The organism is Desulfovibrio sp., from assembly GCF_041907885.1.
Lineage (GTDB): Bacteria > Desulfobacterota > Desulfovibrionia > Desulfovibrionales > Desulfovibrionaceae > Desulfovibrio.
In genome coordinates this window covers 1-49,853 of the sequence record NZ_JAYRGM010000020.1, presented here as the reverse complement: position 1 = coordinate 49,853, position 49,853 = coordinate 1, and the positions used below count along the sequence as shown (strand labels likewise).

The following is a 49,853-nucleotide window of genomic DNA, read 5'->3' as shown; positions in this document are numbered from 1 at the left end:
GTAGCTTCTGTGGCAAACCGTTTGGGATGTATGTGGAAAGAAAAATTGCATTTACGTGATTATTGCGGATAACGTCGTGCGGTGTGGAGAACACGAAGGATCTGTACTTCAGATTTAACAACGCGGTATGCAATAAAATAAGGAAAATCTGCCAGAACAAGTTCACGAGTCCCTGCGACCCTGCCAGCCCTTCCCCTTGAAGAAAGAGAAGCAAGGCTTTGCCCAGCATTCCATACGCATTGGGCTACTTGTTGCCCTGCATCTGAGTCCTTTTCGGTTAGATACGCCGCGATGCCTTGCAAATCCTCAAGGGCTAGAGCGAGCCACCGCACAGGCCTATTTTGCATGGACGCCCCAACGAGTAAATGCTTCCGTTACCTCTTGGTCAGAAGCAAACTTCCCCTCATCTGCCTGACGAACACCTTCCTGAATGGCTTCGACCTGCCAGGACTGTTCTGCCACATATTGCCTTACCGCCTCTGCCACCAGCCAGGAACGAGACCGTGAGGTAGCAGCGGCAAGCTTTTCAAGCTGTGCCTGTGTGTCCGTATCCAATCGTGCCGTTACTGTAGACATAGGAACCTCCTTTGTCTTCATTGTGTACATTCAAGTTAAACGTGTCAATGGGACACATTGGAGAAAAAAATGCAAACTCGCCTTACTGACGAACTTGATTCTCTTCAGCCCGCCGATCTCGATGCCGGGCAGGTTTTCAGCGGCAAGCGCTCCGGCACCACGGTCAGGGGCTACGCCGTTCCTTCTGCCTACACCCCGGCCATTGACCCTGACTATATCTTCCATGAGTCCAGCCGCGATGTTGTGGTCTGGTTTCTCAACCCACAGGAACCGTTGTACGTATTCGGCCCTACTGGCTGCGGTAAAACAACATGCATCAAGCAGCTGGCAGCCAGACTCAACTATCCCGTCTTTGAGGTCACCGGACATGGGCGGCTGGAGTTTGCCGACCTGGTTGGTCACTTGACAGTAAAAAATGGCAGCATGACCTTTGAATACGGCCCGCTTGCGCTTGCCATGCGCTACGGGGCGATAATCTTGCTGAACGAAATCGATCTGACCTCGCCAGAAATTGCAGCAGGCCTGAACAGCGTGCTGGACGGCTCCCCCCTATGCATAGCAGAAAACGGCGGTGAACTGATTGCGCCGCACCCCATGTTCCGCCTGGTTGCCACGGCCAATACCAATGGCGGTGGCGATGACACTGGCCTCTACCAAGGAACCCAGCGGCAGAACCTTGCATGGCTGGACCGTTTCACAATTTGTGAAGTTGGCTACCCATCTGCCGAGGTGGAAAAACGCCTGCTCGCAAGGCGCTTCCCTTCGCTCCCCGAATCGCTGTGCGCCACCATGGTGGACTACTCCAATGAGGTTCGCAAGTTGTTCATGGGCGAAGCATCCACCAGCAATCTGACCAACGCCATTGAAGTCACCTTCTCCACGCGCAGCCTGCTGCGCTGGGGGGATCTGACCGTTCGCTTTCAGCCACTGGCCCATCAGGGCGTACAGCCTGTCACCTACGCCCTCGACCGGGCGCTGGCCTACCGTGCAAGCCGTGAAACCCGCGCCATGTTGCACGAGCTGGCTCAACGCATGTTCCCGCAGCAGGTGGAAGTTGAATCCCCCCAAACCGCAACGGCAGAAGCAGAAACCCTGCAAGGCGAGCAAGCCCTACGCTTCATGCGTGGGCATCTGCACCACACACCTACGGTGGCCAAACCCCTCGTTCATCTTCAGGTAATTCACAACGTTTCCGGCAAAAAACAAGACGGCAAATTCTGGATCGGCGAGGCCAGCCCTGTGGGGCTCACGCTGAAGTGGGGCAAACCGGACACCGGTGGCCAGCAGCACTTTATTCCCGCCGAAAACTGTGAGGGCAACAGTTCCGTGATGGAGCTTGAAGCCCGTGCAGCAAAGAAGCTCAACGAAGGCTACTCACTTAATACTACAAAAAGTTCGTTCTAGGAGGCTATAATGACACAACTTATTTCTGACATCCGCATTTTGGACAACTTGTTGGCCCTTAATCTCAACGTCAGCTTATGGTCGGCCCGTCGTAAAATGAGCCAAGAAGACCTAGGCGGCGCAGAACTGCCCCCTGAAGATCTGGCTTCTCTGGGCTCAAAGCGCATTGCCGACCCGGAAAACCTCAAAGTGTTCAGCACGCTCAAGGCCCGCGCATTCAACTACCTTGACCGACATGGTGTACGGTTCATGTCTGGCTGGGCTATACCTGAAGAAAAGGCCGGCGAGATCGTGCAGGAGCTGCTCAACATCCGTGCCGAATTCCAGAAAGAAAAGGAAGCGTTTCTGGCTGGCTACGACCAAAATGTGCAGGCATGGATTAAGAAGCACCATCAGTGGGGCGAAATTATTCGTAATTCCCTTGTGGGGCCTGACTATGTACGAGCCCGCATGGATTTCCGCTGGCAGTTGTACAAAGTGGCCCCGCTTGAGCAGCACGCAGACAACACCGCTGTGCTGGAAGCCGGTCTGGCGGAAGAGGTGCAGGGCCTCGGCGGCACCCTGTTTGATGAGGTGGCCAAGTCGGCTGACGATATATGGCGCAGGGTTTATCATGGCAAAACGGAGGTAACCCACAAGGCGCTCTCGCCGTTGCGCACCCTGCATGCCAAGCTCACGGGTTTGTCATTTGTAGAGCCACATGTGGCCCCGGTAGCTGACATCGTGCAGGCTGCACTGTTGCGCATGCCCAAGAAGGGCAACATCACAGGCACAGATCTGCTGCTGTTGCAAGGGCTGGTCTGCCTGCTCAAGGACAGTGCGGCCCTTGTGGGCCACGCCCAAAAAGTTGTTGAGGGCTACGGCCCGGCGTTTGTGCTTGATGCCCTGTTGGCTGGTCCGGACGTTATCCACGAGCCGGACGGCCTTGCTGGACAGATGGATGGCACCATGGATGGGAATATGGACGATGAACCCATCCTGCCTGAGATTCCCGTGGCTGACAGCGCTTTGCCGCATCCTGCCATCCCCAGCCTGGGTCTGTGGTGACGCCATGGTACGCACAAAAGACGTTCTCAACTGTCTGCCCTTGCTGGCGTCCATCCTTGGCGACCGCTATGGTGTGCAGGTATGTATTGGCGGCAAGGAAGCCTGCACCAACGGTAAAGTTATCCATCTGCCATCGTTGTCCATTGATTGTGAGCCGGAATTATTGGCATTGGCGAGGTCGTTTATTGACCATGAATCCGGCCATATCCGGCATACGGATTTTAGCGTGCTGCAAGCCGCCAACCTTGATCCTGTGACCTTCAACCTGTTCAATTGCCTTGAGGACTGGCGTGTTGAAAAGAAGCTGTCGGGCATTTTCCCCGGCTGCCGGAAAAACCTGAACTGGTTGATACGACGATTCTTTGTAGAGCAAGCACAGCCAAGGGCCGGGGATGATTCCCCGGCCCTTGCTGTTTTGGACTATGTGCTGTTGACGGTACGGGCCTGGGATGTGGACGAGGTGACCCCGGCACGCCAACACGCTGCGAGCATTATTGAGCAGCACTTCCCCGGATTGAAAGAGGCCCTGGATGCCATCATGGTCAAGGCCTACATCCATTGCCCTGATACAAAGGCAGCAGTCGAATATGCTCGGCAAATCGCCCAGTGCATCCGACAGTGGGAACCGCCTCAGCCAATGGCAACCAACAAGTATACGGACAAAAACGATCAAGGCGACATGCCACAGCCAACAAGGGAGACCAATGATTCTACTTCACAAATAGACCAACAATTTTGGCCTGTTCAACCGTCGAGTGCTTTGAGTGATTTACCGCTCAAAGCTCTTTTTCATGCGGAGGCGCAGGATCTACCTCAGCAATTCGGCGAAATCTTGGCGATTGAACTTACCAATAATAGTATCGAAGCTGCCGGTGACGCTCTTAACGTCGCGGTAGAAGGCACACGACCAGCAACACCCTTGCCAGCTAATCAGAAGCTGCAAGCGTTACAGGCCAGCATTGCGCTGCGTATACGCCTCCAGGGCTTTCTGCAGGCGCAAACGCAAAGGCTTTGCAGCATCGGGCGCAGAGGGACTCTGCACGCCAATTCGCTGCACCGTCTGCAGGTTGGCAATGCTCGTGTTTTCCAAAAAGAATCTGAGCAGCAAGGGCTAAACACTGCTGTCCATATCCTGCTGGACGTAAGCGGAAGTATGGCTGGCGCACCGATTAACCTTGCCAATCGAGCCTGCTTTGCCGTGGCAACGGCGCTGAGTCGTATCCGTGGCGTGAACCCGGCAGTAACGGCCTTTCCTGCTGCTACGGTCACGAGCTCTGTATTTCCCATCATGCGGCATGGGCAATCGGTGCCATATATGCTCGATATCCGAGCTTCTGGCGGGACACCCTTGGCTGGGGCTTTGTGGTGGGTGCTGCAAACCATGCTGCCTCTCAAAGAACAACGCAAGATGATCCTGATTATCACTGACGGCATGCCGGACAACCAACTGGCTGCAAACAATGCCATGGGGGTGGCCCAAAAACTCGGCTTTGAAATTTATGGCCTTGGCATACGGGATGAACACATCACGCACCTGCTGCCACACACAAGCCGGGTGGTCAACGATCTGCCAGATATAGTGCCTGCCATGTTTGCCCTGCTGCAGGTAGCCTTGCTTAAAGGTGGTGCAGTATGATGGTTCCCCTTGATTTCAGCCCTTGGTACCGAACGGGAATATTTCGGTTCTTCTTACTTAACAAAAAGCGGCGCATCCAGCGCTGCTAAATGAAGGGAGGGTAAATGAATTACCTGAACTGGATACCTGTTGTTATAGCTGTGCTTCAAGCAATTAAAGACAATTGGGATGACTAGCCTGTACTCGGGTAGCAAATAGGAGCAAGAAAATGAGCAGCAAATGGGCATTTATAGGCGGCATACTGACAGGGATCGCAGGAGTATTCACAGCGGCTGCGGTTTCGGTGGAATTGGAAAATCAAAAAGACGGCAGATGCAATGCCGAGGAAGAACCGGAGAAGCTGGCCTTGCCTGAAAGCGAAGGCAGGTAAAAATCACAGTTGATTCTTGGGCAGGGAAACGGGGGCTTCCCGCTTCCTTGCCCTTGCTCTACTTTCATTTTTCATTTTTCGACTGAAGTATAGGTCAAGTCGCAACATATGTGTTCCACAAACGAATTGCAGCAGACTCGCTGACAGACCATTGAAGTGGGCAGTTGCCACATTCACAGGAATATCGGTAAATATCGCGGGTTCTTCCATCCGGTCTTGATGTTTCAGGTTGAGGCATTTTGCCGCATTTGATACAGGGCCGGAGTGGAGGAAGGTATTCCTTGTTTGTACTCATAATTGGAAGATAGCCATCGTTTGTCGTGAACGCAAACCTTGGGGTACTGGTGAAATTTAATAAGAATTCTGTAGGCTCTAGTTTTTAGATTTTTACCAAGCATTACCACAAAAAACCGTCCCATACTTGACCATAGCGGGATAGGAGCGGGATAAAACGTATATATACAGAAAAAGCCCTCACAGTGACTAACTGTAAGGGCTTGATTTCTTTGGCTCCCCGAGACGGACTTGAACCGCCAACCTAGTGATTAACAGTCACCCGCTCTGCCAATTGAGCTATCGGGGATCGTTCAGGCAAGGAAGTGTTTACGGAAAATAAGGGGCAACGTCAAGCGAAAATTGCAAAAAATTTTTTATTGGCCCTTAATATGGCGTAAAAGCTGTTTTTGATAGCGGTCCGACTCGCTGTACACGCAACCACAATAGGGCTGGCGGTAGAGTTCCATGCTCTTGGAGCGGTCGATGCCCTCCTGCCAGTCGCTGCGAAAATCGCGGTAGGCAAAGCCCGGTGCATCTTTTTGCGCAGCCTGCGCCTCGCCAGCGCTTTTGATAACCTCGTGCGGCTGGTAGCGCGAATAGAGCAGGCTGCTGCTCACCCAGGCAAAGCCCTGCTGGCGTGCAAAGGCAAAGGCGGCCTCCATGCGGCTTTCGCAGCAGTAGGCGCAACGGGCAGGCGCGGTGTCGCGTCCGGCCACGGCGCGCAGCCAGTTTGTTATGTTCCATGTTTCGTCGGCAAAGATGATGGGCACGCCCAGGCGGTCGGCGCACTGGGCAGCGGCCTCGCGGCGGCGCAGGTATTCTGCCAGCGGTTGGATATTGGGGTTCATGAACCAGGCGGTAACGGCAAAACCCTCATCCTGCAGCCGCGTGATGGGCATAACAGCGCACGGCCCGCAGCAAACGTGCAGTAACAGGCTGTTGCCAGCCAGAGAAGCACAGGGTGAGGTATCAGGGCCAGCGAGGGGCTTTGATGGAGTGCCGGAAACCGCGCCCGACGCTGTGTCTGAAACTGCGCCAGAGACTACGCCGGAGGCTGTGCCAGAAATTGCACCCGACGCCGAGCCGGAGCCACTCTCTGCGGCAGCAGAAAAAACAGCCGGGGCTTTCACCCCGGCTGCCTGCATGCCATCAATTAAGGACGAACCATTATTTCCAGACATTTACCGTAATCCTGCTCAATTTCGCGCAGTGTATCACGCTTGTGGTTCAGCAAATACAGGGCCAGTTCTGGGCTGGCAGAGTAGACGCATTTTTCCTTGGGCTCGGTGCTCATCATGCGGCGCAATTCGCGCAGGGCCTGCAAGGCCTGCCACTCGATATTGCGCCGCATACCCGTGCCGCCGCAGGCGGGGCAGGGCTCAAGCGAAATGGCCAGCGCCGATGAACCGGTGCGCTGGCGCACCAGTTCCAGCAGGCCAAACGAGCTCATGCGCGAAACATCGTGGCGCGCGCGGTCGTTTTTCATGGCTGTGCGCAGGGTCTTTTCCACTTCGAGCACGTGCTTTTTGTCGCGCATTTCAATAAAGTCGATCACCACCTGGCCGCCTATGTCGCGCAGCTTGAGGTGACGGGCAATGGCATCGGCGGCTTCCATGTTGGTTTTATGCGCCATGGCCTCAAAGTTGCCCTTGCCGGAAATTTTACCAGAGTTGATATCAATGGCCATGAGAGCTTCGGTCTGGTCAAACACCAGGCGTCCGCCAGAGGGCAGCAGCACCTCGCGGGAATATATCTGTTCCAGCTGGCGGCGCAGATTGAAGCGCTCCCACATGGGCGTGCGCATGTCGGTATGCATGCGTACCAGATCCCTGCGGCGGGGGAACAGCAGATTTACGGTTTCGCGCACGCTCTGGGCCACGCTATCGTTATCCACCCATATTTCGCAAACATCTTCGGTCAGGTAGTCGCGCACTGCGCGTTCTGAAAGCCCCGGTTCCTGATAGATAAGCGAAGGCGCGGATACCTCGGTGGCCTTTTTGCGAATATCACGCCAGACGCGCTTGAGGTACTGCAAATCGTTTTTGAGCGTGGTTTTGGTAGTACCGGCACTCACCGTGCGCACGATCACGCCAAGGCCCTGACCGGGGTCGATGCCGTTCATCATTTCACGCAGGCGCGCACGTTCTTCATCGTCGTCCACCTTGCGCGAAACGCCGATCTGGTCCTGCCCCGGCGTAAGCACGAGAAAACGGCCAGCCAACGACAGCCACGTGGTCAAAAAAGCGCCCTTGCTGCCGGTGGGTTCCTTCACCACCTGCACCAGCACTTCCTGACCCGCCTTGAGCACCTTTTGGATGGGCGGAAATTTCTTGCCCTTGGAGGGCTCGTGGTGGGCCAGCCAGTATTCGGGGTGAACCTCGTCAATCTGCAAGAAGCCGTTTTTGCCAGCGCCATAGCTCACAAAGGCAGCCTGAAGATTGGTGTCGATATTGTGGATGACACCCTTGTAGATATTGCCCTTGATCTTGCGCTGGTGCAGCATGTCCAGATAATATTCGAGCAGCTGGCCGTCTTCTGCCAGCGCCACTTCCACCTGTTCGCCGGGCAGCACGCTGATAAACATGCGGCGCTTGCCCTTGGGAGCCTCGGCGGCAGTTTTTTCGCCCTTGGCAGAGGTTTTGGCAGAGTCTGAAGTCTTGTTGTCCTGGCCTCGGCCCGAATCTGCCTGCCGGCTGGCCTGCTTGCCCTGTTGGGCCTTGCCCTGGCGGTGAGCCTGCCTGGGGCGCGATTCCTGTGCAGATTCAGACAGCTCGTCGTCCAGATCAAGATTGTCGGCATCGTCATCAAGATCATCGGCCAGCGTATCGGCCTGGGCATCGGCCAGCCCATCAACCTGGGCCACGGCCCGCTTGCCAGCCATGTTATTGGGCAAGTCGGCCGAAAAATCGTTGGGTACACCGTTAGCCAGTTCGTCGGCAAGGTCGTCAGTCAGTTCGTCAGCAAGGTCGGTGGAGCTGGCCTGATTGTCAGCCTCCAGAGCCGCCTGCGCGCCCTGTTCTTTTTTGCGGTTGCGCCCGCGTCCGCCACGGCGGCCACGGCGGTTTTTACGGCGGGGCGAATCCCCGGCAGAGGCATCACCCGCAGCGGATGACTCAGAGCTCTCGGCAGACGGGGCGGATTCCTGCGCTTCGGCCACACGGTCTTGCTGCGTCTCGGCATGGCTTGCCGCAGGGGCCGCATTGTGCCGGGGGGCGCGTTCTGCCGCAGTGTCAGAAACTTCTACAGGGGCTGCCGGGGTGACCGCCGCCGGAGCTGCCACGGAAGGATCTGCCACAGAAGCGGCTGCCACAGAAGGGGCGTCCTCGGCCAGCACTGCCGGCTTGGGCGTGGGCTGGGAAAAATCCTGACCCGCAGTGGGGGCCACATTTCGGGCCGCGCCAGAAACCGTTGCTGCCGCAGATTCGACCGTAGATGCGGCAGTGGCAGATGCAGCCTTGCTTGCAGTCTCGCCTGCGGTGCTGCTTTTGGCAGCCGCAGCGCGGCCCCTGGCTGCGCCAGAACGTCCCCTGGGGGCCCTTGGTGTTTTGGGGGCAGAGGTTTGTTGCGTGGCTTCGGCTGTTGCGGGGCTGTCAGCACTGGCAGTCTGCGCCGTGCTGTCCTTGGGTGCTTCTGCAGTTTTGGGCTTGCGTGCGGCAGTGCCACGCGAAGTGGAACGGCTGGAAGCTGTTTTTGCGGTACTTTTGGCAGTGGCAGATGCCGAGGGGGCAGATGCTGCCGTATCAGCTGCGTTAGGTGTCGCAACAGCTTCGGGCGCGCTTGCGGAAATTTCTTTGGAGGCGGCTGCCGTTTTTTTGCTTTTGGCGGTGGCAGGCTTGGTGGTCTTGCCTGCGCTACGGCTGGATGCCTTGGCGGCGGTGGTTTTTGAAGCGGAAGCCTTGGGCGTAGAGGCGGGGGCCTTTGTGGCCGTGGTGTCCGATGTTTCTTGTCCCGGCGCAGCATCCGCTGCATTTGCGGCTTTTTTGCCCTCAGCCGTCTTGGTGGCTGTTTTGGCTTTGCGTGCTGTGGGGGTGCGCTTGGGTTTGGAAACTTCCTGTGACGATGTGTCCGTGGCTGGCTGTGAAGCGGCCACGGGAGTATCTTGATCTATGGTCATGAAAATCCTTTTGCTGCGGGGCGTAAACGCCTCCGCGAAAATTTCAGCCAGCATGCCATGTACTTACGGGAATGTTCCGTAGTTACTCCGCCGCAGCGCCAACAAGGCGCGCAAAGGCGTCAGCATACTAATCCGCTTTTTGGAGAGTACGTTTTTTTTGAAAATATGCAAGCAGGCAAGGGGTACAGGGCAACACCGTAAAAAAACTGGGAAGGATGCTGGCAGGATAGACGTAAACGAGAGGGGGTAAACGGCCCGAAAAAGCGGGGCGGGGGCAGGGCTTCCGCCAGAATATTCTGTAAGAAATTCCGGCGGAAGCTCTCGCAAAAATCAGTCTTCGAGCATTTTCAGTTCGGCAGAAAGCTGGCCCGAATTGGAACGCAGCAACACGTAGCCGCCCTGGGCAAGCATGCCCGCATTGACCACAAGGGTACGGCCCACGCGGTCCATGGCCCGCGCCTCGTGGATATGCCCGCACAGGCAGATGTCGGGCTGGGCTTCCTCCAGAAATTCGCGCACGGCTGTAGAGCCTACGTGTATGCCGCCGGGAATGACATCGCAGGCGGTGTCCTTGGGCGGATTGTGCGACACAAGCACGCTGTGCCGATAGTTGCGGGCCTTCTGCCAGCAGGCTTCAAGCCAGGCCGCAAAGGCGGATTCGGGAAATTCGCTGGGCGTGCCAAAGGGGGTAAATGTGGATGCGCCCACACCAAAGATGGCGATCTCAGGCGTCAGTTCACGGCACTGCGCGTGCAGATTCCAGCCCTTTTCGCTCAGCCACTGGTCAACTTCAGGCCTGTCCATGTTGCCGATCTGGGCCAGCACCGGCACATCGTGTACGCGCAGGGCGTTCATGACAGCTTCGGCCTGCTTTACGCCGCCGGTAATGGTCAGGTCACCGGTAACGATGATGCCGTCAGCCTGCGACAGTTCGGGTATTTTGGCAAAGCGTTCGGGCTCGTCGTGAATGTCGCCCACGGCGATCCAGAGATAGTCCTGAGAGTCGGCGCTTGGCATGGTGTTGCTTCCTTTGTTACAGTGGCGCAGGGTTTTACAATGCCACACATCGCCTTATAAGGAAAGAGCCGCGTGTCCACACCTCCCCAAGCGCCAAGCGTAACCCTGCCCCAGGCTGAGCTGCCGGAAGAAACCGTCTGCGCCAGAAACGATGTGCGCCGCAGCATGCGCCGCCTGCGTGCGGAGCAACCGCCAGAGCTGGCCCAGAGCCGCAGTGCAGCCGCCCAGCAGCGCCTGCTGGATTGGCCCCTGTGGCAACAGGCGCGCTCTGTGGCCCTGTATGTGGGGGTGCGGGGCGAGCTTGCCACAAGCGGCCTGTTGCAGGCAGCCTGGCAGGATGAAAAGGTTGTGTGGCTGCCGCGCGTGCGGCCAGACGCTCCGGGCCTTATGGAGTTTGTGGCCTGCGGGGGGCCGCAGCAGTTGCGCCCCGGCCCCATGGGCCTGCTCGAACCCGTGGACGCTCTGCCCGGCGTGGGGCCCGAAGGGTTTCTGCGCCATGGTCAGCAACAGATGGCCCCTGCTGCTGACGGGGCCGCGCATTTGGCCTTTGCGCCAGATATCGCCCTGCTGCCGGGGGTTGCCTTTGACCTTGCTGGCGGGCGGCTGGGCTATGGCGGCGGCTACTACGACCGTTTTCTGGAAAAAGCCCTCAACTGCCCCCGCGTGGGGCTGTGTTTCGAGTTTCAGCTGGTGTCCTCCCTGCCCCTGGCCCCCTGGGATCAGCGGGTCAACTACATATGTACTGAAGAGCGTATACTGTGTCTGTAAGTTATATTCCCTTTGAGTTTCCCGGTGTGCCGCAGGTGGGCTGCGCCTTTCAGACCCGTGGCGGCGGCGTGAGCCTTGGCGAGTACGGCGGCGGCAATATTGCCTTTACCGTGCAGGACAAGCCCGAACACGTTGTGGCCAACCGCCGCAGCCTGCTTGAAGCCCTGCAACCCCATGGCATGGCTGCCTGGGCCGAGCTGATGCAGGTTCATGGCGATGTGATGGCCTTTGAACCCGAATCCGTGGCCTGTGAAACGCCCGTTACGGAAGAGGGCGACGGCATGGGCACATCGCGCCCCGGTCTTGCCCTGCTTATCAAGACCGCCGATTGCCAGCCAATCCTCATCGCCCACAAAAGTGGCAAGTACATCGCCGCCATGCACGCGGGCTGGCGCGGCAACCGCTGCGATTTTCCCGTCACCGGGGTGAGCCGGTTCTGCGAACGTTACGGCCTTGAACCCCGTGACCTTCTGGCCGTGCGCGGCCCCAGCCTTGGGCCGGGAAAGGCGGAATTTGTCAACTTTGACAGGGAATGGGGCGATGCCTACCTGCCCTGGTTCGATGCCAGCAGCAAAACCATGGATCTGTGGGGGCTTACGCGCCATCAGCTGGAGCAGGCAGGCCTGCTGCCACGCAACATCTACGGGCTGGATATCTGCACTGCCAGCAACAACGGGCAGTTTTTTTCGTACCGCTGCGCACGGCAGTCGGGCCGTCAGGCCAGCCTGATCTGGATCAAAGCCTGAGCCATTGACAGGCCGCAAGCCCACGCCTAGAGTGTTGGCGGCATTGGTAGCCGGACACCCCGGCTTGAAAAGGGAATCCCGTGCAAAACGGGAGCGGACCCGCCGCCGTAAGGTTCTTAACCTTGCTCCATCTTGCGCCACTGGAAACGGGAAGGCCGGAGCAGGGGAACCAAGCCGGAAGACCTGCCATGCCCCACGGTGCGCAGTCATGGAATGACGGCACCACGGTGCGGCACGCGCCGCCCCACGGCAACGGGTTTTTGCCGGCAGGACAGAGGAAATACGGGCCTCTTCCACCACGAGTGGAAGAGGCTTTTTTTATGCTCGCGCGGCATTGCCGCCGATGGGCACGGTCTGGCCTTCGGGCTGGCCAACGCTTTGGCCCGCGTTTGCCCGCAGGGTAGGGCCAGAGGGCCAGCATGACCATTACCGCATCTTCTCCCTCCTCCTCTCAGCAATCCCGCAGGCTGTGGCCGGTTTTTGCCGGTCTGGTCATCTTGTGGCTCGCCTCGCTGCCGCTGGCCTGTCTGCCGGGGCCCGTGCCCTTGAGCCCGGCCAGTGTGTTCCGTGCGCTTGCGGGCCTAGCGGGTTTTGCGCCAGCTCCCGATGATCCCGCCCTTACCAGCGTGGTTGTGAGCATTCGGCTGGCCCGCGTGTGTCTGGCTGCGCTGTGCGGCGGCGCTCTGGCCATGGCCGGAGCAGCCTTGCAGGGCGTGTTGCGTAATCCGCTGGCCGACCCTTTTACCCTGGGTATCTCTGCCGGCGCCGCCTGCGGGGCCAGCATGGCCATAGCCCTTGGCGGGCCGTTGGTGGCGCTGTTTGGCAGTTTGCCGGGATTGGCCGGGTTCAGCCATGCGGGGCTGGTGGCCCCCGCCGCTCTTGTGGGCGCACTGGCGGCCCTGGGGGGGGCGTTGTGGCTGGGGCGGGGCGACGGCGCCTTCAGCCGCGAAAGCGTCATTCTGGCGGGCATAGCCGTGGCCGCTTTTTTGGGCGCTCTGGTGGCACTGGTAAAGGCGCTCAACGAGGAATCTGTGACCAGCATCGTGTTCTGGATCATGGGATCTTTTCAGGGCCGGGGGTGGAGCAGCATGCCCCTGCTGCTTGCGACAGCCCTGCCGGGCCTGCTGATTACGGCCCTTGGCTGGCGAACCCTGGATGTGCTCTCTCTGGGAGACGAGCAGGCCGCACAGGCTGGCCTTGATGTGGGCCGCGCCCGCCTGTGGCTGCTGGCCGGGGCCAGCTGCATGACGGCGGGCTGCGTGGCTTTGGCCGGGGTTATCGGTTTTGTGGGGCTGGTTGTGCCGCACGTGCTGCGCCTCTTGCTTGGCTGGGGGCACGGGCCTCTGCTGGCAGCGGCGTTTTTTGGCGGCGGTGTGCTGCTTGTGTGGGCCGATGTGCTGGCCCGCTGCGTGCTTTCGGGCGGTCAGGAACTGCCCGTGGGCGTGGTGACAGCCCTGCTTGGCGGGCCGTTTTTTGCCCTGCTGGTGCGGAGGCGCTGATGTCTGCCCAGCATGAACCCCAGCGCGGCGAGTGCGGGCCGCCCGTTGTGCGGGTGGCTGGCCTTAGCGCTGGCTATGGTGAAAAAGCCGTGCTGCGCCGTGTGGATTTTACCCTGCGCGCTGGCGAATGCACGGCCCTGCTCGGCCCCAACGGCAGCGGCAAGACCACCCTGCTGCGCGCAATCTCTGGTGTGCTTGCGCCGCAGGCTGGCGAGATAGAACTTTTGGGCCGCCCCATCCGGGTCTTGAATCCGCGACAGCGCGCCCGCATGGTGGCTGTTGTACCGCAACGGGGGCAGTTGCCCCAGGGGCTCACCGCCCGGCAGATGGTACTGCTTGGGCGCTTTGCCCACCTTGGCTGGATGGGGGCTTACAACCGCAAGGATTATGCGGCGGCAGACAGTGCGCTTGACGAAACCGGCGCAGCCACGCTGGCCCACCGCAGGCTCACGGAACTTTCGGGCGGAGAGCTGCAAAGGGTGCTGCTGGCCCGTGCGCTGGCCCAGCAAAGCCCGCTGTTGCTGTTGGACGAACTGGCTGCTGGCCTCGACTGGGCCCGCATGGTGGAACTGTTTGATCTGCTTGAGCGCCGCCGTGCCGCCGGGGCCTGCGTGCTCATGGCCGTACACGACTGCAATCTGGCTGCGCTGTATGCCACGCGGCTCATGGGCCTCAAGGGCGGTAATCTGGTTTTTGACGGCCCGGTAGCAGAGGTTTTTACAGAGGAGAATCTTGGTGCGCTTTACAATACATCCATCAGCGTGTTGCCCCATCCCCGCTTTGGCCTGCCACAGGCCCTGCTTGCCAGCGCCTGCGGGCCCTGGCGTGCAGAAGATGGGGCTTCCAGCCCGATGGGCTCTACTGGTGCTGGCCCTGTGCCTGCCATTGTTGATGCGGGTTCAGACTGCAAGCGCTGAGGATGTTGCGCGCCCCATTGTCATTACCGACGACACGGGAACCACCCTTACCTTCAGCCAGCCGGTACGGCGCGTCATTGCTCTGTATGGCGCGTTTAATGAAATTTTTCTGGCGCTCGGCGCGGGCGATCTGCTGGTGGCCCGCACGGCGGCGGATGGCAACCTGTCGCAACTTGCCGCACTGCCTGCCATTGGCACGCACATGCGGCCCAATGCGGAACTTGTGCTGGCACAGCGGCCCGACCTTGTGGTGCAGCTTGAAGGCCGTAGCGAAGCCCAGACGCAGACAGAAAATTTGCGTTCTCTCGGCCTTAACGTGCTGACATTTGAGGTTAATTCCTTTGACCGGCTGTTTGAAGTAACGCAAATACTGGGGCGGCTTGCCGGGCGCGAGCAGGAGGCCACGGCCCTTGTAAGCGGCTGGAAAAAGCGTCTGGATGCCCTGCGCAGCCGTACCGCAGGCAAGCCCGCCGCACGTATTTTTTATGAAGTGCGCTACCCCAATCTGCTTGCAGCCGGGCGGGGTGGCATAAGCAGTGAAATACTGTCCCTCGCAGGGGGCGAAAACGTGGTCACCGACAGCAAAAAACTGGTGCGCTTTAGCGAGGAAGCCCTGATTGCGGCAGACCCGGATGTGTACCTTATCCAGAAAGGCCCCATGAATCCCGCCCCCACGCCGCTTGCAGAGCGCGACCACTACAAGGGTCTGCGGGCCGTGCGCGAGGGGCGCGTGCTGGTGGTGGACGAAGAGCGTTTTGCCCGCCCCGGCCCCCGTGCGCTGGATGCGGCGGAAGAGCTGGCAAACTGGCTGCATCCCTGATTGGACATGGAATTTTAAGGACTGTGTTTTTTTGAGTATCTAAAGCGAGTTATCTGATGCATGGAATTTTGTACGGTGTGGGCGTGGGCCCCGGCGCGCCCGACCTTTTGACTCTGCGGGCTGTTCGGGTGCTGGGGCAGGTGGATGTGATTCTTGCGGCCGCTTCGCCCCGCAATGATTTTTCGGCGGCGCTGGATACTGCCCGCCCGCATTTGCGTGCGGATGTGCGCGTGCAGCGGCTGGAGTTTCCCATGACGCGCGACAGGGCCGTGCTGCACGAAGCCTGGCGCGTGGCGGCCCAGATTACAAGGGATGTGCTGGAGAGCGGGCAGAGTGCCGCGTTTCTGACCATTGGTGATCCGCTGGTGTACAGCACCTTTGGCTATCTCATGCGCACGCTTGGCGAATGTGCCCCCCATCTGCCGGTTGAAGTTGTACCCGGCATTACATCCTTTCAGGCGGCAGCCGCCCGCACGCGCACGGTATTGTGCGAAAATGGCGAGACCCTGCGTATTATTCCTGGCATTAACAGCAGGCAAAGTCTGGAAGATTCACTGCATGAAAGTGATACGGCTGTAATTTTAAAGGCTTATAGAAATATTCCCGCCATAGTCGAAGCCCTGGAAGCCACCAACCGGCTGGATTCGTGTTTGCTGGCAAGCCATGTGGAGCAGCCAGCCGAAGATGTGCGGCTGGGGCTTGGCGGGCTTGAGGGGACGCCGCCCTACATGTCGCTGATATTGAGCCGCAAGCCCAAGGGCTAGGAAGGGCAAAAGGCAGGGGAAGCTGGTGGCGCGGGGAAGGCTGGAAAATACAAAGAGAGCTTGTTCGTTGCTCCAGGCAGAGTCTGTCAGCCGCATTTATACAAAAACGATTATTCCGCCCTGAATACGTCAGCGCCGGGATTTTGATGCTCACGTACTTGAGTACACTGCACTCAAAATCCTGGCGCTTCCTTTTCAAGCAGATAATAGTATTTTGCAAATTCACTCAACACCAGCCATCGCCTCCGCTTCGCTGCGGGAGTTTAAGAAGGCGACTTCACGACCCGCTTTTGATCACGAAGGTGCTTTCTTACACAAACCTTGAATGTTCATTTTGATCCTGAGTAATCGTAGTTCCAGTACCGTTGCCACGCTCCGCCATGGGCTACCCCTGCAATAACGACGCAGCTTTGGGGCTGGCCAACAGCCTGGCAGAACCCTGCACTGATTTGGGGCGGCATAACCATATCAGCACGGCTGCATAAATGCCGCTGGGGCAGATGCTTGAGCGTGTGCGCCACGGCCTTGGGGTTCAGCGACTCAGTAAGCAGGCTGACACCCTGGTGGCTTGCCCACGCGTCAGTATCAAGATTGCCCGCAACAGTACCCAGAAATGCCACATCCTGCCTTGTTGCAGCCAAAAGAGCCGCTGCCCCGCCCCCGCCAGAAAATCCCACAAGAACAACCTGTTTCGCTCCGCTAATGGTCTTGGCTTGCGAAATGGCATCATCAAGGCTGTCAATAACCTCTGGTCCAAGCCGTGCCCTGGTCCAGTATCGTTGCGAGCACTGCCTTCTGTCTTCATCGCGAACATACTGGCAGGGGCGCGCCAGATAAAGAACAGTATCCCGCCCAGGATCGGCCATCGCCAGCCGCAGGCCCACAGGATTGCGCGGAGTTGGGTCTGTGGAAGGCCGTGTTAGAGATTCCCAGGCGTGTCCATCACCTTCAATATATACCCTCAGTGTGTTACTGTCAGGTGAAAGAGCAGGGCGCAGCAATGCATACAGCGTAAATATCTGCGTAGAAAGCCGTACCTCATGAAATGAGCCCTCCTCCACTGCCTGCCGAACATCAGTGGAGGAGGGTGCAGCGCACCCCATGAAGAAGCTCATGCATACAAGCAAGATAAAGCAGCGCATAGGTATATCGTGGTTTAGGGGGGCATGTTTAGTCAAGGGAGGCGGGGCAATGATGAACCGGCATGGTGGGACAACTATAGGGGGGCAAACAATAGCGGTTTTTTATCCCGAACTATTCTGCGCAGCTGTGTAAGAAACGTATTGGAAATAAAATTTTCAGCCAAAAGAGTTCAAACTTTCCATATTCTGGAATTTGAATGGAAGAGTGTTGCCTTGCGGAAAAATATCCGCACAAAAACCTGTGGAGGCAACCATGTTAGGAAAAGTATTGTGTGTTCTTGGAGGCGTGGTTTTGGGATACGTAGCCCGCGAAGAAATCAGTGAAGTAGTGGAAAATGTTATGGAAACGTTCAGCGATCAGAGTTCTTCCACTGGTGGAAACGAGGGCTCTGCCGAGAACAGGGCGGCATCTAATGAAGTGCCGGCCAATGCCAAAAACAGTGCTGAAGGCAGCCCTTTTATGGCGTGATTGTTGTGTGTGTTGTTCTTGTGGGCAGCCCTGTTTGCCCGCCAGAACAACAGGTATATCAACCTATGGCTTGAAATTGTTATCTTATCTGGTTATTGATTGAAAAAAGGTAAAGTCAATGCCACCAAAACTGGATCCCGATACAACGCCCGGCGTAAAAACATTGAGGCTGTTCCGAAAGCTTCTTTTGGACCGCCGCCGTCACTACCAAAGCGATTTGGCGGCCGAGCTCCAGTGTTCTCCTCAAACGGTAGGGCGCTTGGCCAACGAGATCGAGACCGTGATTGGTGCTGCTTTTCATTCTGGATTAGAAAATCGCAGGCGTTGGTACCAATACATCGTCAATGATGGGCATGCGTTGGGGCTGGATTTTGAAGAGCTTCGCTTTCTTGCCATTTGCCGTGAGATGGCCTCTGGGATTCTTCCAGACACGGTTTTGAAGCGTGTGGATGATTCGCTACGCCATCTTGCACTGCATATGGCTGATCCCCATAATATTTCTCCACAGAAACATTTTTCATTTAATGCCAAGGGGCGCATAGACTACACGCCGCATGCAGAACATATCGAAAAGTTGGTAACTGCGTCTGCACAAGGGCTGTGCTGCGAGCTGACCTATCGGGCGCCTGGCCGCGAAACGCCCAAAGAGCATCTGTTTGTCCCAGCCCGCATAGTTGCAATGAACAACGCCCTGTATGTTGTTGGCTTTATTGTTGATGCAGACACATGCATGCCAGAAAGGCCATGCAACATGGCTGTACACCGCATACGCAGCCTTGTCACAACTGGCAGACGAGTTCGCCAACCCTTGCCGCAGATTGATGAAGCCGGTTTTGGATTGCCCTGGCATGAGCCTCGCGAATTTTGCATCCGTTTTAGCCCACGGGTTGCAGACTACGTCAGGGAGCGGGAATGGGCAGCGGGCCAGCGTGTAGAAGCCATGGCTGACGGCAGCATTACGCTTGCTCTGACCACTTGCGCAGAGCCAGAGCTTGCTGCCTGGGTGCGAAGTTTTGGAGAGGATGCAGCATTTATATAAATTAGTTGCAGCTGCGCGATTTTTTGTCGAGCATTCTCCCCGCTGTAATATCTGTCTGAAACATTCACAAAGATCATTGCGTACCGGTAACCTTCACTCAGGCAAGGCAAACAGACAATGGCAACAATGTTTCCCCGTGATGTTGAGGCATTTACCACGGTTGGCGAAGGAAAAACCTATCAGTTCTTTCAAAAGGTTGCCCGCCCAGACAGCGCTTTTTTTGCATGGTATTCTCCCGATATTGAAGACAAAGAGCCAGATTTTATTCTGTTTTCTCCAGAATGTGGCCTGATTGTTTTTGAAGTAAAAGATTGGGCACTGGATCAGATTGTTGAGGCTGATCCCAAGGCTGTGACCCTTCAACTTGGCGGGGCGCAAGAGCGGCGAAAAAATCCTTTTGCCCAGGCCAAAGAGTATGTGAACAGCCTGTTGAACCTGCTGGATAGAGGCGCATCGCACACCTCAAGCGGCAAGCTCAACTTGCCTTGCCCTGTCAGTGCGGGGGTGGTTCTGCCACATATTTGCCGCAAGGATTTTTTGAACACGGGGCTGGGAGAGGTCATGGATGCCTCTCGTATTCTGTTTTGGGATGATTTGCAGCCAGATTCGCCCTTTGTGCGCGATGCCTCTGGGCAGTGTTTTCGCCAGTGGCTCATGGAGCATTTTCCCCCGCGATTTCCGTTTGCGCTTTCTCCAGCACAGCTGGATGCCCTGCGGGCGGCCATTTTTCCTGTTGTGCGAATTCAGCTGCCGCAACGTAACGGCACGGCATCCGAGGAGCAGCAGCATATCATCCGCGTGCTCGATGCCGAGCAGGATAATCTGGCCAGAACCTTTAATGCCGACAAACAGCTTGTCACAGGGCCTCCCGGCAGCGGAAAAACCCTTATCCTCGCCCACAGGGCGGGATTTTTACCACGGGTAAACAAGCGCGCACGGCGCATACTGATTGTTTGCTTCAATCTGTCGCTGGTTGGGTATATTCGCCGTTTGCTGGCAATACGTGGGGTTGGCCTGGGCCCGGAAGGCGTGGAAGTGTTGCCGTTTTACACCCTGTGCGAAAAGATTCTGGGTGAACGGCTGGCGCACGCGCAAGAGCAAGGCGATTACTACGAGCTGGTGGTGCATGAAACCCTGGAGCGGCTCAATGGCTCACATCCGTTGCAGGGGCACTGGGATGCCATCATGGTGGACGAAGGGCAGGATTTTTCTTCAGACATGGCGCAGGTTGTTCTGCGGCTTTTGCCACGGTGGGGCAGCCTGCTGGTGACGCAGGACGATAACCAGTGCCTGTACCCGCAAGGCAGGCAAGGATGGGAAAGCCTGGATATTCCCGGCCTGAAAATTCACAGGCTGACGCAACACTACCGCAACACCAGGGCCATTGCGCGGGCCGCAGCGCTGATACTGGACAACACTCCGTTACCAGAGAATTTGGTTGGGGCAGAAGGAACCATGCCGGAACGCCTGGAATGTTCCGATGCGGCATCCATGCCCGCATCTGTTGCTTTGGCTGTTGCCCAGCTGATTCGCAGCGGCGTACCAATGAATGAAATTGCAGTTCTTTATACGCATTCAAAGGCGTATGGCGTGGAAAATCTGCCCGAAGTGCTGGTGCAGGCCATTGAAGCGCAAGGCGCGCTGGCACAATGGACGGCGCGTGATTCCTCAAGCAAGAGAAATTTTGATATCACAACAAATAGTGTCACAGTTTCAACTGTTTATAGCGCAAAAGGCCTGGATTTTGCCCATGTTTTTCTGCTGGGGCTTGAGGGGCTCAATTCTGCTTCGGTACACCACCGGCGGCTTGCCTATGTGGGCATGACGCGTGCAAGGGAAAGGCTGACCATATGCCAGTGTGGAAAATGCGCCCTGACCAGCAGACTGTTTGACTGAATTTGTCTGAATATTATCCCCTTTTTCCCGTGCAATAGCCCTCATGCCCATAGATAGCATGAGGGCTATTTTTTTTTACCCTGTTTGCTTCCGTCTTAACAAAACACCTGTTGCGTATACCGCGCCAACATAGCCAATTATTTGGGGCGATATCTTGAATGGGCAGATTGCCCATGCCGGTATCCCAATATTGCGAACTGTCACAAAAAAACATGCAAGTCTCCAGCTTCTGGAATGCAAGGGAGAGATGTCTACGTAACACATTGCGGGCCTTCGCCAAGATGCTTCTTTGGCAGGAGAAGGGCACTTGCAGTGTGCAAATCTCTTTAAGGAAGGCATGGATGACACGGAACAAGAAAAAGCTCAGACGGCAGGAGAAAATCAAGGCAATCCCCAAGGCAACCCAGATTGTGCTGCTGGCAGGCCTGCTGCTGGTTGGCGGCCTGGAGGCTGCATGGGGAGCCAGCCCCATCGCCATCAGCGACACACATCAGGTTGCGGGCAGCAACGTGGAGACCTACACCACAATTGACGTGAACAATGGCGGCGCGCTGACCATTTCGCGCAACGCCAAGGTGAGCGGGTCAGACGTAACCGTTAACACCGGCGGCACGATCACATCTGCCAAGAATCTGCACTTCGGCACTTTCAGCCCAGAGCCTGGCACGGGCCTGTTGGGCAGCAGCCTCACCCTGGACGGCGGCACTGTGAGCGCCCAGCACATGGGGCTAGGCACCGGCGGTACGGTAACGCTGCAAAAAGGCATGCTCGCGCTGAATTCGCTGGACATGCGCAACGGCACATTTGGCTTTAACGTTGCAGGCGGTGACATCGCCGCGTTCACCCTGCTTGGCACTACTGACGGCACAGACTTTCTTCAGGGAACAAGCCTGAGCATTGGCGCAGGCAACAATGTGTTTCTGGGGGCGGATTCCGGCCCCGGCGGCAACCAGACTTCCGCAACTTCCTTGGCTGTAAGCGGAGGCTGGCTACAGGTTGGACACGGCAACTGGCAGACTGGCGATCTGACGCAGACCGGCGGGGAAACCAAGATCAGCGGCAACGCTGTGCTGACCGTGAACAACCTCGACCAGACCGGCGGCCTGCTGACAGTGGGGGGCACTACCAACACCGGCAAGCTTGTGGTCAATGGCAGTGTGGCCAATGCAGCCTACGCTGCCGGTTCCACGGGCGTGGCAGTAACGGGTACGGGCACTTTGCAGGTAAAATATGACGAACTGGTCAACGCCACGGGCGATGATTTCAAAGACTCTGCCACCCAGCACGCCATCAGTGTTGCCAATGGCGGAACCCTGCTGCTGCATGGCTATGCCGGTTCTGGCATGACGCTGGCCGACTTCAAGGCATTGTCAGACAAGCTTCTGGAAGGGGGCAGCACGGGTACTGTGCAGGGCATCACGGTGGACACTTCCGGCGCATCGTTGCAGGGCATAGGCAACGCCCACCTTGCCACGCCGAGCGGCGTCATAGACGGCAGCGGAGGACTTGCTGCCGGGGCCGCAACGGTTGGCGGCGTCACTGGTGCAACCACTGTCAGCGGCAACGCGGCTTTGACCCTTACTGGGCAGGCTACTGGCAATGTTCTGGCTGACAGCGGCGTCACGCTCAACGGCGGCATACTAACGCTGGGCAATCCTGCGGGCGGCTCAACCGGCGGCACGCTACAGGGCGGCATTGATGCCACAGCCGGCACCAATACCATCAATGTGATCAACGGCCCGCACACTGTTGCCGGGGGAATTATCGGCAACGCAACCACTACGGTAGCCGTGGGCAGCAGCTCCGGCAGCGGCACGCTTGTTGCCACCGGCGTCAGCATGAACGGTGGCCAAATCACCTTTGACCCGCCTTTTGCTGCCGCTGGTGACACTTCCAACGCCTCCATGGGCGGTTTGACCTTCACCGCCAATACCGTGGATGCCCTCATGACCGTGGGCCAGAACAGCATGGTTTCGCTGGGCAGCACAGATGCCGAATGGCTGCGTACCGAAGTGCTGCGGTATCAGAGTGACGGAAAGGGCCTGTGGGGGCAGGACATAACTGCTGCGCTCGCCCTTCGCACGCCGCAGACCCTGAGCACCGCAGGCGGCATCAATGTGGACGGAACATGGGTAACGGGCGGCGCAGCTGCCACGGCCAATACTGCGCATTTTGCCGACAAATCCCTGCTTGTGGTGGACGCTGTGGGCATGGGCAGCGGTGTGGCCATTTCAGGTGAAGCCGGTGGAACCAGCACCCTGACTGTGGATTCTGGAGCAAAACTGCACATTGTGGGCGGTCAGGACGGAGAAACGGTGAACGTTACAGGTGGCTTTGGCGCTTCCACCAAGAATGCAGCCAGTTGGACAGGCAGCAACCTGACCACAAGCACCTCTCTGCTTTCCGCCACGGGCGGCACTTTTGATGCGGCCACGGGTACATACAGCGTGAGCCTTAAGGCCAACACCGCGTCATCGTCCTTCCCCATGCTGTCAGGCGGTATGGGGGCGCTGGTAGATCGCATGGTGGTTCAGCCCGGTGTAAACCCCAATTCGCCCAACGCGGGCGTGCGCTTCGTATCCCGCGCCATGAGCGACAATTATATTGGCACAACAGACCGCAACAAGGCCGCCGCAACGGTTGAAGGTGCGGCCCAGATGGCTGCCGTGGGCGCTGTGCAGGGCAGCACCTTGGGTGCTGCAACTGCGGCTTCGGGCGCGGTGCTCAACCGCACATCTATGACGTTGCCGCGAACGGACAAAACCCAGGCCGTAGCCGTGCGCCAAGATACGGACGGCAGCCTTAGCCTCGATTCCGGGCTCAGCGCCGGGGACGGCCTTAAAAACGGCCTTGGGGTATGGATCATGCCGCTCTACCAGTCCAACAGCGTCTGGGGCATGAAGGCGGAGAACTTCAAGACGGGCTACAACAGCAACCTGGGCGGCATTGCCCTGGGTGCGGATTACACCATCAACGACATGTTCCGCCTTGGTGCGGCGTTCAACGTCGGTGCCGGGTACGCCCAATCCAACGGAGATTTCAACAGCACGGACAACCGCTTCAACTTCTGGGGCGTGAGCCTTTACGGCGGCTGGGTGTACAACAACTTCGGTCTCTCTGCCGATGTGGGCTATACCGGCAACTACAGCAAGGTGGAGCAGGAGATGCCCGCCACCATGCAGATGGGCAACCTCAAGGCCGACGTAACCAGCCATGCCTGGAATACGGGCCTCAAGGCGGAATACAAGTTCAACGCCGGTGCGCTGGATATTATTCCGCATGTGGGGGTGCGCTATCTGGGCCTTGTGACCGATGGCTATGATGTGAAAAGCGGCGGTACTGTTTTTTCGGTGGACGAGAGCTCGCAGTCCATCTGGACATTCCCCGTGGGCGTGAGTTTTGCCAAAGCCTTTGAAACCGAGAGCGGCTGGCAGATCAAGCCGCAGCTTGATCTGGGTGTTATTCCGGCAGCGGGAGACGTAAAGGCCAGGAGCAAGGCCCGCGTTCCCGGTGTGGACAGTCAGGCCGAAATGAAAATGCAGGTGGTGGACTACGCCACCTTTGACGGCGGCTTGGGCTTTGAGCTTGGCAAGGGCGACTTTACCCTTGGGCTGACCTATAACCTTCAGGCCTCGGAACACAGCACGGGGCACGGCGTGTTTGGTTCGCTGAGGTATGAGTTTTAAAGCCGGTGTGGTTGGATAATTGAGGAATTGAGTAGCGAGGGCCGGGGGATTTCTCCGGCTCTCGTTTTATGGACGAAAACTCCACGCTATGCGGGGAGTTCCAAAAAGGCGAAGTCTATCAACCTTGAGCTCTGGGCTGAGCGGAAGCCTGAACGGCGAAATGTTGATGCCCGAATCAAGAAATTCTGGCGCGTACTGAAACAGAATGGCGTTGCTGTGTGCGGCGAGCTTTCCCACATGGCGTCGTACGCCGTATGCCTGCAGATGCACGTCAAGATTCATGGCGTTTTCTTCCTGCCCGCTTGCGAGGTGCTGGGGATTGCGGCTTGAACAGGTTTTCTGTGCGCGGCGGGTTGAACAAGCCGGAAAAGGCTTCAAGATCGTTAAGAATCAGGGCGATAGCCAGCAGGGACGCGAGCGAGATTTCCCCTGTTGTTTCAAAGCGCTTCACAGAGCCAAGGGAAACGCCGCTACGGGCCGCCAGATCCTTTTGACTCATGTTGAGAGCAAGACGTTTGGCCTGCGCCTTGGCGGCGATGCCGAGCCGGACTTCCTGCGGAGTTTTTAGAATATCGTCTAACATAATAGCTCTTAGATTTATTTTTTCGGATAAAAGCTAAAATATAAAATGATAGCAATTGATTGATGAAGGGATTACCCTCCACGCGTGCTCTGGAGCTGCGGATTCCCGCCTCACGAGTGCATGAGAATACTAACGAGAAGCGGGGCATCTCTGTGGACACGGCCCTGCGGCTTGCAAAGTTTTTTGAAACTGACCTTAGTCTGTGGGTTAACTTGCAGGCTCAGTAGGGAGTGGATTCGATGGACGCCCAGAAGCGTACGGATATGGAGATGATTGCCCCTAACAGCGAGTTGCAGCGGCATAGGGCGGTGCGGTAATGTTTTTACCCCCAGTGCATATTATAGGCAGATATGATCGATTTGAAATTGTTTCTGCAGATTTTTTCGGCTTTGAAGTTATGATGCCTAGTGCATGCTCATTACGTGAGGTCTTGGGTTCCAATTTTTATGACGTAATTTTTTAACTAATGTATATGTTGATATGTGCCTATGGTGGCAGCTATGTATGTTTTGAAATAAAGAGAATTAAGAAAGGTGCAGAGCAATAAATTAGTGGAAGAGTGTAAATGTCTGAAATGTGAGTAATATATATGCACAGGCGTTCTATACAAGAAAGCGTAAAATATTTTGGGTGCTTGGCCATTACCATACTGTAATCATTGGGTAAATGGTTGAGGTCGAAACGTTCAAGAATTGAACTGTACTCTTTAGATATTTGTTCTACTGCCTTTATACCTTCAGAAGTCATTTCAGAAGGTATTCCTTCAAGCTTTTTCGATAAATATAAAATTTGATTTGCACATCGATGGTAATTGTCGGCATTTGCTAAAAGCTTGCTTAAAGAGTCTTGGTTTGCAATAACAAGAACCATAATAGCCATTAATAATGTTATGTAGTTTGAATTCGTAGAATCAATATGTAGTATTGGTATGCTAAATTTACAGCCTTCTAGTATGGCGATAAAAACTTGTGCAATAGATAGAAATGAAATTGAAAAAACAAGAGCATTATGCTTTTTTCTGCATCGTTCAGCAGCAATAAACCTACTTTTTTGAGTTTTCCAAGCTGCATTCTTTAGGCTTATCAGTGCATTTTCCATTATTGAATTACCTTATTGCTAATTGAGGAAGGGGGATAAGTACAAAGTGCAGACGCCCAATTTGTATTGGGGTTCTTGCCAGTGAAAAAAAATTTCACTGGTAGCTGTAATTAAACGAGTAGGTTAGAATAGCCGCGCCCTTCAACAGGGGCAGGTCCGCAGTGCGGCCCCCCTTCCTCAAATTTTATATTCAAGGCCCATATCTCTTTCGATCTGACTTAAGAAGCGTCCAACGTGATAAGCGTAGAGTTGGTCAATGCTTTGGCGTGTAAATGTGCCTGGGGCTAGTCCTCTCTTGGTGAGCCAATCTCGCTTTTTTTGTGTGTCGACCTCTTCATAATTATGTAAATAAGTCGTGCTTTTTCCGCTAAACTTTAATTCATAAAAAGCCCGGGATGCATGCTTTAGATCTGGTGGTATTGTGCTAAATATGCGGCTTTTTTTGAATTGTGTACGAACGAAATTGTCAATTAGGTATGGGATTTGAGTGTCTGTGATTTCAGAAAAATATTGAAGCCAACCATATCTTTTGTTCTGATATTTGGCTCCGGCAATCTTGACATTTAAATCTTCTACAAAGGCAGATTTTATTATCCCGACTCCAATTTTCCGTTTTCTTGTTTTTTCTAGGGATAGAGTTTTTTTAAGTCTTGCAAACATCATTGAGATTGATCGTAAATGCTTTTCGAGTGTTGTTGGTTTGACGGTGATTTCATCTCGTAAAAGTGTATAGCCCAAAAATTGCACGGGAGAATCTTGGCAGGAATATTTAGTTTTTTCTGTATTTAGTTCTAGGTCAATGCTGGAAAACACTGCTTCGCAGTATTTTTCTATATTGTTTTGAGGTTTAGATAGAATAACAATGTCGTCGACATACCTATCATAATATTCAAATTTGCCTTTCAATTCAGTATCAATGTTTCTTAGGTATATTTCTGCTAGCATGTTTGATATTGGAAGGCCCTGTGGCACTCCTTTGGTTGGAGTGATGTTATGTAAATCACTTTTGTGATGTCCTGATTGATCGCTTTGTGTCGTAATTGCTCCTCGTATAAGTGTTAGTATTACTGGATGTATGTTGCTGCTGACAAGGATAGAACAAAGTTTTTCAATGTTTATATTGTCATAGTATGATTTAATATCGAGTCTGTGCAAATATAATTCGTTGTCATGGGAAGAAATTTGTGAAGCAAGATTACGAATTTTAACATTGGGAAGTTCGCGTTTGACACAGTCCGGAAAATAATTTTGGAGAATTATATTTAGAATTTTTAATACAATTTTATCTCTGACAGTTGGGATCGATATGGAACGGGGTTTGCTGTTCGGGCCTTTGAGAATTAGGCGCTGGAGATAAAGAGAAAATTTATAGGTGCCAGAGCAGCATTTCCTTGCGATAGTGCTAAAGTGTACTTCCTTCTTTCTGTCAAAGTCTATGACGGACATTCGATCAATGCCGCGTCCAGACTTGTTACGAACTTTAGTTTCATAAATATCTGAAATAAAATTCATTTCAAATAATTGTTCTAATTCGTTCATTGATATTATTGGTGTGATTTTGTGTTATTTTTTTTTATCTATTATTCTTTTTTGGGCCACATGACAAGATCAAGTTTAATTTTCGAATGCCTTTATGGAATTACCTGTCTTCCTCGTAGGAGTAACGTGGTTCCCAGACCATGCGCGTTAGTCGCCAGCAGAGTAATATTCTCCATTGCTCTCGTGTTCAAAGTTATGGTGAAAATATTTGAAAGAAATTTATGGAGTTAGTTTTTTGGGATACAGAACCGGATATTGCTCAAATCAAAAAATAAAATTATATTTTATATCGGTATATTGTATGGTGATTCGAATCCCACCCTCACCGCGCAATCAACCGTGCTTGAAAAAACTCCAGCGTGCGCTGCTCCGCGTCTGTGGTGGCAGAGCGGTTAAAGCCGTGGCCTGCGCCGGGGTACACCACCATTTCTGCCGATTGCCCAAGGCTGCGGGTCAATTCTACAAGTTCCTTGCCTTTTTCTATGGGCACAACGGTGTCGGCATCGCCGTGCAGTTCCAGCAGGGGGGGCATGTGTGTGATGGGGGGTTTGCTGCCAGCCTTGCGTTGCGCGGGTATACCGCCGTAGTAAACCACCAGCGCTGCAATCCTTGTATCCCGGCTGGCAACAGATGTGCCCAAAAATCCCCCCTGAGAGAAGCCCACAATGCCCACGGGCCGCGCCTTGTTGCCCTGCGCCAGCACCTCGCTCACAACATCGCTGACCATCTGCGACCAGTCGGCAATCCTGCGTGAAAAATTGGCGCGCCGCGTCTCCACTGTTTTGGAGCAGGCCACATCCTGTTCATTGTAATAGTCCAGCACATAGGCATCAAACCCCGCCTGCGCCAGCTGTGTGGCGTTGCGCTCGTAAAAGCCCCGGTATTTTTCCAGCCCCTGGCTGCCGTGCAGCACAATAATGGCCGGGTGCGGCCCCTGCCCTGGGGCAAGAAATGCCGTGACTGCAATCGGCCCTCTGGAGGTGGCCTGGGTGGTCTGGTGTATCTGGATGTCGCCTGCAAGGGCGCAGTTAAATCCGGCAAGTATCACAGCCAGCAAACACCATAAAAGGATAACTGCGCTACGCATGTTGCTGCTCACGGGTATAGGATGAAAATTCCGGCAATGCTTGGTTACGCCCTTTGAGCGGGCAATTCAATGCAGGCGGTGGTTGTGCCGTTTAATGGATGCAGCCCCAGAGGAAAACACCGCGCAAGGGCATCCACGATGCCACGCATCTGTGTGAAAAAATCTGCCCAAAATCGTCACCGGCCTATCACGTCCACCGCCCGCGCGCACGTTGCGTCAGCCCTGCCGCTGGGGTAATGATACGCCTCGGCGGAGCGCAAACGCGGCACTTTGAGCTGTCGGTCAGCGCGAGGCGGCCCCTTATTGAAGAGGGAAGTACTCGCTGGGCGCTGTTCCCTGAGTGCTGGGAGCAGGGCAAGGAGTTCCGTCTAAACCAGCCGGGCCAGAGCGTTCCGCCTAAACCAGCCGGGCCAGACCTTCGGGCCAGAGCGTCCCGTTCAGGCCAGCCCGGGGCAGAATCATATCACCGTTTTGGAGTCTATTTTGGCATTTTTGAGCATGCAGGGTGTAACCCTGAACCTCGGCGGCAAGCCCTTACTGGATTCGGCTGATTTGTCTGTTGAAACTGGCGACAGGCTTTGCCTTGTGGGCCGCAACGGCGCGGGCAAGTCCTCGCTGCTGGCGCTTCTTGGCGGGCAGATGCAGCCCAATTCAGGCATGATCATCCGGCCCGGCACGCTCATTGGCCAGATGCCTCAGGATGTGCCCGAACACTGGCGCGGCACGGTTTTTTCACTCGTGGCAGAGGTGCTGGGCGAGGAGGGCAAGGCTCTTGCCGCCGCCCACGCCGGGGCGGAACACGGCATGGAGATTGCTGGCGGCTGGGAGCGCTACGGTGATGTGCTGGCCGTCATCAACCATCTGGGGCTGAACCCCGACGCCGATTTTACTTCGCTTTCCGGCGGCACAAAACGGCGTGTCGCGCTGGCCCGCGCGCTCATCTGCTCTGAAGATCTCATTCTCGACGAGCCCACCAACCATCTGGATATCGCCACCATCACCTGGCTGGAAGAGTTTTTGCTGCGCAAGGCCCGCACCCTGATTTTTGTCAGCCACGACAGGGCCTTTGCCAAGCGCCTTGCCACGCGTGTGGTGGAAGTGGACCGGGGCAAGCTGCACAATTATTCCTGCGGGTTCGACCGTTACCCCGAACGGCGCGAGGAACGCCTTGCCGCAGAAGAACGCGCCTTTGCCCTGCAAGACAAAAAGCTCGCGCAGGAGGAAGCCTGGATCCGTCAGGGCATCAAGGCCCGCCGCACCCGCAACATGGGCCGGGTGCGCGCCCTTGTGGCGCTGCGTGCCGAGCGTGCAGCCCGCCGCGACAGGCAGGGCAATGTGCGTATGGCCGCGCAGGAGGCCGGGCGCTCTGGGCAGCTGGTGATCGAGGCCGACAATATTTCGGTGGGCTACCCCGGCAGGCCGCCACTCATCCGCGAGTTTTCCACCATTATCCAGCGCGGCGACCGCGTGGGCCTCATAGGCGAAAACGGCACGGGCAAAACTTCGCTTATCCGCGTGCTGCTGGGCGAGCAGCAGCCCACAGAGGGCGCGGTGCGCCTGGGTACAAATCTGGAAGTGAGCTATTTTGACCAGCTGCGCGAAACGCTCGATCCAGAGGCAAGCGTCATGCACAGCGTGGCCGAGGGCAACGATGTGGTGACCGTGGGCGGCAACAACCGCCATGTGGCCGGATATTTACAGGATTTTCTCTTCACGCCCGACCGCCTGCGCCTGCCGGTCAAGGTGCTCTCTGGCGGTGAGCGCAACCGGCTGCTGCTTGCCAAGCTTTTTACCCGGCCATCCAACGTGCTGGTGCTTGACGAACCCACCAACGATCTGGATGCGGAAACGCTTGAACTGCTTGAAGAACTTATTGCAGATTATGCGGGCACGGTGCTTATTGTCAGCCACGACCGCAGCTTTCTGGACAATCTGGTGACCAGCGTTATCGCTCTCGAAGGCGACGGCCTGGCGCACGAATATGTTGGCGCGTACACAGACTGGCTGCGGCAGCGGGCCACGCCCGCGCAGGAACGCAAGGCCGAGGATAAAGTCACCCGCCAGAGCCCCCGCCCCAGCACAGACAAGCCGCGCAGGCGCAGTTTTAAAGAGCAGCGCGAGTTTGAGCTGCTGGGTAAGGAGCTGGAGGCCCTGCCGGAACGTCTGGACGCGCTGGAGCAGGAGCAACAGACCCTGGAGGCAACCCTTGCCGATCCTGGGCTGTTTGCACGAGATCCAGAGGCTTTTGCCGCAACAACCGACCGCCTTGTGGCCCTTGAAGCCGAGCAGACAGAACTGTTGCAACGCTGGGAATTTGTGGAGCAGCGCCTGCAAGAGCTGGGCGAGCTTGCTGGCTAGGGCAGTACTTCGTTTATGATGCCGCCATTGCGGCAGAGTTGGAATACAAAGCAGGTTGCCCACGGCGCCTGCTTTTTTTGTAATCATGGTAGAGCAAAAAAATAAAAATTTTAGCGGTGATTAATAAGGTAAAATGCATATTGTCCGTTAAGCATTTGAAGAAGGCTGGTCCTTGGACTGGGGGTGTATCCGTTCTGGTGCGGGCCTGCGGGGTGAGCCTCCATCTGCCGGTGTGAAATTTTTACAAGGCTCGTGTTGCTAATATCGGCTATGCAAATACCTACGTAATAGTTGCCATCCGCAGGCTGCGAATTTATATAAAGTTATTCGATTCCCATTAGCGTTGTGTGTATAAAAATACTGCCCGCATCCGGCAGAGTATCTTGTGCCAGACCACACCCAGGGAGAGAGCATACCCATGGAATCAGGAACAAGCCTTAAAATCCGGTTGATTTTTTCAGCAGCTGTGCTGATGTGTGGCGGTGCTGCGTCCTTTACGTATGGGGTTGTGTCAAACGCATCTCTTCTGATCCACGGGGCGCTCTTTTGCCTGGCTGCATTGGCTGGCCTGTTTCTGTTGTGGACAATCCACAGCCAGCTGATACTTCCGTTGCGCACAATCCGCGATTATGCCCATGCCGTTGCCGCTGGCAGCAAAGCCGCTTGCCCCCTCAGCCCCATGCCCAGGGAGTACGCCGATCTGCGCGACAGCATCTGCGCCATGGTAACAACCCTGGCAAAGGCTGTTGACGACGCCCAGCACAAAGGGGGCGAGGCCGAAAGGCTCGCCGCCGACAGCAACAGGGCATTGCAGGAGAGCCGCGCGGCAGAGGCGCAGATTCGCCAGCTGCTCAATGACATGAACACTGCCTCGCAAAAGGCGGCCACGGCGGCCACAAGCATTTTTGCCGGTGTGCGCGAGCTGGGGCAGAACATGGAAAATGTGGACAATGACGTGCTGCTTCAGCGCGAGCGCATGCAGGAAGCCTCGCGGGCCATAGAGCAGATCAACACCGCCATCCAGGATATTGCGCAAAATACGGGCAAGGCCGCGCAAGATGCGGAGATGGCCCGGCAGGGAGCCGTTACCGGGGCGCAGGGCGTGCGGGAGGCCGTTACTTCCATCGAGCATGTCAAGGAAGGCATCTTGTCGCTCAAGGAAACCATGACAAGCCTTGGGCAGCAGGCCGAGGGCATTGGCGCGGTGCTGGGTGTCATAACAGATATCGCCGATCAGACCAATCTGCTTGCGCTCAACGCAGCCATTGAGGCTGCCCGTGCCGGTGAGGCCGGGCGCGGTTTTGCCGTGGTTGCCGACGAGGTTCGCAAACTTGCAGAAAAAACCATGAACGCCACGCGTGAAGTGGGTGATTCGCTGCACAATATTCAGGTCAAGGCGCGTGAAAACGTGCAGGCGGTTGATGCTGCTGCGCAGGATATCATTAACAGCGCCAGCACGGCAGAGCAGGCAGCGGCAGATGTGAACCGCATTGCGGAATTTGTGCAGCAGGCCGCCAACGAGGTTTCGGCCATCGCGGCGGCAAGCAATGCGCAAACCGCCGCCAGCGAGCAGGTACGCCGTGGCGTTACAGAGGTGAATACCGTAGCCGCTGCAACGGCAGAGCACGTAAACAATTCCATTCGCGTGCTGGTAGAAATATCCGGTCAGGCTGAAGAGCTGGATGCCATTATCGGCGCCATGGGCAAGGGCAAGCTGGCCGGCGTGGTTGATTCTGACAATCTTATCAGCTGGACAGACGAACTTTCTGTGGGCATTGGCATTATTGACGAACAGCACAAGGGGCTTGTGGATCTCATCAACGAGCTCAACGCCGCCATGCGGCAGCGCCGTTCAGATGCCGTACTTGTGGGCGTGCTGGAAAGGCTGAAGCAGTACACGGTAAAGCACTTTGCCACTGAAGAAGAATTTTTTGACAAATTTGGCTATCCCGATGCACCCGCCCACAAAAAGGCCCACCGCGATCTGGTGGAAAAGGTGCTGGCCTTTGAGGCCGGGCTCAAGTCTGGCCGCGCCAAGGTTACCATGGAGATCATGCGCTTTTTGAAAGACTGGCTTGTGGGGCACATTATGGGAACAGACAAACGCTATGCCCCATTTTTAAACGGCAAGGGCGTGCATTAGCCGTGCTGCCCGCCTGATTCCGTATTTCTCATTGGCATAAAAAACGAGCTGGTCAAGGCGACCAGCTCGTTTTTTATGCATTGCGCGGTGGCCCGTTCGGGCCGTGCTGTTTAAACAGCTTCGCCGTTTTCGTCGTCGAGAATCAAAAATTTGTCGTTGGGTTTGATGACCACCGCCCGCGAACGGGCAGTGTGCTTTGCGTGGTAGAGTGCTTTGTCTGATCTTTCAAAAAGCTGTTCCACTGTATGAATCTGCGGTGTGTTGCTGTCGAGCACGGCTATGCCCGCGCTCACCGTGATGTGCAGATTGTTTTTTTCAACATTTCCTTCTGTATCGCGGATAAGCAGATTGAAGTTCTTGATGACCTTGCAAAAGCGGTTAATAACGGCGGCCATCATGTGGGCGTTGGGGCCAGAGGCCATAAGGGCAAATTCATCGCCACCGAAGCGGCCGGCCAGGGCCTCGGTCTGTGCGTCAAATTCTTCGCGCGCCCGCTTGAGGTGCGCGCCCACAACCTTGAGCACCTGATCGCCAATAAGATGCCCGTAGGTGTCGTTGAAGTCCTTGAAGTGGTCAATGTCAAACAGGGCAATGGCCATGGGGTGGCCATCGGCTTGCCAGCGTGCGCTGGCATTTTTCATGAACAGGTCAAGGCTCAACCGGTTGGAAACCTCTGTGAGCGGGTCAATAAAGGCGAGGTTTTCAAGGTGGCAAATGTCTTCTTCAAAAAGCACCCTTACCCGGCGAAAGGCAGACTGAAGTTTTTCAAGCATCATGGAGCTGTCAGTGCTTTCTGCCACTATGGCGAGGCTCTCTGATTCCAGATGCGAAATGTCACCGTAGCGCGAAGAAAGCTTGCTGAAAAACTGGTCGATGACCGAAGACGTTTCGTGAACCATGCTGTCAAGCTGCTTTACAATGGGCTTGCTGAAAATTTCGCTGCACCGCCGAATGGTGGAGACCAGATGGTCTTCTGTATAGTGCTTGCTTTTTAAAATATCTTCCATCTGTGCAAGCAGGGCAATTTTTTGCTCCTGGTCAAGGTAATGGTAGTCTTTCATTTCCCTGAAAAAGAGCAGCAAAGAGCGCCAGCGCGTTTCTGGTGGAACGCCCGCCTTGTCAAACATCTCAAAGAGTTTGAGGTAGGTATTTGTGCAGTCTGCTGAAGATGTTTTGGGCTTTGGCATGGCGACACTTGGGGGGTAACATATGAGGGAAAAAGGAATTACACGGGGATTGTTTTAATTCTTTGAGTAGTAACTTCAGTGGAACGCCATGTCAAAGACTGTGATGATCGGATTTCAGAATTAATGTGTCGGATTCATTTTTGTCCCGCAGTTAGTGTTTTGTTGAACAGAGCGTATTTTAACGCAAAAAGGCGACAACACGTTGTGCTGTCGCCTTCTTGTAACTTTTTCCTGTGAGCAGTTGCTGAAGGCAATGCGCAGATACCCTGAAAGGATCAGGGTTTGCCGTAGGCTCCTGGCAGCCTGGGGGTTGCCGCAGGTGTTTGCGGCATGGCCTGATCAAAGGTCTGCACATGTGCGCGCTGTGCTGCCGCCTCTGCCGGGGGGGCCGCCGGAGCCGCAGCGGGCATAGCCTGGGCCATGGCGTTGCGGCCGTAGGCCGCCTGGGCATGCGCGCGCGGCACTGGTGTAACCGTGCCCTGCATGATGGGCTGGGCCGATTTGGTTACAGACCCCCTGGGCTGCATGCGGCTGGCGATATCATCTGCCACCTTGCGGGCTTCGGGGGTTTCAATGATCTGGGCATACGCGCCGCGCAGGCCGGTAAGAATGGATTCCACGCTGTCCAGCGATTCCAGGTCCATCTTCAGGTTGGCCCGCAGCAGCCGCGCTGTGCAGAGCAGATACAGATTGTTCAGATTCACGGCCAGGCTGCCGCCCTTGTCCATGTTCAGCGAAGCGGAAAGTTCGTTGATGATGTCTATGACCTTGGAAATCAGTATTCCCTTTCCGGCATAGTCATTGGCGATCATCTTGGCGCGCGCCTGCTGAATGAATGTGAGCGCACCGTCATAAAGCATGAGCAAAAGTTGCCCCTGATCCGTAGTGCCTACCTTGGTCTGAAAGTATGCTTGCGCCGCTTTGTTCATATGCTGTCCTTATGGCGGTGTTCGTTAGCGATTCTTTGTGTATATTAACTGCTGGAAGAGCTGGTCAGGCTGCTTATCTGCGAATCCAGCTGCTCTTTTTGTGTGTTATATTGTTTGAGCAGGGTTTCCAGATTGGCAAAAACTTTTTTTTGCCGGGCCTCCCACGTGTCTAGGCGCGTCTGCTCCTGGGTAATTTTTTTGTCGATGTTGGTCATGATGGACTGATAGTTGTTTTTCAGAACCATCAGTGCGCCGTTTTGCGATTTAAGCGCAATGGCATCGGCGTTTTGCTGCGCCGTACCCGTGGCCGTGACGTTCACGTCGGTGAAGGTCAGCTCGCCCTTGAGAAAGGTACTGACAGTCTGCACCAGACCTTCCTTGATGCGGATCTGGCCGGAATGGTCGCCGGGGGTCAGGTTGTCGATCTGTAGCGACAGGCCTCGCGCATCACCCGACGCAACGCTGTAGTAGTAGCCGGGCTGACTTGTATCGCGCGTGGCTTCCACGCCGCCCACGGTAACCTTGGTGATGTTGCCCGAAGCGTCAACAGAATAGTTGACATCATACGAGCCACCCTTGGTAATGCCAGAAATGTGACTGCCGTAGCGAAAATCGGCGCTTGTGCTTGCACCAGTGCCGGAAGAGCAGAAAAAATCCACCACGTCCGACAGATGGTTGTTGATCATGTCCTCATAATTGCTCTGGTCCATTTTCTGCAATTCTGAGATGGCGGATGAGGGCGCGATCTGCAAAAGGCCATAGTTTGTGCTGCTCTGGTCCGTTTCGACCTTGATGCCCAGGTTGGCCAGATTGGCCAGCACGTCGCCCGAAAGCACATCACTTGCTGTGGTACGACTCGTAAACCCTGGCGGAGCGCTGTTGAGCAGGGATGTAAAACGCGACTTGAAAAGCTGCACGCCGTAGTTGCCCTGGAGCAGGCCGCCTTTTTCTGCTGTCAGCTGAGAGCTGCTATAGTTTTTGCTTGAGGTCTTGTTGGGGTCGTTGGTGGTGACTTCTTTGTCTTCGTCATATTTGCTGAGTTCATTAATGGTCATCAAGACGGAGTTTACTGAATCCAAAAAATTCTGAATGGATTTTTCAACAGAAGTGATGTCCGTGCTGACAGAAAGCGAGGCACTGCCCTTGTCCTGAATGGTAAAGACCACGCCTTCAATAACATTGCTTACGCTGTTGGTGGCAGATTCCATTTCAACAGGCCAGTTGTCCACCGTGTATTTGGCATTGGCCGCAGCGCGGATATTCCAGTTGGATGAAGCAGTTACCTGGCCGGTAATGCTTGGGCCGCTGAGCGAATCCATATTGTCGAGCTTGAGGTAGTAGCTGCCAGATGTGGGCAAGGTGCCGGTTTGCAGGTCGATGGTTGTTGCGCCGTCGGCACTGACCAGCGAGCCAGCAAGCCCCTGGGCCTTCATGGCGGCAATAATGTCCGACATCTTGGAGCCGCCCGCAAGGCTGATCGTTTGCTGGGTGCCGCCATTGGCTGTATATTTGTAGACCAGTCCTGGGGGAGATTCCAGGGTGGTTCCCCCCGTCATGTTGGGGATGGTGGCAACGGCGTCTGTCTTGGCGGTGAGCCCATCCATGCCGCCGCCCGCACCGCCGCCGCTCAGGTAAAAACTTTCGGTATTGGCCAGAGTGACAGTGCTGCCGCTCGCAGAACCGTAGCTGGAAAGCTTTGTCAGCAGATCCTGATAGGTTTTGTCCTGGGTCAGGCTGAAACTTTGGGTAGTGCCCGAACTGTCTACAATGGTGTAGGTAAAGCTTTTTGAGGCATCGGGGCTTGTTCCGCCAAGAGCCTGGCTGAGCTTTGTGCTGTCAAAGGTCACGGCGGTGCTGGCGGTAAAACTTTGCGTGCCAGAGCTGCCCGCAACCTTTGTGCCCATGGCTGTGGCTGTGGCCGTAACTGTGGAGGAAATTTTGCCAGAGTCGCTGCCGCTGTCTGCAAAACTGAATGTGGCACCTTCTACATTGGCAAGGCTCAGATCCCAGCCGCCGCTGCTGTTGTAGGTCATTTCTGCCGAGGTTGCACCAGAGGCCTGCGCTATCTGCAAGGCAGCGTCCTTCATGGTGGTTCCGGCTTTGACGGTCAGCGTGCGCGTGCCAGTGGTTGCGCCGTCGTTCATGTTCAGCGTGACGGTCAGATCACCGGTAAGAGTCGTGGTAGTGGGCGACGAACCTACAGTAAACTTTGTGGTGGGCGTGCTGAAAGTGGTTTGGGTGTCGGCATCGCGGCGGTACATGGCCTTGACGTCGGTGAGTTGCAGATTGTTGGAGCCGTCAATGCTGGCAACGCTGCGCCCCACCTGGGCGTTGATGGCAGCCGCAAGCTCGCTGTTGGTTTTGTTGCCAGCGATCTTGACAGAAAACTTGTTGCCGTCCTCCATGATGAGGTCGTAGGCAAAATTTGTGGGGTCTGTAACCGTGCTGCTCATGTCGAGCACGTTGTCGGTTTTCCAGGTCGAGGTAGAGCCCGTTGAGGTCATGCCCACAAGGTTTGCGCTGTGAACGACAAGGCTGTTGGCCGCGCCGGTGCTCTTGCCCGCCACCTGAAAAACATAGCCAGAACTGGCCTGCACTATGCTTACCTTGATGCCTGGGTTGTCGGCAGAGCTGTTGACCATGCTCACAAAGGAATCGAGCGTGGTGTTGGCCGGAACAGCCATGCTGTATTCTTTGCCCGCGTATGAATACGAAAAGGTCTGTGACGCGCCCGAAGTGTTGATCACATCGGTCTTGCTGCTGAAAACATGACCTGTGTTGGCCCAAATGGCGTTGCTGGCCACTTGGGTGACATTGATGGTGTGCTGTACGTCGTCGGCGGAGGCGCTGGCCACCGCAGAAACGATCTTGCTGTCGCTGCTGGTTACGTTCTTGGTAACAAAGCTGTTTTTGTTGGCAAGGTTGGCGAGCACGCTGCTGGCAGTGCTTACCTGGGTGATGACCTTGTCAAAGGCGTCATAGCGCAGCTTCCAGTCACTTTTCCATGACTCAAGCCGGTTGAGCTGGGTGGACTCGATCTTTTTGAGTTTGGCAAGAGTCGTGTCAAAGTCCGTGTCCGAACCGCTCAGGTTGGATATTGCGTTGGAACCGGATATTGTGTTGCCCATATGCGCCTCGCATGAAAAATGTGCAGCTCCTGGCGCGTAAATGCCGCGAAAGGAGGGAGCTGCCCGCCGTCATGGTTAAAAAAAGCGGCAAGTCGTGCCGAAAACATGGCGGACGCAAAAAAAATTGCAAGATGCGTGCAAACTGGCAGAAAATGGCAGTGCCAGCCATGCCAGAAAAAAATTACTAAAAAAACAGGCAATAGCGCGCGTGCGCATGGGTAGGTCATGTCTTGCGCGAGTGTCCCGCCAGCCATTGTTTGGCATCCGTTGTGGCAACGGCAGTTTTTGCCTCCCCCTTTTTTGGGGGGGGCGGGGTGCAAGACGGCCTTTGCCACATACATCTTAACGGAGAAGGCCCAAAAAAGTTTAGACAACAGCGGGGGGGATTGGCGGGCAAAGCTACTAGAAAGCCAGCGACGGGAACTCGGTAGGCGGGGTCGTGTGGGGCAAGGCCTTGCGGCTGAGCGTGGCGGCAATGGGGTGGGGGCAGCCCCACCCCAGATCAAAGGCCGGTTATTGCATAAATTCTACCCAACGGGCCAGCAGGGCGCGTAGCGCGTTGCCACGGTGGCTGCGGGCATTTTTTTCGTCTCTGGTCAGTTCTGCGGCGGTTTTGTCCACAAGCCTGTCAAAAAAAATGGGGTCGTAGCCAAAGCCATTGTCACCACGGGGGGTTGTCAGCAACTGGCCTTCCCACGTGCCGCGCACCACCATTTCCTTGCCGTCGGGTCTCACTGCCGCCATGCAGCTCACAAAGCGGCAGTTGCGGCCCTCGGCGGGCACGCTGGCCGTTTCGTGCAGCAGCTTGCGTATGTTGCGGGCATCGCGGCTTTCGCCGGGCTGGCTTTCCCAGTCGTCTGCATACCGGGCAGAATAGACGCCGGGCGCGTTGGCGAGGGCGTCCACCTCAAGGCCGGAATCGTCGGCCACACTGGTGAGGCCGGTAATGGCCGCCACGGCGCGTGCCTTTATGAGCGCGTTTTCTTCAAAGGTGGTTCCGGTTTCTTCAATTTCGCCAATTTCGGGAAAGGCCGAAAGGCCCACAACCTCCACGCCAAATTCGGTAAGGGGGTCGGCCAGTTCACGAACCTTGCCAGCATTGCTGGTGGCCAGAACAACACGAAGAGCCTTGCTTTGCGACATGTCTGCATCCTTTATGGGTTTGGGCCAAAAGCATAGCTGCTGGGCGCACCCAGGTAAAGGGGGAGCAGACGGATTGGATTGTTGCAAAAAATATAAATAAATTTAACATGTTGTAACAATGGCCCCTGCGCACACTTTTCTTTTGCCGCGTGCGAGAGTATAGTTTTCACCCAACATTCATTAAAGAGGAAATGAGCATGAAACTCATGGAAATATTTGACGTTCCCGCACAGGAAACCAGCATTCCCGTTCCCTATGTCATTGCAGAGGCTGGCGTGAACCACGAGGGCAGCATGGATATTGCCCGTCGGCTGGTTGACGAAGCGGCAGAGGGCGGAGCAAACGCCATCAAGTTTCAGACATACAAGGCCGGAACCCTGGCCTCCAAGGATTCTCCCGCGTACTGGGATACATCCAAGGAACCCACCTCAAGTCAGTACGAGCTGTTCAAGAAGCACGATTCGTTCTGGAAAAACGAATTCGAGGCTCTCAAAACATATTGCGATGCCGCTGGTATTGCCTTTATGTCTACGCCCTTTGACGTGGAATCGGCGCATTTTCTCAACGACCTCATGGACGTGTTCAAGATTTCTTCGTCCGATATCACCAACAAGCCCTTTATCCGCATTCTTTGTGATTTCAAAAAGCCCATCATTCTCTCCACCGGCGCGGCGCATTTGCACGAGATTGCCGAAGCCGTAGAGTGGATTGAAGAAAAAGGCAACAAGCTTGCCCTGTTGCACTGCGTACTCAACTATCCCACTGCCGACGAAAATGCGGCCCTGGGCATGATACCCGCCCTAAAGCGGCATTTTCCGCAGCATGCCATTGGTTATTCAGACCACACCCTGCCCAGTGACATGCACATTCTTGAAACCGCCACCCTTCTGGGCGCGCGTATTCTTGAAAAGCATTTTTCGCACGATAAAACCCTGCCCGGCAATGACCACTACCACGCCATGGACAAGGAAGACCTCAAGCATTTTTACATGCGCCTCAACGCCACCCTTGCCAGCGTGGGCAGCATGGATCTGCGTGCCTTGCCGGAAGAAGAACCCGCCCGTCAGCACGCGCGCCGTTCGCTGGTGACTGCACGCGCGGTTCCTGCCGGTCAGCCCCTTACCCCGGCAGACCTTACCTGGAAGCGCCCCGCGCACGGCATTTCGCCCCGCAATTACGATGAAGTGCTGGGCATGCGCGCACGCCATGATCTGGCAGAAGACACCGTGCTTTCCTGGGCCGACCTCGACAGGGCCTGATCATGAGCAGCGGGCGCATAACCCTTGTTCTTGGGCGCATGCCCCTCAAGGCCGACCCTGCGGAGTACCGCGCGGCCGGGCCTTGGTGTTTCTCGGAGCAGGAAGAGTTTTTTTCCGACTGGGACAAAAATTTTACCTTTGCTCCTGAGCCGCTGGTTGATTTTGATTTGCAGCAAAGGGCCTGCCGCGAGGTCAAGGCCCTTTGCGCAGACACGCTGCCCCTGGTGGCAGACCGGCTTTGCGCCCATGCCCGCACGTTGCCGCCCGCCTACTGGGAAACCCTGCTGACCCCCTGGGCAATGAATGTTGCCAAGCAGGTGGTCGAGCGCTGGTGGCGGGTAAAGGCCATGGTGCAGGCCTGGGGGCACGAATCCCTGCACGTGCCGCTGCTGCCAAGAGACTGCACCTTCCGTTTTGCCACCGGGCCGGATTTTGTGCTGCACGGGGCTCTGGGGCATACCTATAACCACTGGCTGTTCTCGCGCCTGCTGGAAGAGGTTTTTCCCCCTGCCTGGAGCATGGAATATCTGCCAGCGGTGCAAAAAAGCTATGGCGAAGAAGAACAGCTTTCCGGCAAGGAAAAGCTGCGCGATGTGCTGCGCAATATCATGTTGCGCCTGCCCTGTCCGCGTTTGAAGGGCATGAGCATAGGGCAGAGCCTGCGGTATTCCCTGGCACTGCTGCACAAAAGCCACGGGCCGGACAAGTCGCGCCCGCAGGTGGAATACGGCAGCGCGGCCACAGGCATTGCTGCCGATTTTCCCCCAAGCATCACACGCACCCTCGTGACCCTGTTCATGGCATCGCTGCCGCAGCTGCTTGCAAACCATAAGCACCCGGCACGGCTCACGCCCGACCCGCTGGGGCCGCGTCTGCGTGTGGCCAGCGTGCTGGCGTATGAAGATGCCGATTACCGTCAGGCACTGGCGAAATGGCGTGGCCGGGGCAACCGCCTCATGTACGTGCAGCATGGCAGTGATTACGGACAGGTGCGCTGCGTGTCAGATGTGGAAATGGTGGAATACAGCCAGCATGCCTTTGGAACATGGGGCTGGAAGGAACACCAGGGCAGTGCGGGCAACTTTATTCCCCTGCCGTACCCGCAGCTGGATGGGCTGGACGGCCGCTGGCAGGGGAAAAATGGCGAGAACCTGCTGTTTGTGGGTACTGAAATGCCTGCCTTCCCCTATCGGCTCGACGCACACCCCTCGCCCTTGCAGGTGGTAGAATACCGCAAGGACAAGGCCCGGTTTTTTGAGGCGCTTGGCCGCGATTTGCAGGCCCGATCACTGTACCGCCCCTATTTTCCCGTACCCGGCTCCCTGCGTGATGCAGATTGGGTGCTGGCACGTTTTCCATCAGTACGCATGGCTACTGGTATGCTTGGCAGCCACCTTTACGCCTGCCGCCTGCTTGTGCTGGACCACAACGGCACAACCCTTCTGGAATCGCTGGTGGCCAATATTCCCATGGTGCTGTTTTGGCGGCGCGAGGCCTGGGCGCTTACGGACGAGGCCACGGCCTTGCTGGACATGCTGGCCCAAGCCGGTATATGGCACGAAACGCCGCAAAAAGCTGCGGCCAAGGCCGCAGAAGTGTGGCACGACCCCCTGGGCTGGTGGATGAGCGATAAAGTGCAGCAGGCGCGCAGAGAATACTGTGCGCAGCAGGCCCTGACCGTACCGGGGGGCCCTAACCCTTACTGGCTGAAAATGCTGAAGAGTCTGTAACACATGCAAGTTCGTGTTTTTTCGTTGTCGCTGTTGATGGCTGCTGTTTTTTGTTCCATGCTGTTTGCAGGCAGTGTGGCTCGGGCCGACGATGCTTCAACCCTGCGCGAAGCGCAGGCCGCGTTGGACAAGGCCGATTATGACCAGGCCGTGCGCATTCTCAAGCCGCTGGTGGACAGCGGCAATGCCGAAGCCCTTTATGTCATGGGCCGTCTGATTCTTGACGGCAAGGGCGTAAAGAAAAACAACACCCGTGCGGCGGAATTTTTTCGTCTTGCGGCAGAAAAGGGCGACGTGAGCGCCATGAATTCCTGGGCTACCTCGCTGGTGACCGGCGACGGTGTGCCCCGCAATTTTCACGAGGCCGCCCGTTGGTTCCGCAAGGCTGCCGACCAGGGGCTGGCCATGGCCCAGTTTAATCTTGGCTACCTCTATGCCTACGGCAAGGGCGTGGCCAAGGACGAAAACGCCGCCATCGACTGGTACACCCGCGCCGCCAATCAGGGCCTTGCCTCTGCGCAGTATTCGCTGGGCTGGACGTACATGAATACCAAGGGCGAAAACCAGAGCGACACCAAGGCCGCCCACTGGTTTGAAAAGGCTGCGGAGCAGGACAACGTAAAGGCCCAGAACAATCTGGCCTACATGTACGCCGAAGGGCGCGGCTATGCTCAGGATCCGGCCAAGGCCGTGCAGTGGTACACCCGTGCTGCCGAGCAGGGCTATGCAGAAGCGCAGTATAACCTTGGCTACATGTACGAGCAGGGGCGTGGCGTTGCCCAGGACTACACCCATGCTGTAGACTGGTATCGCAAGGCTGCGGAACAGAACGAAGCCGCCGCCCAGTACAGCCTTGGCCTCATGTACGAGCAGGGCACGGGCGTGCCGCGCAACCTCACGGAAGCCAACCGCTGGTATCAGCTGGCCGCCAAAAATGGCGATCCCGACGCCAAGGCCGCCCTGCGCACCATCAAGACTCCGGCTCCGGCCCCTGCCAAGGCAGCGGCCAGCCCCACCAAGCAGACCCGCGAAAAGAAAAAGCAGTAATCCCGGCGGGCCAAAGGCCCGGTTTTCCGAAATATCAAGGCCACCCGGCATACATCTGTATGCTGGCTGGCCTTTGTTTTTGCGCCGCTTCATTCCAAGGTGTGTGGAGCGTAACGCGGGAAATCTCTGGCAGAAAATACATATTATTTGTCATTGCTGCCAGGCTGGTCATTTCTTACTCTCTTTTTATGAAACAGCGCGTTGTTTTCTTTCTTTATCCCGGCATTGTCTCACTGGATGTATCCGGCCCGCTGGAAGTGTTTGCTACGGCAACAGAGATTCTGGTGCGCAACAACAAAAAGGAACAGGGGTATGAGCCGGTGTTTGCCGCCTGCGCCGCAGGCCCTGTGCGCACGTCATCGGGCCTTGTGCTGACGGCAGAGAGCACGCTTGACCGCGTGGTGGCTGATATTCTTGTGGTTCCCGGAGCACAGGATGCGGAAACCGTAGCGAAAAATCCGCATGTAGTGGAACAGGTGGGAGCGGCGGCGGCGCGGGCTGCCCGCGTGGCTGGTGTGTGCAGCGGTGCGTTTATTCTGGCCGCCTGCGGTTTGCTGCACGGCAAAAGGGCAGCAACGCACTGGCTGGTGGCCAAACGTCTGGCCGAGCTGTATCCGCAGACAGTTGTGGAGCCAGACGCCATCTATGTGCGTGATGGCCGCGTTTCCACCAGCGGCGGTGTTACTGCCGGCATTGATCTGGCCCTGGATATGGTAGAGGAGGACCACGGCGACAGGCTGGCCCTTGAGGTGGCCCGCGTGCTGCTGCTGTACCGCCGCCGCCCCGGCAACCAGAGCCAGTACAGTTCGGCGTTGGCCGCACAGGTCAGTGCGGGCCGGTTTGCCCCCCTGATTCGCTGGATGGAGGCGAATCTTGACCATGCCCTGACAGTCGAAAACCTGGCAGAAATGGCGCACATGAGCCCGCGTTCATTTGCACGTGTGTTTCCCGCTGCAACCGGCAGCAGCCCCGCCCGCTTTGTGGAAGGGCTGCGTATCACGAGGGCGCGGGAGCTCATCGAGGCAGGCACAGAACCCTTTGCACTGGTGGCGCAGCAGGCGGGCTTTGGCTGCGAAGAGCGGCTGCGCAATGCGTTTATCCGTCGTCTTGGCCTGAGCCCGCACCAGTACCGTTGCCATTTTTGTAAAGGAGAACGGACATGAAAAAAATATCACCCAAGGGTGACACCTCACTGCCGCGTGTACCGGCTTGCTTATTCTGCAAAAGGCGGGGCTGCTCAAGGGGCGCAAGGCCACAACACTCTCGCAGCTGATGGAGGCATTTACAAATTGCTCTCAAATTATGGCCCAGCCCGAAGCGCATGCGCCTGCTGTGTTTGTGCAGCATCTTGCCGTGCCGTGCGGCCACGGCGCAGTCTGCCCAAGGTGACAAGGACTCTTCGGTATGGGGGGGCTTGCGTTGGCGCAATGCCGCTTGCACGCGGAATCGACAAACCGGCAACCATGCCAGCACAAGATTGTGGATGTTTCAAACATAGTATATTTGTCGGAAATAGTGTAGATAACCAAGGTCCAATGCGTACCTGCTTGTCTTGCCATATCAGGTTCATTGCGGCAAAACACACCCAGGCCGGATGATTTTATAAAAATTTTTAGTTACCAATAGTTGGGCTGGATGGTGCCTGCGTATCGGAAGCATAGTGATTTCAAACACGCAACATCGTTTGCGTGTTAACAAATTGCAAAAAATAATAATGTGGTGTTCGGGTATGCACGCGGGCAGCTTTTCAGGCGCAGAACCTCATGCTATTTTTAAGAACTGTGCTGATTGCAGTAACGGTGCTGTGGCGTTCAACCCCGGTGGATAGTGGTCAATGACAGAATTTTTGCACGGTTTTGACGCCTTCACTATGGCATTTATGGTGGCAGTGCTCTATTTGTCGCTGTCTGCCGTTCTTGTTTACACGGCACTTTGTCGACGTACCTATCCTGGTTTTGGCAGCATGGCGCTGGCTCAGGTTTCCTGGTCTGTTGGGCTTTTTCTTAACTACTTCAGGCCATTTGAAACGCTTTTTTCTCTGTATCTGGGCGCATTGCTCATGCAGCTTTACGGCATATTGCTGTACCGTGGCCTTTTGCGCTATGGCGAGGTGTCGTCAAAGACCCGTCTGCCTGTCAACTATATTGTTTTTGCAATTGTTTCTGCGGTGCAGGCATATTATATGTTTGTAGACTTTAATACCTGCGCGCGGGTGGTGGCGTTTTCTTCGGGCATGGCATTTTTTTTGTTGCGCATTGCCATCGAACCGTATGCGACAAGGTCATGGAAACGCCACGCAACGCAGTCTGTTTTTTCTCTGCTCTTTTTTTTGCTGGGGTCGGTATTTGCGGTGCGGGCCTACAAGGCCCTGCATGCCATAAACTGTGTGCCATCCGGGCCGGACAACATGGCAAAACTGTTGTTTTTAATGGCAATAGTGATCACGCCCATCTTGTGCTTCAGCATTATCGCCATGACCTTTGCAAGAATGGAAGCAGAACTGCGCTGCGCCAATGAGGAGCTTCAGGCAATTTCTGAAACCGACGCTCTGACAAATCTTGCCAACAGACGAAAATTTGACCGCGCCTATGAAAGCGAGTGGGAAAGGGCAGAGCGCCTGCAACACCCCATGGCTGTGGTGATTCTGGATGTGGACGACTTCAAGCATTACAACGACAGGTACGGTCACCAGGTGGGCGATGCCTGCCTGAGAACACTGGCCCAGGTTTTACGGGCGCACGCCCGGCGTGTCGTGGATGTGGCCGCCCGCTACGGCGGTGAGGAGTTTGCCCTGATTCTGCCAGGTATGACCGGCGCGGAGGCTGCCGCTCTGGCAGAAGATGTGCGGCGGGTGTTTGAGCAGGCTGGCATAGAGCACACTGGTATAGAGCACGCGGATGTGGGCCAGAGAAATGTGGTTACCGTAAGCGCGGGGGTTGCCGCGCTGGTTCCCACACGCAACGCAAACCGCTTTGATCTGCTCGGCGCGGCAGATGCCGCCCTGTACGCCGCCAAGGCCAAGGGAAAAAACGCGGTGGTGCTTGCCTGATCCTGGCAGTATTTTGCTATTTGTTCGGCGCAATGATGGTTGTTGCGCCGGTGGAAACAATGCCTTGTTGTACGAGTTCTTCCACTGAAAGGGCTTTTGAAAAAAAGAAGCCCTGCCCGATATTGCAGCCCATCAGCTTGATTTTTGTAAACTGCCCTTCGTTTTCGATGCCCTCGGCTATGGACGAAATGCCGAGGTAGCGCGCCAGATCAATAACTGTTTGCGTAATGGCGCACGCGTCGGGCGCGTGCTCTAGGTCGCGCACAAATGACTGGTCGACCTTCAGCAGATTGATGGGGTAGTGGCGCAGCGACGAAAGCGATGAAAAGCCAGTGCCAAAATCATCAATGGAAATTTCAAGCCCCATATCCCTGAACTTGCCAAGGGTGCGCCGCGCCTCCTTGGGGTCTGTCATCAGCGCGCTTTCGGTCAGTTCGATGGCCAGAAGGTGCGGTGGAATGGAGTATTTATCAATGATCTGCTCGATCATGGGCAGGGCCGCGCCCCGCAAAAATTGCGAAGGCGAAATGTTGATGGATACCTTGGGCGGGGTAAGCCCGGCGCTGAGCCATTGCGCTATCTGGGCGGCGGCATTGTCGGCTACCCATTCGCCCAGTCTGTCGATGAGGCGGCTTTTCTCTGCCTGTGGAATGAACTTGCCGGGAAACAGCATGCCATCGTGCGGGTGCTGCCAGCGCACCAGGGCCTCAAGGCCCACAACCCGGCCAGAATCAAGTTCGACCTGCGGCTGGTAGTGCAGAACGAGCTCGTTTTCTGCGATGGCACGGGGAAGGCTACTTTCCACCTGTAACTGTATGGCCGCCTTGATCTGAAGATCATCGTTAAAGAAGCTGTAGGTATTCTTGCCTTGTTCCTTGGCATGATACATGGCGCTGTCTGCATTTTGCAGCAGCGTGCTTATGTCGCTGCCGTGGGTCGGGTGCATGGCAATGCCAATGCTCACCCCCGTATAGATTTCAAAATCGCTCACCATGATGGGCTGCCGCAATGATTCTATGATGCGCTGCGCCGTGGCTGCTGCTGCGGCCTCGTCGGCATTCTCAAGCAGCAGGGTGAACTCGTCTCCTCCAAAGCGCGAAAGTATGGCCTGGGCCCCTGCCGCTGCGATAAGCCGAACAGCCATCTCTTTCAGCAGATTATCGCCAGCGGCGTGCCCGATGGAATCGTTGACGATCTTGAAATCGTCAATATCGATGAAAGCAACCGCAAAGCTGCCGCCCGTTGCTGAGCTGGCATCCAGCGCACTGCGCAGACGGTCGCAAAATACGGCACGGTTGGGCAACTGGGTGAGCTCGTCGTGGGTGGCAAGAAATTCTATGCGGCGCTGGGTAACGGCGATCTTTTTTATATCGGCAAATACGCCGATATAGTTGGTGATAGTGCCCTGCGCATTGCGCACAACCTTGATGTTGAGCCATTCAAGGTAGTGAGTGCCGTCCTTTTTGCGGTTCCATATCTCGCCCTCCCAACCGCCGGTGGAGAGCAGTTGATCCCACATGTGTCGGTAAAATTCTTTGCCATGGCGGCCAGAGGCCAGCTCGCGGGGCGTTTTGCCAATAATTTCGGTTTGCGAAAAGCCGGTCAGTCGGCAAAATGAATCATTGACCGCAAGAATACAGGTGTTGCTGTCTGTTATGCAGATGGCCTCACCCGTGAAGTCAAACACCTGTCCCGTCAGTTCCAGCTGCCTGTTGGCATCGTCGCGGCGGCGCACGCTGTCGTAGGCAAGAAGGCCCAGCGCCACCAGCAGTATGGATATGAGCGACGAACCCCACAGGGTGACCTCACGTATCTGCTCATATGGTACAAAGGCATTCTGCACGGCGCTGCCCACCGCAAAGATCAGGCCGTACTGGCCGAGCTTGTAATAGCCAAAGATGCGTTCAATGCCGTCTATCTGCGAAGGGCGGCGAAAGTTGCCGCTGACAGGCGCGTTTTCTTTCAGATAGGCTGTGCCGCTGATGACATGCCCATAGATAAGCCCGTCACCCGTGGAGCGCACAAGCAGTGCGCCGTCAGAGCGGATTACATCGATTGAATCCAGCGGATCCAGACCCAGGCTGCGAAAAAACGAGGCAAAGTAGTCTGGCTCGACAGAAAGAACAATGACACCAACAAGTGTATCATTGCGCACTATGGGGCTTGAAAACTGTATGGTCCACTTGCCGGAAACGCGCCCCAACACAGGCTTGCCCACAAACATTTCTCGCCAGGGCGGTGCAAGATGCACCTTGAAGTGCTCCCGGTCTGCAATGCTGACGCCTGCCACAAAGGGAAGCGTTGAATAGCGAACAACGCCGGTGGGCTCAACAATGGTGATCTGCATGGCAAGGTCGCCAACGCTTTTTTTGAGGCGGTTGGCTTCCTCAATAATTTCATTGCCGGTGGGGGCCCATGCGTCATCGAGCTCGCGCGCCGTGAGCTCCAGCCGTTTAACCGTGGACATCATGTGCTCGCTCAGGGCACGCGCCAGGGTACGGGTGGTGATTTCTATGGTGGATTGAACTTCTTTTTCGGAACGGGAGATGTCCCAGAGCGTGGCTGACCAGATGAGCGCCAGCAAAAAGAGCAGGGCCGCTGCCGTGATGGCAAGGGGGCGTCTGTTGTTGCGGCTGGGTACGCCGCTCCTTGGCCTTGAACTGTGCTCGACTGCGGGCATTATTTCACCATTATGTGAAAAGAATCCAGCTTAAGGCCGTAATAATGGCGCTTGCGCCTTGCTGTACGGCGTAACCGATCTCTTTTGCAATGCTTACACGAAGCCTTCATGTTTTTAAACATAAATCCTGAATAAATTTTAACTAGCTAATATATCATAAATTATTTTTATTTATCCGGGCAGGCATCACGGCGGGAGCAGCCGTTTTGTTGTTTAGCGCGCACTGGTGTGCCGTTCCCTGTGATGCAGGCGGTTGGCGGTGTGTGCCGGGCTGCAAATAATGGTGCATGCAGTGAAGGCATGAATGTGGCCGGGTGCGAAATGATTATGGGGTCTGTATTTGAGCTGAATGCGAAAATCTGCTTTGTTCAGATACGTACATGGGAGAGGCAGGCCGTTAAAATCATACAGGGGGCCAGTCTCCTGGCCCCCCCGGTCATTCACGGCAATACTATTCAGCGCTTTTTAAGCCGTCACCGGCATGGACATACTTTTTGTCGCAAGCGGGGCAAGTCAGGTCGTGGCCGAGTTTTTCGCCGCATTCACAAACCCAGCCGTGCATTTTTGCGGGGTTGCCGTACACCAGCGCGTGGGCTGGCACATCGCGCGTCACCACAGCGCCCGCGCCCACAAAGGCAAAGCTGCCAACGGTAACGCCGCACACGATTGTGGAATTGGCCCCAAGGCTGGCACCTTTTTTAATGAGG

At 56.0% G+C, this 49,853-nt stretch carries 36 protein-coding genes, 1 tRNA gene, 2 pseudogenes and 1 riboswitch; of the genes and pseudogenes, 21 read left to right on the top strand and 18 right to left on the bottom strand.

The genetic code is table 11. The annotated features are described in order from the left end of the window. Positions 1-59 precede the first annotated feature (59 nt). Complete coding sequence (locus tag ACE3NW_RS10275) at positions 60-347, bottom strand: type II toxin-antitoxin system RelE/ParE family toxin (protein ID WP_374283050.1); 288 nt, start codon at positions 345-347, stop codon at positions 60-62. After that, a complete protein-coding gene (locus tag ACE3NW_RS10270; RefSeq protein ID WP_374283048.1) occupies positions 337-576 on the bottom strand; it encodes a CopG family ribbon-helix-helix protein in 240 nt (79 codons plus the stop codon). The genes ACE3NW_RS10275 and ACE3NW_RS10270 overlap by 11 nt, the downstream gene beginning before the upstream one ends. A 69-nt stretch (positions 577-645) precedes the next feature. Here ACE3NW_RS10270 and ACE3NW_RS10265 point away from each other — a divergent pair. The 4 genes and pseudogenes from ACE3NW_RS10265 to ACE3NW_RS10250 all read left to right on the top strand — a co-directional run. Next, a pseudogene (locus ACE3NW_RS10265) lies at positions 646-1,620 on the top strand (AAA family ATPase); the annotation flags it as partial. A 369-nt stretch (positions 1,621-1,989) separates the two neighbouring features. After that, complete coding sequence (locus ACE3NW_RS10260) at positions 1,990-3,027, top strand: DUF3150 domain-containing protein (RefSeq protein ID WP_374283046.1); 1,038 nt, start codon at positions 1,990-1,992, stop codon at positions 3,025-3,027. Between the two features lie 4 nt (positions 3,028-3,031). After that, the gene (locus tag ACE3NW_RS10255) at positions 3,032-4,663 is read left to right on the top strand and encodes a hypothetical protein (RefSeq protein WP_374283044.1); all 1,632 of its coding nucleotides are present in this window, start codon (positions 3,032-3,034) and stop codon (positions 4,661-4,663) included. Positions 4,664-4,871: 208 nt separating this feature from the next. Beyond that, positions 4,872-5,033 (top strand): hypothetical protein, encoded by a 162-nt coding sequence (locus ACE3NW_RS10250; protein WP_374283042.1) that lies wholly within the window; start codon positions 4,872-4,874, stop codon positions 5,031-5,033. Between the two features lie 507 nt (positions 5,034-5,540). Here ACE3NW_RS10250 and ACE3NW_RS10245 read toward each other — a convergent pair. From ACE3NW_RS10245 to ACE3NW_RS10230, 4 genes are all read right to left on the bottom strand, one after another. Further along, positions 5,541-5,616, bottom strand: a tRNA-Asn gene (locus tag ACE3NW_RS10245). Positions 5,617-5,683: 67 nt separating this feature from the next. After that, on the bottom strand, positions 5,684-6,490 hold the full coding sequence (locus tag ACE3NW_RS10240) for an epoxyqueuosine reductase QueH (protein WP_374283040.1): 807 nt from the start codon (positions 6,488-6,490) through the stop codon (positions 5,684-5,686). Then, positions 6,463-9,423: an Rne/Rng family ribonuclease gene (locus tag ACE3NW_RS10235; RefSeq protein WP_374283038.1), complete on the bottom strand. Its 2,961-nt coding sequence runs from the start codon at positions 9,421-9,423 to the stop codon at positions 6,463-6,465. Before ACE3NW_RS10235 ends, ACE3NW_RS10240 begins: the two co-directional genes overlap by 28 nt. 330 nt (positions 9,424-9,753) lie before the next feature. Further along, positions 9,754-10,440 (bottom strand): metallophosphoesterase, encoded by a 687-nt coding sequence (locus ACE3NW_RS10230; protein ID WP_374283036.1) that lies wholly within the window; start codon positions 10,438-10,440, stop codon positions 9,754-9,756. Positions 10,441-10,512: 72 nt separating this feature from the next. On the opposite strand from ACE3NW_RS10230, the gene ACE3NW_RS10225 reads away from it, so the two are divergent. The 6 genes from ACE3NW_RS10225 (at position 10,513) to cobI (ending at position 15,954) form a co-directional block, all read left to right on the top strand. After that, positions 10,513-11,208 carry a 5-formyltetrahydrofolate cyclo-ligase gene (locus ACE3NW_RS10225; RefSeq protein WP_374283034.1) on the top strand — a complete coding sequence of 232 codons (696 nt, stop codon included), beginning with the start codon at positions 10,513-10,515 and terminating at the stop codon, positions 11,206-11,208. After that, the gene (locus tag ACE3NW_RS10220) at positions 11,199-11,954 is read left to right on the top strand and encodes a polyphenol oxidase family protein (protein ID WP_374283032.1); all 756 of its coding nucleotides are present in this window, start codon (positions 11,199-11,201) and stop codon (positions 11,952-11,954) included. The genes ACE3NW_RS10225 and ACE3NW_RS10220 overlap by 10 nt, the downstream gene beginning before the upstream one ends. Before the next feature lie 27 nt (positions 11,955-11,981). Further along, a riboswitch (cobalamin riboswitch) is annotated at positions 11,982-12,160 on the top strand. A gap of 213 nt (positions 12,161-12,373) precedes the next feature. After that, complete coding sequence (locus tag ACE3NW_RS10215; RefSeq protein ID WP_374283030.1) at positions 12,374-13,453, top strand: FecCD family ABC transporter permease; 1,080 nt, start codon at positions 12,374-12,376, stop codon at positions 13,451-13,453. Further along, a complete protein-coding gene (locus ACE3NW_RS10210) occupies positions 13,453-14,370 on the top strand; it encodes an ABC transporter ATP-binding protein (protein ID WP_374283028.1) in 918 nt (305 codons plus the stop codon). The genes ACE3NW_RS10215 and ACE3NW_RS10210 overlap by 1 nt, the downstream gene beginning before the upstream one ends. Next, the gene (locus ACE3NW_RS10205; protein WP_374283026.1) at positions 14,345-15,190 is read left to right on the top strand and encodes an ABC transporter substrate-binding protein; all 846 of its coding nucleotides are present in this window, start codon (positions 14,345-14,347) and stop codon (positions 15,188-15,190) included. Before ACE3NW_RS10210 ends, ACE3NW_RS10205 begins: the two co-directional genes overlap by 26 nt. Positions 15,191-15,246: 56 nt before the next feature. Continuing rightward, positions 15,247-15,954 carry a precorrin-2 C(20)-methyltransferase gene (gene cobI, locus ACE3NW_RS10200; protein WP_374283023.1) on the top strand — a complete coding sequence of 236 codons (708 nt, stop codon included), beginning with the start codon at positions 15,247-15,249 and terminating at the stop codon, positions 15,952-15,954. 329 nt (positions 15,955-16,283) lie between these two features. On the opposite strand, the gene ACE3NW_RS10195 is transcribed toward cobI, so the two are convergent. Next, positions 16,284-17,057 carry a hypothetical protein gene (locus ACE3NW_RS10195; protein ID WP_374283021.1) on the bottom strand — a complete coding sequence of 258 codons (774 nt, stop codon included), beginning with the start codon at positions 17,055-17,057 and terminating at the stop codon, positions 16,284-16,286. 292 nt (positions 17,058-17,349) lie between these two features. Here ACE3NW_RS10195 and ACE3NW_RS10190 point away from each other — a divergent pair, with 292 nt between their 5' ends. The 4 genes from ACE3NW_RS10190 to ACE3NW_RS10175 all read left to right on the top strand — a co-directional run bounded on the left by ACE3NW_RS10190 (position 17,350) and on the right by ACE3NW_RS10175 (position 24,186). Continuing rightward, positions 17,350-17,565: a hypothetical protein gene (locus ACE3NW_RS10190; RefSeq protein WP_374283019.1), complete on the top strand. Its 216-nt coding sequence runs from the start codon at positions 17,350-17,352 to the stop codon at positions 17,563-17,565. Between the two features lie 118 nt (positions 17,566-17,683). Continuing rightward, on the top strand, positions 17,684-18,604 hold the full coding sequence (locus ACE3NW_RS10185; protein ID WP_374283016.1) for a helix-turn-helix transcriptional regulator: 921 nt from the start codon (positions 17,684-17,686) through the stop codon (positions 18,602-18,604). A gap of 117 nt (positions 18,605-18,721) precedes the next feature. Continuing rightward, entirely contained in the window at positions 18,722-20,500 is a 1,779-nt protein-coding gene (locus ACE3NW_RS10180) for a DEAD/DEAH box helicase (RefSeq protein ID WP_374283014.1), read from the top strand. A 341-nt stretch (positions 20,501-20,841) separates the two neighbouring features. Then, a complete protein-coding gene (locus tag ACE3NW_RS10175; protein WP_374283012.1) occupies positions 20,842-24,186 on the top strand; it encodes an autotransporter domain-containing protein in 3,345 nt (1,114 codons plus the stop codon). 66 nt (positions 24,187-24,252) lie between these two features. Here the strand turns inward: ACE3NW_RS10175 and ACE3NW_RS10170 are convergent, their stop codons facing one another. The 5 genes from ACE3NW_RS10170 to ACE3NW_RS10150 all read right to left on the bottom strand — a co-directional run bounded on the left by ACE3NW_RS10170 (position 24,253) and on the right by ACE3NW_RS10150 (position 28,373). After that, positions 24,253-24,468: a HipA N-terminal domain-containing protein gene (locus tag ACE3NW_RS10170; protein WP_374283010.1), complete on the bottom strand. Its 216-nt coding sequence runs from the start codon at positions 24,466-24,468 to the stop codon at positions 24,253-24,255. Further along, the gene (locus tag ACE3NW_RS10165) at positions 24,458-24,769 is read right to left on the bottom strand and encodes a helix-turn-helix domain-containing protein (protein WP_374283008.1); all 312 of its coding nucleotides are present in this window, start codon (positions 24,767-24,769) and stop codon (positions 24,458-24,460) included. The genes ACE3NW_RS10170 and ACE3NW_RS10165 overlap by 11 nt, the downstream gene beginning before the upstream one ends. Positions 24,770-25,267: 498 nt before the next feature. Further along, positions 25,268-25,867, bottom strand: coding sequence for an SLATT domain-containing protein (locus ACE3NW_RS10160; RefSeq protein WP_374283006.1), 600 nt, complete (start codon positions 25,865-25,867; stop codon positions 25,268-25,270). Between the two features lie 177 nt (positions 25,868-26,044). Continuing rightward, positions 26,045-27,406 carry a reverse transcriptase domain-containing protein gene (locus ACE3NW_RS10155; RefSeq protein ID WP_374283004.1) on the bottom strand — a complete coding sequence of 454 codons (1,362 nt, stop codon included), beginning with the start codon at positions 27,404-27,406 and terminating at the stop codon, positions 26,045-26,047. 322 nt (positions 27,407-27,728) lie between these two features. Further along, positions 27,729-28,373, bottom strand: coding sequence for a dienelactone hydrolase family protein (locus ACE3NW_RS10150; RefSeq protein ID WP_374283052.1), 645 nt, complete (start codon positions 28,371-28,373; stop codon positions 27,729-27,731). 603 nt (positions 28,374-28,976) lie between these two features. On the opposite strand from ACE3NW_RS10150, the gene ACE3NW_RS10145 reads away from it, so the two are divergent. Both ACE3NW_RS10145 and ACE3NW_RS10140 read left to right on the top strand, forming a co-directional pair. After that, a complete protein-coding gene (locus ACE3NW_RS10145; RefSeq protein ID WP_374283002.1) occupies positions 28,977-30,851 on the top strand; it encodes an ATP-binding cassette domain-containing protein in 1,875 nt (624 codons plus the stop codon). Positions 30,852-31,359: 508 nt separating this feature from the next. Next, complete coding sequence (locus ACE3NW_RS10140; RefSeq protein WP_374283000.1) at positions 31,360-32,994, top strand: bacteriohemerythrin; 1,635 nt, start codon at positions 31,360-31,362, stop codon at positions 32,992-32,994. Between the two features lie 110 nt (positions 32,995-33,104). Here the strand turns inward: ACE3NW_RS10140 and ACE3NW_RS10135 are convergent, their stop codons facing one another. From ACE3NW_RS10135 to rdgB, 4 genes are all read right to left on the bottom strand, one after another. Next, positions 33,105-34,181, bottom strand: coding sequence for a GGDEF domain-containing protein (locus ACE3NW_RS10135; RefSeq protein WP_374282998.1), 1,077 nt, complete (start codon positions 34,179-34,181; stop codon positions 33,105-33,107). A 275-nt stretch (positions 34,182-34,456) separates the two neighbouring features. Next, on the bottom strand, positions 34,457-35,110 hold the full coding sequence (gene fliS, locus ACE3NW_RS10130) for a flagellar export chaperone FliS (RefSeq protein WP_374282996.1): 654 nt from the start codon (positions 35,108-35,110) through the stop codon (positions 34,457-34,459). A 44-nt stretch (positions 35,111-35,154) separates the two neighbouring features. After that, positions 35,155-38,238: a flagellar filament capping protein FliD gene (fliD, locus tag ACE3NW_RS10125; protein ID WP_374282994.1), complete on the bottom strand. Its 3,084-nt coding sequence runs from the start codon at positions 38,236-38,238 to the stop codon at positions 35,155-35,157. Between the two features lie 513 nt (positions 38,239-38,751). After that, positions 38,752-39,381 carry an RdgB/HAM1 family non-canonical purine NTP pyrophosphatase gene (gene rdgB / locus ACE3NW_RS10120; RefSeq protein WP_374282992.1) on the bottom strand — a complete coding sequence of 210 codons (630 nt, stop codon included), beginning with the start codon at positions 39,379-39,381 and terminating at the stop codon, positions 38,752-38,754. Between the two features lie 197 nt (positions 39,382-39,578). Here rdgB and ACE3NW_RS10115 point away from each other — a divergent pair, with 197 nt between their 5' ends. The 5 genes from ACE3NW_RS10115 (at position 39,579) to ACE3NW_RS10095 (ending at position 46,466) form a co-directional block, all read left to right on the top strand. Next, positions 39,579-40,640, top strand: coding sequence for an N-acetylneuraminate synthase family protein (locus ACE3NW_RS10115; RefSeq protein WP_374282990.1), 1,062 nt, complete (start codon positions 39,579-39,581; stop codon positions 40,638-40,640). Between the two features lie 2 nt (positions 40,641-40,642). After that, positions 40,643-42,370 carry an LIC12162 family protein gene (locus tag ACE3NW_RS10110; RefSeq protein WP_374282988.1) on the top strand — a complete coding sequence of 576 codons (1,728 nt, stop codon included), beginning with the start codon at positions 40,643-40,645 and terminating at the stop codon, positions 42,368-42,370. A gap of 3 nt (positions 42,371-42,373) precedes the next feature. Next, positions 42,374-43,417: a tetratricopeptide repeat protein gene (locus ACE3NW_RS10105; protein ID WP_374282986.1), complete on the top strand. Its 1,044-nt coding sequence runs from the start codon at positions 42,374-42,376 to the stop codon at positions 43,415-43,417. Between the two features lie 188 nt (positions 43,418-43,605). Continuing rightward, positions 43,606-44,580, top strand: a complete 975-nt coding sequence (locus tag ACE3NW_RS10100) for a GlxA family transcriptional regulator (RefSeq protein ID WP_374282984.1) — start codon at positions 43,606-43,608, stop codon at positions 44,578-44,580. A 671-nt stretch (positions 44,581-45,251) separates the two neighbouring features. Further along, on the top strand, positions 45,252-46,466 hold the full coding sequence (locus ACE3NW_RS10095; RefSeq protein WP_374282981.1) for a GGDEF domain-containing protein: 1,215 nt from the start codon (positions 45,252-45,254) through the stop codon (positions 46,464-46,466). A 16-nt stretch (positions 46,467-46,482) separates the two neighbouring features. On the opposite strand, the gene ACE3NW_RS10090 is transcribed toward ACE3NW_RS10095, so the two are convergent. Then, a complete protein-coding gene (locus ACE3NW_RS10090) occupies positions 46,483-49,146 on the bottom strand; it encodes an EAL domain-containing protein (protein ID WP_374282979.1) in 2,664 nt (887 codons plus the stop codon). Positions 49,147-49,597: 451 nt separating this feature from the next. Further along, positions 49,598-49,853 (bottom strand): annotated as a pseudogene (locus ACE3NW_RS10085) (N-acetyltransferase); the annotation flags it as partial.

Coding starts and splice junctions, on each gene's coding strand:
- ACE3NW_RS10180 (WP_374283014.1), top strand. CDS start 18,722: ATGGCAACAATGTTTCCCCGTGATGTTGAGGCATTTACCACGGTTGGC.
- ACE3NW_RS10175 (WP_374283012.1), top strand. CDS start 20,842: ATGACACGGAACAAGAAAAAGCTCAGACGGCAGGAGAAAATCAAGGCA.
- ACE3NW_RS10095 (WP_374282981.1), top strand. CDS start 45,252: ATGACAGAATTTTTGCACGGTTTTGACGCCTTCACTATGGCATTTATG.
- ACE3NW_RS10235 (WP_374283038.1), bottom strand. CDS start 9,423: ATGACCATAGATCAAGATACTCCCGTGGCCGCTTCACAGCCAGCCACG.
- ACE3NW_RS10110 (WP_374282988.1), top strand. CDS start 40,643: ATGAGCAGCGGGCGCATAACCCTTGTTCTTGGGCGCATGCCCCTCAAG.
- ACE3NW_RS10215 (WP_374283030.1), top strand. CDS start 12,374: ATGACCATTACCGCATCTTCTCCCTCCTCCTCTCAGCAATCCCGCAGG.
- ACE3NW_RS10170 (WP_374283010.1), bottom strand. CDS start 24,468: ATGAATCTTGACGTGCATCTGCAGGCATACGGCGTACGACGCCATGTG.
- ACE3NW_RS10260 (WP_374283046.1), top strand. CDS start 1,990: ATGACACAACTTATTTCTGACATCCGCATTTTGGACAACTTGTTGGCC.
- ACE3NW_RS10160 (WP_374283006.1), bottom strand. CDS start 25,867: ATGGAAAATGCACTGATAAGCCTAAAGAATGCAGCTTGGAAAACTCAA.
- ACE3NW_RS10185 (WP_374283016.1), top strand. CDS start 17,684: ATGCCACCAAAACTGGATCCCGATACAACGCCCGGCGTAAAAACATTG.
- ACE3NW_RS10205 (WP_374283026.1), top strand. CDS start 14,345: ATGCGGGTTCAGACTGCAAGCGCTGAGGATGTTGCGCGCCCCATTGTC.
- ACE3NW_RS10165 (WP_374283008.1), bottom strand. CDS start 24,769: ATGTTAGACGATATTCTAAAAACTCCGCAGGAAGTCCGGCTCGGCATC.
- fliD (WP_374282994.1), bottom strand. CDS start 38,238: ATGGGCAACACAATATCCGGTTCCAACGCAATATCCAACCTGAGCGGT.
- rdgB (WP_374282992.1), bottom strand. CDS start 39,381: ATGTCGCAAAGCAAGGCTCTTCGTGTTGTTCTGGCCACCAGCAATGCT.
- ACE3NW_RS10115 (WP_374282990.1), top strand. CDS start 39,579: ATGAAACTCATGGAAATATTTGACGTTCCCGCACAGGAAACCAGCATT.
- ACE3NW_RS10190 (WP_374283019.1), top strand. CDS start 17,350: ATGTTAGGAAAAGTATTGTGTGTTCTTGGAGGCGTGGTTTTGGGATAC.
- ACE3NW_RS10255 (WP_374283044.1), top strand. CDS start 3,032: ATGGTACGCACAAAAGACGTTCTCAACTGTCTGCCCTTGCTGGCGTCC.
- ACE3NW_RS10270 (WP_374283048.1), bottom strand. CDS start 576: ATGTCTACAGTAACGGCACGATTGGATACGGACACACAGGCACAGCTT.
- fliS (WP_374282996.1), bottom strand. CDS start 35,110: ATGAACAAAGCGGCGCAAGCATACTTTCAGACCAAGGTAGGCACTACG.
- ACE3NW_RS10195 (WP_374283021.1), bottom strand. CDS start 17,057: ATGGGGTGCGCTGCACCCTCCTCCACTGATGTTCGGCAGGCAGTGGAG.
- ACE3NW_RS10250 (WP_374283042.1), top strand. CDS start 4,872: ATGAGCAGCAAATGGGCATTTATAGGCGGCATACTGACAGGGATCGCA.
- ACE3NW_RS10105 (WP_374282986.1), top strand. CDS start 42,374: ATGCAAGTTCGTGTTTTTTCGTTGTCGCTGTTGATGGCTGCTGTTTTT.
- ACE3NW_RS10155 (WP_374283004.1), bottom strand. CDS start 27,406: ATGAACGAATTAGAACAATTATTTGAAATGAATTTTATTTCAGATATT.
- ACE3NW_RS10210 (WP_374283028.1), top strand. CDS start 13,453: ATGTCTGCCCAGCATGAACCCCAGCGCGGCGAGTGCGGGCCGCCCGTT.
- ACE3NW_RS10240 (WP_374283040.1), bottom strand. CDS start 6,490: ATGTCTGGAAATAATGGTTCGTCCTTAATTGATGGCATGCAGGCAGCC.
- ACE3NW_RS10090 (WP_374282979.1), bottom strand. CDS start 49,146: ATGCCCGCAGTCGAGCACAGTTCAAGGCCAAGGAGCGGCGTACCCAGC.
- cobI (WP_374283023.1), top strand. CDS start 15,247: ATGCATGGAATTTTGTACGGTGTGGGCGTGGGCCCCGGCGCGCCCGAC.
- ACE3NW_RS10230 (WP_374283036.1), bottom strand. CDS start 10,440: ATGCCAAGCGCCGACTCTCAGGACTATCTCTGGATCGCCGTGGGCGAC.
- ACE3NW_RS10135 (WP_374282998.1), bottom strand. CDS start 34,181: ATGCCAAAGCCCAAAACATCTTCAGCAGACTGCACAAATACCTACCTC.
- ACE3NW_RS10275 (WP_374283050.1), bottom strand. CDS start 347: ATGCAAAATAGGCCTGTGCGGTGGCTCGCTCTAGCCCTTGAGGATTTG.
- ACE3NW_RS10100 (WP_374282984.1), top strand. CDS start 43,606: ATGAAACAGCGCGTTGTTTTCTTTCTTTATCCCGGCATTGTCTCACTG.